Annotated in this window: 57 protein-coding genes (2 of these 57 running past the window's edge); 26 read left to right on the top strand and 31 right to left on the bottom strand. The window is 70.9% G+C overall.

Annotation, left to right across the window (positions count from 1 at the left end; genetic code table 11):
- On the bottom strand, positions 1-284 hold the start of the coding sequence (leuA, locus tag N5079_RS22590; RefSeq protein WP_261585969.1) for a 2-isopropylmalate synthase. The gene continues 1,453 nt to the left of window position 1, outside the view; 284 of the gene's 1,737 nt are visible here — the first part of the coding sequence; the start codon lies at positions 282-284; the stop codon falls past the left edge of the window.
- A 285-nt stretch (positions 285-569) separates the two neighbouring features.
- Positions 570-1,316: a dimethylargininase gene (gene ddaH / locus N5079_RS22585; protein ID WP_261585968.1), complete on the bottom strand. Its 747-nt coding sequence runs from the start codon at positions 1,314-1,316 to the stop codon at positions 570-572.
- Between the two features lie 51 nt (positions 1,317-1,367).
- Between ddaH and N5079_RS22580 the strand changes: the two genes are divergently transcribed.
- Together N5079_RS22580 and N5079_RS22575 are read left to right on the top strand one after the other, a co-directional pair.
- Positions 1,368-1,613, top strand: a complete 246-nt coding sequence (locus N5079_RS22580) for a DUF2630 family protein (protein WP_261585967.1) — start codon at positions 1,368-1,370, stop codon at positions 1,611-1,613.
- 149 nt (positions 1,614-1,762) lie between these two features.
- On the top strand, positions 1,763-2,746 hold the full coding sequence (locus N5079_RS22575; RefSeq protein ID WP_261585966.1) for a GNAT family N-acetyltransferase: 984 nt from the start codon (positions 1,763-1,765) through the stop codon (positions 2,744-2,746).
- A 372-nt stretch (positions 2,747-3,118) separates the two neighbouring features.
- Here N5079_RS22575 and N5079_RS22570 read toward each other — a convergent pair whose 3' ends face one another.
- The 4 genes from N5079_RS22570 to N5079_RS35600 form a co-directional block, all read right to left on the bottom strand.
- Entirely contained in the window at positions 3,119-4,213 is a 1,095-nt protein-coding gene (locus N5079_RS22570; RefSeq protein WP_261585965.1) for a YeiH family protein, read from the bottom strand.
- Positions 4,210-4,464, bottom strand: coding sequence for a hypothetical protein (locus N5079_RS22565; RefSeq protein ID WP_261585964.1), 255 nt, complete (start codon positions 4,462-4,464; stop codon positions 4,210-4,212). Before N5079_RS22565 ends, N5079_RS22570 begins: the two co-directional genes overlap by 4 nt.
- 68 nt (positions 4,465-4,532) lie before the next feature.
- Positions 4,533-4,718: an ATP-binding cassette domain-containing protein gene (locus N5079_RS22560; RefSeq protein WP_261585963.1), complete on the bottom strand. Its 186-nt coding sequence runs from the start codon at positions 4,716-4,718 to the stop codon at positions 4,533-4,535.
- Between the two features lie 227 nt (positions 4,719-4,945).
- Entirely contained in the window at positions 4,946-5,431 is a 486-nt protein-coding gene (locus N5079_RS35600; protein ID WP_410007820.1) for a transporter substrate-binding protein, read from the bottom strand.
- Between the two features lie 150 nt (positions 5,432-5,581).
- Between N5079_RS35600 and N5079_RS22555 the strand changes: the two genes are divergently transcribed.
- The 9 genes from N5079_RS22555 (at position 5,582) to N5079_RS22515 (ending at position 11,961) form a co-directional block, all read left to right on the top strand.
- The gene (locus N5079_RS22555; RefSeq protein WP_261585962.1) at positions 5,582-5,884 is read left to right on the top strand and encodes an urease subunit gamma; all 303 of its coding nucleotides are present in this window, start codon (positions 5,582-5,584) and stop codon (positions 5,882-5,884) included.
- Positions 5,881-6,252: an urease subunit beta gene (locus N5079_RS22550; protein WP_261585961.1), complete on the top strand. Its 372-nt coding sequence runs from the start codon at positions 5,881-5,883 to the stop codon at positions 6,250-6,252. The genes N5079_RS22555 and N5079_RS22550 overlap by 4 nt, the downstream gene beginning before the upstream one ends.
- Entirely contained in the window at positions 6,249-7,961 is a 1,713-nt protein-coding gene (locus N5079_RS22545) for an urease subunit alpha (RefSeq protein ID WP_261585960.1), read from the top strand. Before N5079_RS22550 ends, N5079_RS22545 begins: the two co-directional genes overlap by 4 nt.
- Before the next feature lie 79 nt (positions 7,962-8,040).
- Complete coding sequence (locus N5079_RS22540) at positions 8,041-9,000, top strand: urease accessory protein UreF (RefSeq protein ID WP_261585959.1); 960 nt, start codon at positions 8,041-8,043, stop codon at positions 8,998-9,000.
- Positions 9,001-9,082: 82 nt separating this feature from the next.
- Positions 9,083-9,853, top strand: a complete 771-nt coding sequence (gene ureG / locus N5079_RS22535) for an urease accessory protein UreG (protein WP_261585958.1) — start codon at positions 9,083-9,085, stop codon at positions 9,851-9,853.
- Between the two features lie 5 nt (positions 9,854-9,858).
- The gene (locus tag N5079_RS22530; protein ID WP_261585957.1) at positions 9,859-10,776 is read left to right on the top strand and encodes an urease accessory protein UreD; all 918 of its coding nucleotides are present in this window, start codon (positions 9,859-9,861) and stop codon (positions 10,774-10,776) included.
- A 39-nt stretch (positions 10,777-10,815) separates the two neighbouring features.
- A complete protein-coding gene (locus N5079_RS22525; RefSeq protein ID WP_261585956.1) occupies positions 10,816-11,295 on the top strand; it encodes a hypothetical protein in 480 nt (159 codons plus the stop codon).
- 101 nt (positions 11,296-11,396) lie between these two features.
- Complete coding sequence (locus tag N5079_RS22520; RefSeq protein ID WP_261585955.1) at positions 11,397-11,627, top strand: ribbon-helix-helix domain-containing protein; 231 nt, start codon at positions 11,397-11,399, stop codon at positions 11,625-11,627.
- Entirely contained in the window at positions 11,614-11,961 is a 348-nt protein-coding gene (locus N5079_RS22515; RefSeq protein ID WP_261585954.1) for a type II toxin-antitoxin system PemK/MazF family toxin, read from the top strand. Before N5079_RS22520 ends, N5079_RS22515 begins: the two co-directional genes overlap by 14 nt.
- Before the next feature lie 88 nt (positions 11,962-12,049).
- Here N5079_RS22515 and N5079_RS22510 read toward each other — a convergent pair whose 3' ends face one another.
- Positions 12,050-12,457: a hypothetical protein gene (locus N5079_RS22510; RefSeq protein ID WP_261585953.1), complete on the bottom strand. Its 408-nt coding sequence runs from the start codon at positions 12,455-12,457 to the stop codon at positions 12,050-12,052.
- A complete protein-coding gene (locus tag N5079_RS22505; protein WP_261585952.1) occupies positions 12,454-13,050 on the bottom strand; it encodes a winged helix-turn-helix domain-containing protein in 597 nt (198 codons plus the stop codon). The genes N5079_RS22510 and N5079_RS22505 overlap by 4 nt, the downstream gene beginning before the upstream one ends.
- Positions 13,051-13,052: 2 nt before the next feature.
- Here N5079_RS22505 and N5079_RS22500 point away from each other — a divergent pair, with 2 nt between their 5' ends.
- Positions 13,053-13,259 (top strand): type II toxin-antitoxin system PemK/MazF family toxin, encoded by a 207-nt coding sequence (locus tag N5079_RS22500; protein WP_261585951.1) that lies wholly within the window; start codon positions 13,053-13,055, stop codon positions 13,257-13,259.
- Positions 13,260-13,279: 20 nt separating this feature from the next.
- Here N5079_RS22500 and era read toward each other — a convergent pair whose 3' ends face one another.
- Genes era through N5079_RS22485 form a run of 3 tightly spaced genes read right to left on the bottom strand, consistent with a single transcriptional unit; the run spans position 13,280 to position 15,199 of the window.
- The gene (gene era / locus N5079_RS22495; RefSeq protein ID WP_261585950.1) at positions 13,280-14,200 is read right to left on the bottom strand and encodes a GTPase Era; all 921 of its coding nucleotides are present in this window, start codon (positions 14,198-14,200) and stop codon (positions 13,280-13,282) included.
- Between the two features lies 1 nt (position 14,201).
- Positions 14,202-14,537 (bottom strand): cytidine deaminase, encoded by a 336-nt coding sequence (locus N5079_RS22490; RefSeq protein WP_261585949.1) that lies wholly within the window; start codon positions 14,535-14,537, stop codon positions 14,202-14,204.
- Positions 14,534-15,199, bottom strand: a complete 666-nt coding sequence (locus N5079_RS22485) for a hypothetical protein (protein WP_261585948.1) — start codon at positions 15,197-15,199, stop codon at positions 14,534-14,536. The genes N5079_RS22490 and N5079_RS22485 overlap by 4 nt, the downstream gene beginning before the upstream one ends.
- Before the next feature lie 323 nt (positions 15,200-15,522).
- On the opposite strand from N5079_RS22485, the gene N5079_RS22480 reads away from it, so the two are divergent.
- Complete coding sequence (locus N5079_RS22480) at positions 15,523-15,999, top strand: pyridoxamine 5'-phosphate oxidase family protein (protein ID WP_261585947.1); 477 nt, start codon at positions 15,523-15,525, stop codon at positions 15,997-15,999.
- Here N5079_RS22480 and N5079_RS22475 read toward each other — a convergent pair.
- The 5 genes from N5079_RS22475 to N5079_RS22455 all read right to left on the bottom strand — a co-directional run bounded on the left by N5079_RS22475 (position 15,966) and on the right by N5079_RS22455 (position 22,801).
- Entirely contained in the window at positions 15,966-19,493 is a 3,528-nt protein-coding gene (locus N5079_RS22475) for a BTAD domain-containing putative transcriptional regulator (RefSeq protein WP_261585946.1), read from the bottom strand. The genes N5079_RS22480 and N5079_RS22475 overlap by 34 nt on opposite strands.
- A 91-nt stretch (positions 19,494-19,584) precedes the next feature.
- The gene (locus N5079_RS22470) at positions 19,585-20,883 is read right to left on the bottom strand and encodes a hemolysin family protein (RefSeq protein ID WP_261585945.1); all 1,299 of its coding nucleotides are present in this window, start codon (positions 20,881-20,883) and stop codon (positions 19,585-19,587) included.
- Positions 20,880-21,356: an rRNA maturation RNase YbeY gene (gene ybeY / locus N5079_RS22465; protein ID WP_261585944.1), complete on the bottom strand. Its 477-nt coding sequence runs from the start codon at positions 21,354-21,356 to the stop codon at positions 20,880-20,882. Before ybeY ends, N5079_RS22470 begins: the two co-directional genes overlap by 4 nt.
- A gap of 25 nt (positions 21,357-21,381) precedes the next feature.
- Positions 21,382-22,401: a PhoH family protein gene (locus N5079_RS22460; protein WP_261585943.1), complete on the bottom strand. Its 1,020-nt coding sequence runs from the start codon at positions 22,399-22,401 to the stop codon at positions 21,382-21,384.
- Positions 22,402-22,456: 55 nt separating this feature from the next.
- Positions 22,457-22,801 (bottom strand): histidine triad nucleotide-binding protein, encoded by a 345-nt coding sequence (locus N5079_RS22455; RefSeq protein WP_261585942.1) that lies wholly within the window; start codon positions 22,799-22,801, stop codon positions 22,457-22,459.
- Between the two features lie 119 nt (positions 22,802-22,920).
- On the opposite strand from N5079_RS22455, the gene N5079_RS22450 reads away from it, so the two are divergent.
- Complete coding sequence (locus N5079_RS22450) at positions 22,921-23,526, top strand: SigE family RNA polymerase sigma factor (RefSeq protein ID WP_261585941.1); 606 nt, start codon at positions 22,921-22,923, stop codon at positions 23,524-23,526.
- Positions 23,523-24,170, top strand: a complete 648-nt coding sequence (locus N5079_RS22445) for a hypothetical protein (protein WP_261585940.1) — start codon at positions 23,523-23,525, stop codon at positions 24,168-24,170. Before N5079_RS22450 ends, N5079_RS22445 begins: the two co-directional genes overlap by 4 nt.
- 134 nt (positions 24,171-24,304) lie before the next feature.
- On the opposite strand, the gene N5079_RS22440 is transcribed toward N5079_RS22445, so the two are convergent.
- From N5079_RS22440 to hrcA, 3 genes are read right to left on the bottom strand one after another with little or no spacing between them, the layout of a single operon-like run.
- Positions 24,305-25,042: a 16S rRNA (uracil(1498)-N(3))-methyltransferase gene (locus N5079_RS22440; RefSeq protein ID WP_261585939.1), complete on the bottom strand. Its 738-nt coding sequence runs from the start codon at positions 25,040-25,042 to the stop codon at positions 24,305-24,307.
- Positions 25,043-25,051: 9 nt separating this feature from the next.
- The gene (dnaJ, locus tag N5079_RS22435; RefSeq protein WP_261585938.1) at positions 25,052-26,185 is read right to left on the bottom strand and encodes a molecular chaperone DnaJ; all 1,134 of its coding nucleotides are present in this window, start codon (positions 26,183-26,185) and stop codon (positions 25,052-25,054) included.
- Positions 26,186-27,199 carry a heat-inducible transcriptional repressor HrcA gene (gene hrcA, locus N5079_RS22430; RefSeq protein WP_261585937.1) on the bottom strand — a complete coding sequence of 338 codons (1,014 nt, stop codon included), beginning with the start codon at positions 27,197-27,199 and terminating at the stop codon, positions 26,186-26,188. It lies immediately after the preceding gene.
- 168 nt (positions 27,200-27,367) lie between these two features.
- Here hrcA and N5079_RS22425 point away from each other — a divergent pair, with 168 nt between their 5' ends.
- The 3 genes from N5079_RS22425 (at position 27,368) to N5079_RS22415 (ending at position 29,857) form a co-directional block, all read left to right on the top strand.
- Positions 27,368-28,081: a hypothetical protein gene (locus N5079_RS22425; protein ID WP_261585936.1), complete on the top strand. Its 714-nt coding sequence runs from the start codon at positions 27,368-27,370 to the stop codon at positions 28,079-28,081.
- A gap of 279 nt (positions 28,082-28,360) precedes the next feature.
- Positions 28,361-29,167 carry a DUF3097 domain-containing protein gene (locus N5079_RS22420; RefSeq protein WP_261585935.1) on the top strand — a complete coding sequence of 269 codons (807 nt, stop codon included), beginning with the start codon at positions 28,361-28,363 and terminating at the stop codon, positions 29,165-29,167.
- 87 nt (positions 29,168-29,254) lie between these two features.
- A complete protein-coding gene (locus N5079_RS22415) occupies positions 29,255-29,857 on the top strand; it encodes a DUF4870 domain-containing protein (protein ID WP_261585934.1) in 603 nt (200 codons plus the stop codon).
- Positions 29,858-29,863: 6 nt separating this feature from the next.
- Here the strand turns inward: N5079_RS22415 and hemW are convergent, their stop codons facing one another.
- Positions 29,864-31,072 carry a radical SAM family heme chaperone HemW gene (hemW, locus tag N5079_RS22410; protein ID WP_261585933.1) on the bottom strand — a complete coding sequence of 403 codons (1,209 nt, stop codon included), beginning with the start codon at positions 31,070-31,072 and terminating at the stop codon, positions 29,864-29,866.
- Positions 31,073-31,189: 117 nt separating this feature from the next.
- On the opposite strand from hemW, the gene N5079_RS22405 reads away from it, so the two are divergent.
- Entirely contained in the window at positions 31,190-32,452 is a 1,263-nt protein-coding gene (locus N5079_RS22405; protein ID WP_261585932.1) for a glycoside hydrolase family 18 protein, read from the top strand.
- Between the two features lie 76 nt (positions 32,453-32,528).
- Here the strand turns inward: N5079_RS22405 and N5079_RS22400 are convergent, their stop codons facing one another.
- Positions 32,529-33,155 carry an MOSC domain-containing protein gene (locus tag N5079_RS22400; RefSeq protein WP_261585931.1) on the bottom strand — a complete coding sequence of 209 codons (627 nt, stop codon included), beginning with the start codon at positions 33,153-33,155 and terminating at the stop codon, positions 32,529-32,531.
- Between the two features lie 52 nt (positions 33,156-33,207).
- On the bottom strand, positions 33,208-35,034 hold the full coding sequence (lepA, locus tag N5079_RS22395; RefSeq protein ID WP_261585930.1) for a translation elongation factor 4: 1,827 nt from the start codon (positions 35,032-35,034) through the stop codon (positions 33,208-33,210).
- Positions 35,035-35,213: 179 nt separating this feature from the next.
- Between lepA and N5079_RS22390 the strand changes: the two genes are divergently transcribed.
- A complete protein-coding gene (locus N5079_RS22390; protein WP_261585929.1) occupies positions 35,214-36,200 on the top strand; it encodes a hypothetical protein in 987 nt (328 codons plus the stop codon).
- Positions 36,201-36,340: 140 nt separating this feature from the next.
- Complete coding sequence (gene rpsT / locus N5079_RS22385; protein ID WP_261585928.1) at positions 36,341-36,613, top strand: 30S ribosomal protein S20; 273 nt, start codon at positions 36,341-36,343, stop codon at positions 36,611-36,613.
- A gap of 434 nt (positions 36,614-37,047) precedes the next feature.
- On the opposite strand, the gene N5079_RS22380 is transcribed toward rpsT, so the two are convergent.
- Entirely contained in the window at positions 37,048-38,241 is a 1,194-nt protein-coding gene (locus N5079_RS22380) for an MFS transporter (RefSeq protein WP_261585927.1), read from the bottom strand.
- A 67-nt stretch (positions 38,242-38,308) separates the two neighbouring features.
- Here N5079_RS22380 and N5079_RS22375 point away from each other — a divergent pair, with 67 nt between their 5' ends.
- Positions 38,309-38,812, top strand: coding sequence for a MarR family winged helix-turn-helix transcriptional regulator (locus tag N5079_RS22375; RefSeq protein ID WP_261585926.1), 504 nt, complete (start codon positions 38,309-38,311; stop codon positions 38,810-38,812).
- Between the two features lie 61 nt (positions 38,813-38,873).
- Here N5079_RS22375 and holA read toward each other — a convergent pair whose 3' ends face one another.
- From holA to N5079_RS22340, 7 genes are all read right to left on the bottom strand, one after another.
- Positions 38,874-39,839 (bottom strand): DNA polymerase III subunit delta, encoded by a 966-nt coding sequence (gene holA / locus N5079_RS22370; protein WP_261585925.1) that lies wholly within the window; start codon positions 39,837-39,839, stop codon positions 38,874-38,876.
- A 212-nt stretch (positions 39,840-40,051) separates the two neighbouring features.
- Entirely contained in the window at positions 40,052-42,550 is a 2,499-nt protein-coding gene (locus tag N5079_RS22365; protein WP_261585924.1) for a ComEC/Rec2 family competence protein, read from the bottom strand.
- 68 nt (positions 42,551-42,618) lie between these two features.
- Positions 42,619-43,422, bottom strand: a complete 804-nt coding sequence (locus N5079_RS22360) for a ComEA family DNA-binding protein (RefSeq protein WP_261585923.1) — start codon at positions 43,420-43,422, stop codon at positions 42,619-42,621.
- 340 nt (positions 43,423-43,762) lie between these two features.
- On the bottom strand, positions 43,763-44,614 hold the full coding sequence (locus N5079_RS22355) for a DegV family protein (protein WP_261585922.1): 852 nt from the start codon (positions 44,612-44,614) through the stop codon (positions 43,763-43,765).
- 177 nt (positions 44,615-44,791) lie between these two features.
- On the bottom strand, positions 44,792-46,000 hold the full coding sequence (gene hutI / locus N5079_RS22350; protein WP_261585921.1) for an imidazolonepropionase: 1,209 nt from the start codon (positions 45,998-46,000) through the stop codon (positions 44,792-44,794).
- 473 nt (positions 46,001-46,473) lie between these two features.
- A complete protein-coding gene (gene hflX / locus N5079_RS22345) occupies positions 46,474-47,886 on the bottom strand; it encodes a GTPase HflX (protein WP_261585920.1) in 1,413 nt (470 codons plus the stop codon).
- A gap of 78 nt (positions 47,887-47,964) precedes the next feature.
- Positions 47,965-51,249 carry a BTAD domain-containing putative transcriptional regulator gene (locus N5079_RS22340; protein ID WP_261585919.1) on the bottom strand — a complete coding sequence of 1,095 codons (3,285 nt, stop codon included), beginning with the start codon at positions 51,247-51,249 and terminating at the stop codon, positions 47,965-47,967.
- Positions 51,250-51,399: 150 nt separating this feature from the next.
- On the opposite strand from N5079_RS22340, the gene N5079_RS22335 reads away from it, so the two are divergent.
- On the top strand, positions 51,400-52,749 hold the full coding sequence (locus tag N5079_RS22335) for an FAD-binding oxidoreductase (RefSeq protein WP_261585918.1): 1,350 nt from the start codon (positions 51,400-51,402) through the stop codon (positions 52,747-52,749).
- Here N5079_RS22335 and N5079_RS22330 read toward each other — a convergent pair.
- On the bottom strand, positions 52,734-53,417 hold the full coding sequence (locus N5079_RS22330) for a DUF4097 domain-containing protein (RefSeq protein WP_261585917.1): 684 nt from the start codon (positions 53,415-53,417) through the stop codon (positions 52,734-52,736). The genes N5079_RS22335 and N5079_RS22330 overlap by 16 nt on opposite strands.
- Before the next feature lie 179 nt (positions 53,418-53,596).
- On the opposite strand from N5079_RS22330, the gene aceB reads away from it, so the two are divergent.
- From aceB to N5079_RS22315, 3 genes are all read left to right on the top strand, one after another.
- A complete protein-coding gene (gene aceB, locus N5079_RS22325; RefSeq protein WP_261585916.1) occupies positions 53,597-55,183 on the top strand; it encodes a malate synthase A in 1,587 nt (528 codons plus the stop codon).
- Between the two features lie 143 nt (positions 55,184-55,326).
- Entirely contained in the window at positions 55,327-55,572 is a 246-nt protein-coding gene (locus N5079_RS22320; protein ID WP_261585915.1) for a hypothetical protein, read from the top strand.
- 1 nt (position 55,573) lies between these two features.
- Positions 55,574-56,768, top strand: the 5' portion of a protein-coding gene (locus N5079_RS22315) for an FAD-binding oxidoreductase (RefSeq protein ID WP_261585914.1). Its footprint extends 254 nt past the window's final position; the window shows 1,195 of its 1,449 coding nt (coding positions 1-1,195); it begins with the start codon at positions 55,574-55,576; its stop codon lies off the right edge, out of view.

Raw genomic sequence — 56,768 nt, 5'->3', positions numbered from 1 at the left:
TCGATGATCTGCCGGATGAAGTCGAAGTCGGTCTGCGACGCGGCAGGGAAGCCGACCTCGATCTCCTTGTAGCCCATCCGCACCAGCAGCTCGAACATCTTCAGCTTGCGGTGGGCGTCCATGGGGTCGATCAGGGCCTGGTTGCCGTCACGCAGGTCCACCGCGCACCACTGCGGCGCCTTGGTGATGACCTTGTCCGGCCAGGTGCGGTCCGTCAGCCGGATCGGCTCGAACGGGGTGTATCGGTGGAACGGCATGGGGCTGGGCTGCTGCTGCGAATTCATCATGCTCCTCGTCGGACGCACGGCGACCCTGGAATGACACGGGAACGACACGGGGAAGGACACAGGGACACTGCCCGGATCGTTGAGAAATAGGTCGCCGGTGGAGAAAACCAGGGGCGGCCGACGCGCACGACTCGCACCGCGGCGAGGGAGCCGGCCTCTTACAGGCCCTCGCCGCGGCGGATAAGAAGGAGTCCGCGCAGCATGCCATGCAGACTAGCAGACGCCGGAAACGCGGCGGAACCTCCGAGCCCGCCGGGGGCCCCAGGAGAGCATTCCGGAAGGTCAGTCAGGGATCAGCACGCTGAGGCAGGTGACACAGCCTTCCAGCTTCTCGAACTCGCCGATGTCCACGGTCACCACGCCGAGGCCGCGCTCCCGGAGCATCGCGGCCGTCCGCGGCGCCGAGGCCGCCATCAGGACCGTGCCGCCTCCGAGCAGGACGACGTGCGAGCCGGACTCCTCCGGAGGAACCAGCAGGTCGGGCAGGTCGACGTGCTCCGGGTCGCCGATCAGCGCGCCGTCGGGCAGCGCCGTGACGGCCGACTTCAGGTGAAGCACGCCGCGCAGGTTCACCGGTACGACCTTCTTGCCGGGGAGCGCGGCGGCGAGCTGGGCGATGCCCTCGTCGTTCGTCCGCGCCGACCGGCCGGCGTAGATGGTCTCCCCCGCCTGCAGCACGTCGCCGCCGTCGAGAGTCCCCGGCTCGGTGATCGTGACCGTGTCCAGGCCCAGGTCGCGTACGGCTCTCGCCGCCGAGGCCACCTCGGCCCGCCGCTCGGGCGCGCCCGGCCGGGTCAGTACGGCGAGGCGGTCGCAGACGACGACCGTGTCCTCCACGAAGGGCCCGTCGGGGAGGTCGTCGGCGGGCTCGACCTCGACCGGCCGCCAGCCGTTGTCACGAAGGGCCGCCACATAGGCCGCGTGCTGGGCGGCGGCCAGCCCGGCGTCCACCATCTCACGCTGGATGTTCGTGACGATGCCCTCGGCCAGCCGTGGCCCCGGCCGCCTGACCAGTGCGGTTCCTCCCATAAGTCTTGATTCCTATCACGCTAGGGTGACTCCAGACGAAGGGGGTTGAACATGAAGGACAACGAGATCCTCGGGCAGATCAACGAGCTCATCGACGAGGAGCACGCCCTGCGCGAGCGGCTGGCGGCGGGCGAGGTGACCAGCGAGGAGGAGCACGCGCGCATCAAAACACTGGAGGAGGACCTCGACCGCTGCTGGGACCTGCTCCGTCAGCGCCGCGCCCGCCGGAACGCGGGAGAGGACCCGGACAACGCCGCCCCACGGCCGGTGAGCGAGGTCGAGAACTACCAGCAGTAGAGCCACATCGGCACGCCGAGCACGCGGCGTGTGCGCGCACCCGCGGGTCCGGCGACGCCTGGCCCGCGTCGCCGCGGCATGTGGGCCAACCGTGGCCGGGGACGAAAACCGTTGGCGATCCGCCGCTCCGGTGTTGTTGGCTTGTTCACATGCAGATCGAGCGCCTGGACTTCACCGCCCCCGGTGATCGCCTGACCGGGCTGTACGCCGTCACGCAGGCCGAGGACCTTCCGGGGCCGACGATGACCCTGCGCCACTTCCAGATGACGATCGAGGGCGGCTGGTCCAGGGAGCGCGGCGAGACCTGGGTGGCCGTCCGCGAGGGTCAGGTCCTCGGCGGCTACACCCTCCACTTCCCGGAGGCGGACAACACCCACCTGGCGCTGCTCCACCTGCTCAAGGTCCACCCCGGCCACAGGCGGCGCGGCCTCGGCGGCGCGCTGCTCGATCACGCCATGACCCGGGTCAAGGCCGAAGGCAGGGGGGTGCTGGTCGGCTCGGCCGCCGCCGACCGGCCCGGCGCGGCCTTCGCCAAGGCACACGGCTTCTTCCCCGCCGCCACGGAGGCGCGGCGGGTGCTCGACCTCCGCACGGCCGATTGGTCCGGCCTGGAGCTCATGCGGGCCGATGCCGTACGGCACGCGCGGGACTACTCGGTCGAACGGTGGATCGGACCGGCGGGTGACGAACTGCTCGACGACATGGCCCGGCTGATGAACGGGATGAACGACGCGCCCCTGGAGGACCTGGACATCGAGGACGAGCACTGGGACGCCGAGCGGTTCCGGAGACACGACGAGGTGCTGGCCGGCGCGGGGCTCGCCGTCTACACGATGATGGCCCGGCACACGGCGACCGGCGAGCCGGCGGGCTTCACCCGGCTCGCCGTGGACGCCCAGGAGCCCCGCGGCTGGGCCCGGCAGTTCGACACCTGCGTGCTGCGCCCGCATCGGGGCCGCCGGCTGGGCCTGATCCTCAAGCTCGCGAACCTCACCTGGTTCCACGCCTGCGAGCCCTCGATCGAGCAGGTGGCCACGTGGAACTCCACGTCGAACCCGCACATGATCGGCATCAACGAGCAGATGGGCTTCCAGGTGCTCGACATCTGGAACGAGTGGCAGCTTCACCTCTGACGTCCCAAAGGGGGTCGCCCGCTTCTGCACGGCGCCGGTCCTCGGGGCGGACCTGGACGGCGACATCGCCTACCTCGTCACCAACGGCCAGTGCACCAGGGGCTCCGGGGGCGGCGCGGACCCGGTCTACGGGATCGCCGCCCCCCGGCGGCTCCTGGTGGCCCGACCTCGCCCTGAGCCGTGCCAGGAACGCGGTGCCGCCCCTGCGCCAGCCGGGAGCCGGGCGCACACGGTGAGGAAGCGAGTCGGCCATGCGCAGGGCCAGGTCCGTGGACTCCTCCGCCGGAGGGCTGCTCCGCGAGGTGTCCGGCGAGGCCAGAGGCGTTCAGGCGTTCGATCGCTTCCTCTCTTCCGATGGTAACCGAGCTTCCCCTACAGGCCGATCCAGGCGCTTGCGGCCACGACCAGGCCCAGCGTCACGACGGTGACGGTGAGCTCCGCGAGGGCGCCGACGGCGAACGGCCGGAGCCCCTGGCGGCGGATCGCGCGGAAGTCCGTGCTGAGGCCGACGCCCGCGAACGTGAGCAGGAACGCCCAGCGCGAGAGGTTGCCGAGCGAGGTCAGGTCGGCCTTGGCGATGGCCCCCGCCGTCGCGAGCGCCGACACCACGAGGAACCCCAGCACGAACTTGGGGAACTTCGCCCACAGGAAGGCGGCCCGGTTGCCGACCGCATGCGCCTGGCCGCGCGCCGCCCAGAAGAGGGCGAAGCCGAGCACGACGAAGCCGATCGTGGCGTTCCGGGTCGACTTGGCCAGGACGGCCACCTTCGCGGCCTCGTCCGAGTACAGCGCGCCCGCGGCCGTGGCCTCGGCCGTGTTGTCCACCGCGAGACCCGCCCACAGGCCGAACTCGTGCGCCGACAGGCCGATGAGGTGCCCGATCGCGGGGTAGGCGAACAGGCCGAAGGCCCCGAGCGCCAGGATCGCGGCGATGGCGAAGGACGCGTCCTCGTCGTCGGCGTCGATCGCCCCCTTGCCCGCGATGATCGCCGACACCCCGCAGATCGACGAGCCGATCGCGAGCAGCGAGATCAGCTTGGGCCCGAGCCCGAACCAGCGGCCGATCAGCACGACCACGCCGATGGCGACGAACAACTCGATGACGACGAGGGCCAGGCTGACCCCGCCGAGCTTCAGCACGTCGCCCAGCAGGAAGCGGGCGCCGAGCAGGACGATGCCCAGCTTGAGCCAGAACTCGTAGGTGGCGATTCCCGGTTTGAAGATCGGGTGGATGCCGACGGTGTTGGTGATGATCAGGCCGAAGACGATCGCCCACAGGACGTACTCGATCTTCGGGAACGACCAGCCGTTCGAGGTGCCGATCTCGGTGAACCAGGTCTCGGCCAGCTTGCCCGCGTATCCAATGACGGCCAGCAGGACCAGACCGGGGACCAGGCCCACGGCCTTGCGGGCGAAGTCGGAGGAGGACGCGGGGACGGCGGAGGGAGTGGCGGCGTGCGTGGTCACCAGCCCACCTCCGGGAGGACGCCGGCGACGGCCGCCAGCACGATCAGGGCGGCGACGCCGACGGAGATCCAGTCGAGCAGAGGTGTCCGGTCGCGGCGGGGATCGGACGCCGCGGCCTCCTCGGCGAAATGCTCGCCGGGCTGCGGCTCCTCGGGCGGGTCGGACAGGACAGCGGGGTCCTCGGGCGGGTCGGACAGATCGGCGGGGTCCTCGGGCGGAGGTGTCTGAGATGGGGGTGTCGTCGCTGACAAGGCGGGCTCCCTTGAGGCTCCTTGAATGGGGGGTGAACGCGACACCGGCAGCATAAATTCGCTAATCCCTACTCGTAAAGAGGGTATTTTCCCGGCTTGAGGATGACGTCCCCGCCCTCGAACGTCACGGAGCCGCGTGTCGCGGGAAGGACGCCCATGACCGTGTTGAGCAGGGTCGTCTTGCTGACGCCGTTGCGGCCCATCACGCACGTCAGCCGGCCTGCGGCGACCTCCAGGGAGACCCCGAACAGCACCCGCGCCTGCCGTACCCGCCCTCGAACCCCTCAACGGACCGCATCGCCGGCGTCTTTCCGCGCCCGACCCAGATAGATCTCCTGTCCCCCCGGATCGGGACCGGACCTGCTCGACCGATCCCTCCATCAGCCCGGCGCCCTCGTGCAACACGGTCACCCGGAAGGCGCACTTCCTTTGGAAGTCCATGCGGTACTCGACCACGATGACGGTGTGGTCGTGGGCGACCTCACTTGAAGGACGCGACATCACTGTCGCCGTAAGCGTGTTGAAACCGCATCCGGCTTCGCCTCGGGGATTTGCTGACGAGCGTGCCGTATTCCGTATGCCCGAGCGGGGTGCATTTCTCTCCGAGAACCTCCATTCCCGTTGGCCGCGGCGTCCGCCTTGATGATTTTGTTGGCCGTTCTGGGGAACACATAGTCGCTGCCAACGAAGGAACACACTTTTTATTTCCCCGTTCCTTCAGATAGTCGAGGCCGGGACGATCTGCTGGTTGGTCGTCGCGCCCGTGTAGAAGATGTACGGCGAGCTCTTCAGCCCTCGTATTGCATGGGTGCCACAGCAGGACCTTGCGCTTCTGGAACACCGGCAGCATCGCCTTGCGGCTCGCGAACGTCCGCCCGCCGAAGACTGTGGCGACCTTGTCCTGGGCGATGAGCTTGGTGGACTTCTCCGCGAAGGTGGCTCCTCCTTGTCGATACGGCCCCCGCACCGGCCCGTCTGCCGACAAGGCGAATGGGTGAGATTTCCCGATAAAACCGGAATGTTAACAACTCATTAGGGAAGGCTCACCGGCCATCCCGATACACGCACGAAATGAGCAGGTAACGCAAGGGAAACGGCGCTTACCTATCGTCCCGCCATGCGGCTCACTCCACACGAACAGGAACGCCTCCTCATCCACGTCGCCGCGGGCGTGGCGCGCGACCGCAAGGAGCGCGGCCTGCGGCTCAACCATCCCGAGGCGACCGCGATCATCGCATCCTTCCTGCTGGAGGGCGCCCGCGACGGCCACACCGTGGCGGAGCTCATGGACGCCGGCCGCAAGGTGCTCCGCCGGGAAGACGTCATGGACGGCGTCCCCGAGATGCTGGAGTCCGTCCAGATAGAGGCCACCTTCCCCGACGGCACCAAGCTCGTCACCGTCCACAACCCGATCTCATGAGCACCGCGAGCGCGCCGGGCGCGCCGGGCGAGATCGTGTACGGCGAGGCGCCCATCGAGCTGAACCCGGGCAGGGAGCGGATCACGCTTCGGGTGGTCAACACCGCGGACCGTCCGGTCCAGGTGGGGTCGCACTATCACTTCGCGGCGGCCAACCCTGGCCTGGCGTTCGACCGGAAGGCCGCCTGGGGGACCCGCCTCGACATCCCGGCCGGTACGGCCGTCAGGTTCGAGCCGGGCGTCGAGCGCGACGTGACGCTGGTGCCCCTGAGCGGCGGCCGGATCGTTCCGGGCCTGCGTCCGGAGTGGGCGGGGCCGCTCGACACCGGTCGCCCGGACGGCGCCGCCAGAGACGGAGACGGCGAATGACCCGCATCGAGCGCTCGCGCTACGCCGCCCTGTACGGCCCGACCGCCGGGGACAAGGTGAGGCTGGCGGACACCGACCTGTTCATCGAGGTCACCGAGGACCTCTCGATGGGTCCCGCCGGAGCGGGTGACGAGGCGGTCTTCGGCGGCGGCAAGGTGATCCGCGAGTCGATGGGCCAGGCCCGGACGACCCGCGCCGAGGGCGCCGCCGACCTCGTCATCACCGGCGCGGTGATCCTCGACCACTGGGGCGTCGTCAAGGCCGACATCGGCGTGCGCGACGGCCGGATCGTCGCGATCGGCAAGGCCGGCAACCCGGACACCATGGACGGCGTGCACCCCGGCCTGGTCATCGGCCCGTCGACCGAGATCCTGGCGGGCAACGGCAAGATCGTCACAGCGGGAGCGGTCGACTCCCACGTGCACCTCATCTGCCCGCAGATCCTCGACGAGGCGCTCGCCTCGGGCGTCACCACGATCATCGGCGGCGGCACCGGACCGGCCGAGGGCACGAAGGCCACCACGGTCACCGGCGCCTGGTATCTGGCCCGCATGCTGGAGTCCCTCGACTCCTACCCGGTCAACGTGGCGTTGCTCGGCAAGGGCAACACGGTCAGCACCGAGGGCCTGATGGAGCAGCTCCGCGCCGGGGCGTCCGGCTTCAAGCTGCACGAGGACTGGGGCACGACCCCCGCCGCGATCGACGCTTGCCTGAGGGTGTGCGACGCGACCGGCGTCCAGGTGGCCATCCACACCGACACGCTGAACGAGGCCGGGTTCGTCGAGTCGACGCTCGATGCCATCGCCGGCCGGGGCATCCACGCCTACCACACCGAAGGCGCCGGGGGCGGCCACGCGCCCGACATCATCAAGGTCGCCTCGCACGCCAACGTCCTGCCGTCGTCCACCAACCCGACCCGGCCGCACACGATCAACACGCACCACGAGCACCTGGACATGCTCATGGTCTGCCATCACCTCAATCCCTCCATCCCGGAGGACCTGGCCTTCGCCGAGTCGCGGATCCGGCCGACGACGATGGCGGCCGAGGACGTCCTGCACGACATCGGCGCGATCTCCATGATCGGATCCGACTCCCAGGCGATGGGGCGAGTAGGCGAGACGATCATCCGTACCTGGCAGACCGCCCATGTCATGAAGAAACGCCGGGGCGCCCTGTCCGGCCCGGCCGACAACCTGCGCGCCCGCCGTTACGTCGCCAAATACACGATCAATCCGGCCATCGCCCACGGGCTCGACGGCGAGATCGGGTCGGTCGAGGTCGGCAAGCTGGCGGACCTCGTCCTGTGGAGCCCGGCCTTCTTCGGCGTGAAGCCGGACCTGGTCGTCAAGGGCGGCGTGATCGCCTACGCCCAGATGGGCGACGCCAACGCCTCCATCCCGACTCCTCAGCCCGTGTTCCCCCGGCCGATGTTCGGCGCCGCCCCGGTCACGGCCGCCGCCACGTCGCTGCACTTCGTGGCCCCGCTGGCCATCGAGGACGGCCTGGCCGACCGGCTGGACGTCCGCCGCCGCCTGGTCCCCGTGGCCGACGTGCGCGCCCGCCGCAAGGACGCCATGCCGCTCAACGACGCGCTGCCGTCGATCGAGGTGAACCCCGACACGTTCGAGGTGCGCGTCGACGGAGAGGCGATCGAGCCCGCCCCCGCCGAGGAACTGCCCATGGCCCAGCGCTATTTCCTTTTCTGAGAAATGGGTTCTGAGGCATGGGTGCTCAGGCCCGGTGGTGAAGCACGAGGACAGTCGAGCGGACAGGAGGAGAGGCGAGATGCACGGTAGGTCACCCGGCGACGCGGCGATGCTCCTGCTGGCCGACTCGCGGCTCCCCGCCGGGGGCCACGCCCATTCGGGGGGCGCCGAGGAGGCCGTACGGCTCGGCGCGATCACCGGCCCGGACGATCTGGCGCGGTTCCTCCGGGGGCGGCTCGCCACCGCTGGGCTCGTCACCGCCGCCCTGGCCGCCGCCGCCTGCGAACTCGGCACCGCCACCGCCCCCCGGACCGCCCGGAACGAGTGCGGCCCCAACACGGCCCCACCAGCCACGGACGAAGCAGACGTGGACGGAGCAGACGCGGACGGAGCAGACGCGGACGGAGCAGACGCGAGCCGACCGCATGCAGGCGAGACCGGCGGGGAGGGACCACGCGCCAGCCGGCCAGACGCCCAGGGCGCCGCGGACGGCGGCGAGTGGGTCCAGCGGTGGCGGCAGCTCGACGCCGAGGCCGACGCCCGCACCGCCTCCCCTGCCCAGCGGGAGGCGAGCCGCACCCAGGGCCGCCTCCTCATCCGTACGGCACGCGGCATCTGGCCGTCGGCCATCCTCGACACGCTGACGGCGGCCATCCCGGAGGGGGCCCACCATCCCGTCGCGGTGGGCGCCGCGGCGGCGTCGGCGGGCTGCGACCCCTACCAGGCGGCCCTGGCGGCGGCCTACAACGCGGTGACCGGACCTGCGACGGCGGCCGTGCGGCTCCTCGGGCTCGACCCGGTGACCGTGCACCGCCTCCTCGCCGACCTGGCTCCCGCGCTCAACGACGCGGCCCACGCCGCCTGCGCGTCGCTCATGGACGCGGTGGTGACGGAGCCCGTTCCCCGCGATTCGGCGGCGCGGGACTCCGCGACGCCGCGGGTAGCGGGCTGGCAGTCGTTGCCGGGGCACTGCGCCCCGGCGCTCGACCTGCTCGCGGAAGGCCACCAGAACAACCCGATGAAGCTTTTCGTCTCCTGACGGCGACCGAAGCTCCTGAGGGCGAACGAAGCGATGCCCAGCGAAGCCGTACCGGCTTGAAGCGGAAGGACAGGTCCTCACCATGGGCGCTCACCACGACGACCACCACGACGCGGCGGATCCGCGCGGGCGCGCGCTGCGCCTCGGCATCGGCGGCCCCGTCGGCAGCGGCAAAACCGCCCTGGTGGCGGCCCTGTGCCGCAGCCTCGGCCCGTCGCTGCGCCTGGGGGTCGTGACGAACGACATCTACACGACCGAGGACGCCGACTTCCTGCGCCGCGCAGGCGTCATCGACCCGGAGAGAATCCTCGCCGTGCAGACCGGCTGCTGCCCGCACACGGCGATCCGCGACGACATCGCCGCCAACCTCGACGCGGTGGAGACGCTCGAAGAGCGGTTCGGAGAGCTCGACCTGGTGATCGTGGAGAGCGGCGGCGACAACCTGACCGCCACCTTCAGCCGGGGGCTGGCCGACCGGCAGATCTTCGTGCTGGACGTCTCCGGCGGCGACAAGGTCCCCCGCAAGGGCGGCCCCGGAGTGACCACGGCCGACCTGCTCGTGGTCAACAAGACCGACCTGGCCCCGCTCGTTGGGGCCGACCTGACCGTGATGTCCCGCGACGCGGCAGCCGTACGGGACGGCAGGCCGGTGCTGTTCACCTCGATCAGGGAGGACAAGGGCGCGCACTCGGTCGCCGAATGGGTCTCGGGCATCATGGGTGCCTGGCGGCACCAGCGCGAGCAGAAGCATGCCCACACGCACACCCACGACCAGACCCAGACCCAAGACCATGACCACGACCAAGACCAAGACCACGATCATGACCACGCGGCCCCGACCGTGACGCCCTGACCGCCGTGACCGTTCCGACCCGCCCGACCCGCCCGAGCAGCCCGACCAGCCACACCGGCCACACCGGACCACCCACGACGGACGCCCCCACGGCGCGCCCCGGCCCGGCGTCGGTCACGGCGCGGGCCGTGATCACGACCGCGGCCGGTCCCGGCGGGGCCACCCGGCTGGAGACGCTGCGGTCGGATCCCCCGCTCACGCTGCGGCAGACGGGTCCGGGCCTGGTGCATCTGGTGTCCACGGCGGCCGGTCCCCTCGGCGGGGACCGGCTGGAGTTGCGGATCGAGGTCGCTCCCGGCACCTCCTTGGAGGTCCGCTCTGTCGCGTCCACGCTGGTGCTGCCGGGCTCCTCCCCCGGCGACTCCTGGATGGTGATCGACGCCCAGGTCGGCGCGGGAGCCTCCCTGCGCTTCTCGCCGGAGCCGACCGTGCTCGCCGCCGGGTGCTCGCACCGCATGGCGGTACGGCTCTGGCTCGAGGAGGACGCCTCGGCGTTCTGGCGTGAGGAGATCGTCTTCGGGAGGCACGGAGAGCGGCCGGGGCGATGCCGCGCCCGGTTCGACGTGACCGTCGCCGGACGGCCGCTGCTCAGGCAGGAGCTCGTCGTCGGAGATCCGTCCACCGACCGCAGCCCCGCCGTGTACGGCGACGCCCGCTGCGTCGGCTCCACACTCGTGGCGGGTCCGGCCTGGACCTCGCCGGCCGTGCCGGACGGCAAGGCGGAACGCCGTGCCACGGTGGGAGACGGCTGGGCGGCCCTTCCGCTCGCCGGGCCCGGCGTGCTGGCCTCCGCCCTCGCCTCGGACACCGTCGAGCTGCGAGCGCGCCTCGAACGCGCCGAGAGCCTGGCCGCCCTCCACCCATCCCCCGCGCCGCAGCGAGCCGAAACCCCGGCTGCCCTCCACCCATCCCCCGCGCCGTAGCGAGCGGCATCGGGCGACTGCGGGCGTAGCCTGGTGATCGTGTCTGAACCCACCGCGCCGGTCGATGGCGGGCCGGGCAGGAGCGCCGCCAGCCTGCTTCTGGCCATCGGAGTGATCGTCGCCGGTCTCGCGCTGGCCGTCGCCGCCCTGCTGCCGTGGGCGGGGGTGACGGCCGAGTTCGGCGCCCTGAACACGGAGCTCACTCACGCGGTGCGCGGGGTCGACGACGGCAGCGGCTGGTTCGTCGCGGGCGCGGGCGTGATCTCCATGCTGCTCGGAGTCCTGGGCGTGGTGCGCAGCTGGCTGTTCACCGGGTTCGCCATCCTTCCCGGTGCGGTGGCCGCCTTCTCCCTGGCGATGTTCCTGACGGACCCGCAGGGCCTGGCCGACCGGTTGGACTTCCGGATCCCCGGACTGGTGGACGTGCATCCCTCCATCCAGTACGGCTGGTTCGCCGCACTCCTCGCCTCCGTCCTCGTGGCGGCCTTCGCCGCCGCCGCCCTCCTCCGCCGCCGCTGACCCGTCCCGTCCTCCAGCGCGCCGCCGCCAAGGTAATCACGCTGATCACCTGCCGCGTGCCAGGTAGCCGGAGCGGTAGCATCCTGGGTAGCATTGTTGGTGTGAAGATCAGTGTCAGCCTTCCGGAAGAGGATGTGGCGTTTCTCGACGAATACGTCACGCGCCATGAGGCTCTGTCGCGGTCCGGCGCCCTGCACGATGCCATCAGGCTCCTCCGCGCCGCGTCCCTCGAAGAGGAGTACGTGGCGGCCTTTGAGGAGTGGGACGCCGGCGAGGACGCCTCTGTCTGGGACGCCACCTCGGGCGACGGAATCTTCGATGCGCCGAGGTGACGTCTATTGGATCGACTTCGAGCCGTCGCAGGGCTCCGAGGCCAACAAGACCCGTCCCGGCGTGGTGGTCAGCAATGACGCCGCCAACCGCGCCGTCGAACGGAGCGGCCGGGGCGTTGTGACCGTGGTGCCCGTCACGACGAACATCGCACGGGTCCTGCCGTTCCAAGTGCTGCTGCCTGCCAAGGAATGCGGGCTCGCGAAGGACTCCAAGGCCCAGGCGGAGCAGGTCAGGTCGATCGCGCCGGGGCGGCTGCGCGAGCGGATCGGCCATCTGCCCGCGCCCGTGCTCAAGAAGCTCGACGAGGCGCTGCGCACCCATCTCGCCTTATGATTCCGCGACGGCCGCTACACGTACATGATTGGGAGCCGGCCGCGTCAGCGCAGCGACAGGTCGGGGAGGAGCTTGCGGACCGTCTCGATCAGGCTCTGCGCGACGTCCACGCCTTCCGCCGCCTCGTCGTAATCGACGTCATCTCCGGACGTGCCGGATACTCGATTTCATTGCGGCGCCTGCGAAGAGATCCGAAGCCTATGAAGAGGTCACCGAACTGTGCCCGGAGCACCTCCTCGACCACATAGTGACCACCCGCCGTGGTCGGCCTGAGACCTTGATGCGCCAGAACCGCGGTGCATGCCTGACGCGCCGCGTCGTACGCGAGAATGTAAGCGCTGTCCGGATCCTTTTCGATCAACGACTCCGCCGTCGCGATGACGCGGGCTGCGCGTTCAAGCCACGGATTTCCATCGGCCTGAGCGCCGGATACGGCTTGGAGGCGTCGGTCTGTGAGGAGACGTTCGATCACCGCTTCGCCCCGGCTCCACTTCACTGCCCAAGTCCTCCCTCGTCACCGATCACCCACAGAAGCGCAGACGACCGTATCTGCTGGATCAGCGGATCGGAGGCAGATTGCCAGCGCTCGTGGCTGACGACGACCGGGTTGACCCGCATTGTCAGCTTTCGCTCCGCCCGTTCCGCAGCTTGGTAGGCGGGCCCTCTCCCAGTTGCGCCGATCACTATCACATCGATGTCCCGCGGAGGCGGTCCAGGTTCGCCGCCGTAACGCGCGGCCCATGACCCGAAGATGCCAACCGCCGTCGCACCCTCGATAAGGGCGAATTCCTCGGCGATCACCACGTGCGGCCCGAACGTGAGCATGAGCATCTCAGTGAGCGGTCGCGCGTAGCGATTTTCGGCATTGGCGCTGAGCAGTCTCGCCCTGCCGATCCGCCGCTCCCGGACGAGATCGCTCTCCACGAGACGGCTCATCTCCCGTTGAGCGGTGGTCAGCGGGACACCCACCCGGGTGGCCAGTTCCGTCAGAGTGAACTCTTGGCCGGGATGGAGAAACAGCAGGGTCAGAGCCTCGGCCTGGTGGCGTGACCTGAAGAGTGGCAGCAGAGCCGGCGCTTCACTACGCATAAATGGAAGTTATCATCCACCTAAGTGGACTGACAGGCCCGAGAAATGGCACCTCGGGCGACCTGCCCACCCGCGCGAAGGACTCCAAGGCCCAGGCGGAGCAGGTCAGGTCGATCGCGCCGGGGCGGCTGCGCGAGCGGATCGGCCATCTGCCCGCGCCCGTGCTCAAGAAGCTCGACGAGGCGCTCCGCACCCATCTCGCCCTCTGATCAGTCGAAGAAGCCGGTGATCAGTCGTAGAAGCCGAGGCGGCGAAGCTGTTTGGGGTCGCGCTGCCATTCCTTGGCGACCTTGATCCGGAGGTCCAGGTAGACCCGGGTGCCGAGGAGCGCCTCGATCTGCCGGCGGGCGCGGGTGCCCACGTCCTTCAGCCGGGCGCCACCGGGCCCGATGACGATCGCCTTCTGCGACGGCCGCTCCACGTACATGAACGCGTAGACGTCGAGCAGGTCGTCACGGCCTTCACGGGGGGCCATCTCCTCGACGACCACCGCGATGGAGTGGGGCAGCTCGTCGCGGACCCCTTCGAGCGCGGCTTCCCTGATCAGCTCGGCCACCAGGATCTGCTCGGGCTCGTCGGTCAGCTCGCCCCCGGCGTACAGCGGCGGCGACTCGGGCAGGCGCGCGATGAGCTGGTCGGCCAGCACGTCGAGCTGCTCGCCGCTCTCGGCCGACACCGGGATGATCGCCTCGAAGTCCGTCAGGGCCGACACCGCGAGGAGCTGCCCGGCGATCTGCTCGCGGGACGCCAGGTCGCACTTGGTCACGACGGCGACGACGGGGGTCTTCTTGACCGCCGCGAGCTTCTCGACGATGAACCGGTCGCCCTTGCCGATCGGCTCGTTGGCCGGGACACAGAAGCCGATCACGTCGACCTCGGTCAGCGTGGACAGCACGAGGCTGTCCAGCCGTTCGCCGAGAAGCGTGCGGGGCCGGTGGAAACCGGGAGTGTCCACGATCACGAGTTGTGCGTCCGGCCGGTGGACGATCCCGCGGATGGCCCGCCGGGTCGTCTGCGGCTTGGACGAGGTGATGGCGACCTTGGTGCCGACGAGGGCGTTCATGAGGGTCGACTTGCCGACGTTGGGCCTGCCGACGAAGCAGGCGAATCCGGCTCGGAACTCGGCGTCCCGGCGGGGATCAGCGTTCACGTTAGATGTACCGGCCCTTCAGGGAGCCGTCCGGGGCCGCCAGGAACAGCGTGCCGTTGCCGAGGTCCTCGATGACGGCCAGGTCGTCCTCGGCCGGGTCGTCGGCGTCGGTCACCAGTGCGGCGGCCTCCAGTGACCGCGCCCCGCTGGACACGGCCATCGCGACCGCGACCTGGATTGCCGAGAGCTGGAGCGAGGGCAGCGCGACGCCGGTCGCGGCGTACGTCCGCCCGGTCTCGTCGCGCACGGCGGCCCCCTCGGGCGAGCCGTTGCGGGCGCGGGCCGAACGGGCCAGCGTGATGATCTTGTTATCCTCAGGGTCCAGCGTCTCTGTCACGGCTCAAGGTTACCGACCTTACGGGCCAGCACCCTGGTCAGCTCCGCCGTCCGGCTCGCGTCCGGCGGGTTCAGCCCCGCGTGGACGAGCGCGATGAGCGTGTGCCCGGCGCTCAGGACCACCAAATGCATCTCGTACGGATATCCCGCGACTCGCCCAGTCAACCGGCGGCCTTCCGCGTCCTGCCCGACGTACCCGAGGGGCAGGCGGGAGGCCGACAGGCGGCTCCCCGCCCCCGGAGCACCGCCGTCCGCCGTGACGCACCTCGACATCGCCTCGCGGAGCTCACCGAGATGGGCGGCGGCCCCGTCGCCCGCGTACGTCGCGAGCCCGACCCCGGCCAACTCCCCCACGTGCTCGCCCTCATAGGTCGCCGAGGTCGTCCCGAGGAGGCCGTCCCTGGGCGGCTTCCCCGCCGCCGCGTCGAAGAGCGTGCGGCACGCCCGGACGCGCGGCCGGAAAGGCGGTCTCCACCCGCTTCGCGCCCGGTCGGAGAACCCCTCGGGCAGGTCGACCAAGGATTGGAGAACGGCACGCGGTCCGGACGCCACCAGAGTGGACGCCCCACGGGTGTGAATCGTCCGATCGGCTCCGCAGCCCCCCACCGTGGCCAGGCCCAGCGCGCTCACGCCGACGACGACGGTCGCATGGAAGATCCGCATACCCGTCTCCCGTGGTCGGGGGCCCCGGTGTTCCTTCCCTCAAGGGACGGTCCACAATCAGCAAACACGTGACCACGTTGGGTAAACGGCAAGGGCTCTCACCCGGTCGGCACGGGTGAGAGCCCCTAAGACCCCAAGGGGGTGCCGGTGCGCCGCGAACCCCTCCCGGCGCGCCGGACCTCCCCTTCCAGACGCCCCGAACCCCTCCCGGGCGCCTGGAGACAACAGTGGCCCAGACGACTTGCAGAACACTTGAAGTACGCTTGCGCCGCCCGCCCACCTGGGCCTAGGGGCTTACAACCGGCGTGGGCCACGCTGGTGCGGTGACCACCGAACTCGAGCGGCGGCTGGACGCATACGTCGCGGGGGGCGCGCTCATGCAGCTCGCCACCTTGCGGCCCGACGGCTCCCCCTCACTGTCCATCCTCCGGTACCACGTGACCTTCGCACCGGACCGGCTCTACTTCGTCTCCCGCGAGGACCTGCCCCACTCCCGGGACCTGCGGTCCGACAGCCGCGTGGCGGGCAGCGTCGTCGGCGGCGTTCCCGGCAGCATTCCCACCGGTGTCGCCGGCGGCGGCGCCCGGGATGTCGCCGGGGATGTCGCCGGGAACGCCGGGGAACCGGTGCGGCCGACCGGCGCGGTGGCCTTCACAGGCTCTGCCCGCGAGCTGCCGCCCGGCGCCCAGGCCCCCCTCCGCCCTTCACCCGGCGAGCGCGTCTACCGGCTCGACGTGACCGAGTGGGTGCTCTTCGACGGCCCCGATCAACCGGGGCGCGTGATCCCGGCCAGGCCCTGACGAGCGGCGTCCACCCAGGCCGTGGCCCCCACCCCGGTCGCGATCTCCAGCGCGGCGCCGTACCGCTCGGCCGCCTCATCGGCCCGTCCCAGGTACGCCGCGAGATCGCCCAGCACCTGGGCCACCGGCCAGAGCGGGAGGAGTCCCGTGCCCTGGGTGACGATTCCGCGCGGGTAGGGCGCCAGCGCGTCGTAGGCCTCCAGCACCCGTTCCTTGTCGCCGAGCGCCATCCCGAGCAGCCCCCGGACGACGATGAACAGGCGGGCGTAGTAGTCCGGCCTGATCGGCCGTGGCCGCCCCGCCACCTGCCGCGCCTCGCCGGTACGGCCCGCCGCCGCGAGCGCCAGCGCGTACGGCTCCGCGGCCACGTCCCAGTGCTGGGCGACCAGCTCCGACTCGGCGAGCATGCCGGTGACGTCGCCCTGGAGGAGCCCAAGGCAGTAGCGGGACATGTAGGACAGGCCGACCTCGAAGCGCCACGCCCCAACACGCGAGTGCGCGTGGGCCCCCTCCCGGTAGAGCCGCTCGGCCTCGACGTACTCACCCGCGATCGCCAGCCGGAACGCCCGGTAGAAGGTGGCGAGGGAGCGCGGCATGGGCAGGTCGTAGCGCTCGCCGAGCCGCTCCGCCTGGTCGGCGTGCCGGTCGGCCTCCGGGAAGTCCAGCTCGGCCAGGGCACGCTGCATCAGGATCAGGTGGGCCACGACCTGCCCCGTCGCCATGCCGTTCGCCTCGGCGAGCCGGAGCAGCTCCGTGCCGAGGCGCTCCCGCACGGCCGGACTGTCGCCCCGGAAGGTGTGGAAGTGCCGGGCGTTCAGCGCCTTGACGAGGCCCTCGGGATCGCCGATCCGCCGGGCCATCGCCAGCGCCTCGCCGGCCGCCTCGGCGCCCCGCGTGGTCTGCTCACCCTCCAGTTCGAAGGCCAGGGACGTCAGCAGCGCGCAGCGGGCCGGGCCGTCCCCCTGCGGCAGCACGGCGAGCGTCTCCTCGATGACCCGGACCACCTCGCTCGACACCACGCCGTAGTCCTTGGTGCTCCACAGTGACGGCGCGTCGAAGGCCCCGACGACCCGCGCGATGAGCTCGGGATCGCCGTACGGCACGGCCAGCCGGATGGCCCGCTCGCGCATCTCCCGGGCGGCGGCGAGCTCGTTGCCGAGCGCCAGCGCGCGGACCCGCCGCATGATGAGCTCCAGGTCCTCCCGGCCGCCGAGGTCGATCGCCTGCCCCCACAGGGCGGCCGCCTCCCGGTAGGCGAAACGCAGCTCGGCCTGCTCGGCGGCCAGTGCGGCATAGCGGGCGGCCTTCGCGGGCTCGCCGCCTGCTGCGAAGTGGTGGGCGAGCGCGGCGACCTCGTCCGGGCGGAGCCGTTCGAGCACCGCGGCGACCCGGGCGTGGGTCCGGGTCTGCCTCAGGCGTGACATGTCGTCATAGAGCGTGTCCCGCACGAGCGCGTGGGCGAACCGGACACCGCCGCCGCCGGGCTCGAGCAGCAGGCCCGCCATAAGGGCGGCCTCGACGGCGTCGACCACGGCGTCGTCGCCGCCGCCGTTGACGGCCGTGAGCACGTCGACGTCGATGTCCCGGCCCATGACGGCCGCCTCCCGCAGGACCGTCTGCGCGGGCACCGGCAGCCGGGCGAACCGGCGGCGCAGCACGTCGCGAACCCCCGCGGGCACGACCGACGCGGCGGCCGTCTCCCCCTCCGAGGCGATCAGCCGGGCGGTCTCCCGGAGGAAGAAGGGGTTGCCCCCCGTGCGGTCCGCGACGGCGGCCAGCGTGGCGGCCGTGACCTCCGCGCCGGAGACTTCCGCGAGAAGCCCGGCGGCGGCCTCCTGGTCGATCCCGCGAAGGGCGACGCGGAGCGGCTCGTGGCGCGCCAGCGTGGCCGACGTGTCCGCCAGCCGGTCGGCCTCCTCATCCCGGAACGTGCCGACGATGACGACCGGCGCGTCCGCCAGGTCACCGGCCAGATGCACCAGGACGGCCAGGGTCTCGTCGTCGGCCCGGTGCAGGTCGTCGAGGACCAGCAGGAGCGGCGCGGTCCGGGCGGCGTCGGCGAGGTATGCCGCGAGGGCCCGGCGCAGCCGGAACCGTTCCGTCGTCAGGTCGGCCCCGGGTGCGAAACCCTCCTGGCCGACGGGATCGAGCAGCCGCGCGATCTGTACGGCGACCGCCTCGCCTGGAGCCACCGCCGCCGTGAGAGCGCGCAGGATCTCCGCCCAGGCCCATCCGGCGGGGGCGCCGCCCGTCTCCGGGCACCGGCCCACGGCGACCCGCCAACCGGCGCCGGCCCGTGCCGCCGCGGCCGCCTCGGCCAGGGCGGACTTGCCTATGCCCGCCTCGCCGCCGATCAGCGCGATCCCCCGGGAGAGGGCCAGCAACTGGGCCAGCTCGCTCTCCCGGCCGAAGAGGCGGTCGCGCCGCGCGGGCTCCGCGACGATCCGGCCCGCCGCCGGCCCCGCGTGCCGGCCTGGCACGCCCCCCGATCCCGAGACCGGCACCACGCTCAATCCCTGGGCCGGAACGGCGCCCGATCCCGAGGCCGGCACCACGCTCAATCCCTGGGCCGGAACGGCGCCCGATCCCGAGGCCGGCACCACGCTCAATCCCTGGGCCGGAACGGCGCCCGATCCCGAGGCCGGCACCACGCCCGATCCCGTGGCCGGCACGGGCCCGGATTCCGCTGTGGGCCCGTCCGCGACGAGCGCCGTGCCCGGAGCGGGCGGGGCCGGCTCAAGTGCCGGAGACTGCGCCAGGATATCGGCCTCCAGCCGCTGGAGCGCCGGGCCGGGATCGACGCCGAGCTCGTCCACGAGCATGCGGCGGGCCTCCCGGAGGGCGACGAGCGCGTCCCCCTGGCGGCCCTGCCGGTAGAGCGCGACGGCCAGCAGCCGCCACCCCTCTTCGCGCAGCGGGTGCTCGTCGAGGTGGGTGCGCAGGTCGGCCACGACGGAGCCGGGCAGACCGAGTGCCATCGCCGCCGAGGCACGCTGCTCGACGGCCATGGCGTGGAGCTCGCCGAGGCGGGCGATCTCCGTCATGGCCCACTCGGCGATGGCGAACTCGGGGTAGGCCGGTCCCCGCCAGAGCGCGAGCGCGCCGTCCAGCTCCTGGAGGGCCGTGCGAGCGTCCCCTCCGGCCAGCGACCGGGCCGCCTGCCGCACGAGATCCTCGAACCGCCAGGCGTCCACCTCCTCGGTCCGTACGGCATAGCCGGGCGGGACCGTGACCAGCACCCGGGCCGCCGTGCGTGCCGTACGGCCCGGCTCCAGGGCGCGCCGGAGGTTGGAGACGTAGGCCTGGATCGACGCCAGCGCGCTCGGCGGCGGCTGCTCGTGCCACAGATCGTCGATCATGCGCTCGACCGGGACGACCTGCCCCCGGCTGATCAGCAGGCGGGCGAGGACCGAGCGCTGCCGGGGACCGCCAAGGTCGATGGGCCCGTTCTCCCCGACCGCTTCGAACGCTCCAAGTACCCGGAAGACCGCCATGACGAGTCAGCGTACATATACGGACATTTCAATATCCAGATACCCGACGGGCTCAAAGTAGGCCTATTTCACGGCAAGGGGGGCCTTGCCGCTACTCCTGCTCGGCGGCGGTGGGGACGACCTCTTCCTCCGCCTCGGAGTGGTCGGCCCGCCGCACCACCACGGTGCTGATCTGGTTGCGGCGGCCGGCGAGATTTTCCGCCGTCAGGCGGAGCCCGCCGACCGTGGCCTCGGAACCGGCGATCGGCACACGGCCGAGCGCGTGGGCCAGCAGGCCGCCCACGGTGTCCACGTCCTCGACCTCGATCTCGGTGTGGAACAGCTCCGCCAGCTCGTCGACGGGAAGGCGGGCCGTAACGCGGACCGCGCCGTCGTCGAGCGGCTCGACCCGGGGGGCCTCCTGGTCGTACTCGTCGGCGATCTCCCCGACGATCTCCTCGATCACGTCCTCGATCGTCACGAGGCCGGCGGTGCCGCCGTACTCGTCGATGACGATGGCCAGGTGGATCTGCCGGGCCTGCATCTCGCGGAGCAGTTCGTCGATCGGCTTGCTGTCCGGGACGTAGGTCGCCGGGCGCATCAGCTCGTCGACCCTGCCGCCCGTGTCGCCGGTGTCCTGCATTCGGCGGACGATGTCCTTGAGGTAGGCGATGCCGACGACGTCGTCCTCGTTCTCGCCGACCACCGGGATGCGGGAGAAACCGCTGCGCAGGGCCAGCGAGAGCGCCTGGCTCAGGCTCTTTCCCCGCTCGATGAAGATGATGTCCGTACGCGGCACCATGACCTCGCGGACGAGCGTGTCACCCAGCTCGAAGACCGAGTGGATCATCTCGCGCTCGTCCGGCTCGATCACCCGGCGCTGCTCGGCCAGGTCGACCAGATCGCGCAGCTCGGCCTCGGAGGTGAACGGCCCCTCCCGGAAGCCGCGGCCCGGGGTCAGCGCGTTGCCGAGCAGGATGAGCAGCTTCGGCAGCGGGCCGAAGATGCGGGTCAGGCCGTACACGATGGGCGCGCTGGCGAGCGCGACGGGCTCGGCGTGCTGGCGGCCCAGCGTGCGCGGCGAGACGCCCACGATGACGTAGCTCACCAGGATCATGACCCCGGCGGCCACGGCGTAGGCCTGGCCGCGGTCGCCGAGCCAGTCGATGAACAGCAAAGTGGCGATCACCGTGGCGATCAGCTCGCAGCTCAGCCTGAGCAGCAGCAGCAGGTTGAGGTAGCGCGGGGGGTCGGCGACGATCGCCCGCAGCCGCAGGGCGCCCCGGCGCCTCTCCTTGACGAACTCCTCGGCCCGCACCCGGGAGATGCGGGTCAGCGCCGTCTCGGCACTCGCCAGAAGGCCGCCGACCACGATGAGGAGGACGGCCGAGAACAGCCAGCCGTTGTTCACGGCTTCCGCCGCACCTCCCGCCACGCCTCGAGCAGCTCGCCCTGCAGGCCGAACATCTCGGCGTGTTCCTCGGGTTCCGCGTGGTCGTAGCCGAGCAGGTGGAGGATGCCGTGGGTGCAGAGCATCTCCAGCTCGTCCTGGGCGCTGTGCCCGGCCTCGGCGGCCTGCTTGGCGGCCACCTGGGGGCAGAGCACCACGTCGCCGAGCAGGGCCGGGTCGGGGGAGGAGTCCTCCTCGCGGCCGCCGCCGGAGTTGGGCCGCAGCTCGTCCATGGGGAAGGCCAGCACGTCGGTCGGCCCCGGCTCGCCCATCCACTGCTCGTGCAGCTCGGCCATCGCCGCCTCGTCGATCACCAGGATCGACAGCTCGGCCAGCGGGTTGATGCCCATCCGGCCGAGGACGTGACCGGCCAGCTCCACGAGGGCCGACTCGTCGACCTCCACGCCGGACTCGTTGGCCACCTCGATGCTCACCGGATCTCCTTACCTGAGCGCTCGCTCACCGTCTGCTCCTGGAGCGCTTGGCGATCGCCCGCGGCTCCGACGCCATCGCCGCGTCGTATCGCCCGTAGGCGTCGACGATGTCGCTCACCAGCTTGTGGCGGACCACGTCTGCGCTGGTCAGCTTGCTGAAATGGATGTCGTCGATGCCTTCGAGGATGCCCTGGACGACCTTGAGCCCGCTCTCCTGGCCTCCGGGAAGGTCGATCTGGGTCACGTCACCCGTCACGACGATCTTGGAGTTGAACCCGAGGCGGGTCAGGAACATCTTCATCTGCTCGGGTGAGGTGTTCTGCGCCTCGTCGAGGATGATGAACGCGTCGTTCAGCGTGCGCCCGCGCATGTACGCCAGCGGCGCGACCTCGATCGTTCCGGCGGCCATCAGCCGCGGGATCGAGTCGGGGTCCAGCATGTCGTGCAGCGCGTCGTAGAGCGGCCGCAGGTACGGATCGATCTTCTCGTAGAGGGTGCCCGGCAGGAAACCCAGCCGCTCCCCCGCCTCGACGGCGGGCCGGGTCAGGATGATCCGGTTGACATGCTTGTTCTGCAGGGCCTTCACGGCCTTGGCCATCGCCAGATAGGTCTTGCCGGTGCCCGCGGGCCCGATGCCGAAGACGACGGTGTGCCTGTCGATCGCGTCGACGTACCGCTTCTGGTTGACCGTCTTCGGGCGGATGGTCCGTCCGCGCGCGGAGAGGATGTCGAGGGACAGCACCTCGGCCGGGCGGTCGGTCTTCATCCGCAGCATGCCGATGCTGCGCTCGACGGAGTCGGGCGTCAGCTCCGCGCCCGACGTGACCAGCTCCACGAGCTCCTCGAAGAGACGCACGACGACGCCGCTCTCCTCCGGGCTGCCCGTGATGGTGATCTCGTTGCCGCGCACGTGGATGTCGGCGCGGAAGGCCTTCTCGATGACCCGCAGCAACTCGTCACGCGAGCCGAGCAGGCTCACCATCGGCTGCCCCTCGGGGATGACGACCTTGGCCTGGGTCTTGTTGAATTCGTGTGACTCGGACATGGGCGGCCGTTACGGCCTGCTCGCCTCCCTAGTTCCCTACGGTCATGCTAGCCGTTCACCCCGGTGGCCACGCGAGGTCTCTGCCGCCCAGCACGTGCGCGTGGACGTGGAAGACGGTCTGCCCGGCGCCCGGCCCGGTGTTGAACACCACCCGGTAGCCCGAGCCGGCCACGCCCTCCTGGACGGCCACGGCGTGACACGCCTTGAGCAGGTCGTCCGCGAGGCCGTCGTCGGCCTCGGCCAGCGCCGCCGCGTTCTCGTGGTGGGCCTTCGACACGACCAGGACGTGCGTGGGCGCCTGCGGGTTGATGTCGCGGAACGCCAGCGCCCGGTCGGCCTCCAGGACGATCTCCGCGGGGATCTCCTTGGCCACGATCTTGCAGAACAGGCAGTCGGTCACGAGCGAAAGCGTAGCCGTTGCCAATCAGTGATGACGTTGAAAGATCCCCGCAAGTAATGTTGGTGTGCGACACTGCACCGAAAAACCCCCCTAGTGTCGGGCGAGGACACCACTGGGTCATGCCCCCTAATCATTCGGAAGAACGTAAACCCCCCGGGGATGACGAGCGTCCTACTGATGTGACCACCGAGACCCTCGTGGCCGACAGGTCGTTGGGGACGGTGCCCGTCGGGTGGGATGCCGACGTGGCCGTTACGGCGCTTTACAGCGCCCACTATCGGTCACTGGTGCGTCTCGCGGTGCTGCTGGTCCGTGATGTGGCCAGCGCGGAAGAGGTCGTGCAGGACGCGTTCGTCGCCATTCATGGGGCGTGGCGCCGGCTGCGGGACACCGACAAGGCACTGGCCTACCTACGCCAATCGGTCGTCAACCGCTCGCGCTCCGTGCTGCGTCACCGCGCGGTCGTCGAGAAGTACGCCCCGAAGGGGCTTCCCGACGCGCCCAGCGCGGAGAACGGCGCGATCGGCGAGCTGGAGCGCTCGGCGGTCATCGAGGCGCTCCGCGGCCTGCCCACCCGGCAGCGCGAGGCGCTGGTGCTGCGCTACTACGGTGACCTGTCGGAGGCGGAGATCGCCAACGCGATGGGCATCAGCAAGGGCGCGGTGAAAAGTCACACGGCCCGCGGCATGGCCGCACTACGGATGGCACTGGAGCAGTTCTCATGACCTTCCCCCCCGACGACGAGTACGGCGAGTTCCTGCGCCGTGCCATGCGCGCGGAGGCGGACTCGGTCGTGCCGTCTCCCGAAGGACTGGACATCATCCGCAGCCGCATCGAGCGGCGCGGCCTGCGGGGCATCTTTTGGTGGCGAGTGGGAGCCGCCGTAGCGGGGGCCGTCCTGGTGGCGGGCACGGTCGTCATGCTCGTCCCCGGCCTCCGCACGCAGGTGGGCCAGAGCACGGGCATCTACCAGGCGGGCGATGGCAGCCGGCTTCCCGACACGTCGGCCACCCAGCGGCCGCCGGCGTCGCCCGCCCCCACACTGGTGATCACCACCAACGGGACCGCGCACGGTCAGGCGCCGCCCGTCCCGACGCACAAGGCGGGCTCGACCTCCAAGCCGACGCCGTCGTCGACGCCGAACCCCTGCGCGTCTCCGGACGCCACGACGGGAGTCGTCGAGCCGGACTCCACGGCCTCGCCCTCGTGCCCTCCGGACGAGACCCCGCCCCCTCCGGCCCCCACGCCCTCGACGGCCACCACGCCGCCTCCGGCGCCGACCCCGTCGCCGACGCCGAGCCCGACGCCTTCGCCGACCCCGACCGACGCGGTCGCGGTCAACTCCGTCTCGGAGACGCCGACGCCGTAAGAATCAGTCCTTCTGGAGCACCGACAGGATGTTGCCGGCCGGGTCCTTGAACCAGGCGATGGCCGGTCCGCGCGCGCGGAAGATCCCCTTTTCGTCCACGCCCTCGTAGTCTCAAAGCTGACTCCGCGCCCGCTTCACCAACGACCACTGCGGGACAGCAGCACGGCGGCCGCCGCCACTCCGGCCGTCGAGGTCCGCAGCACCGTCGGCCCGAGCAGGGCCGGTACGGCTCCGGCGGCCCGGAACCGGGCGATCTCGTCGTCGGTGATTCCGCCCTCGGGGCCGACCACGACCACGATGTCACCCTTATCCGGCAGTGTCAGGCCGCTCAGCGGTTCGGCGGCCTCCTCGTGCAGCACGATCGCGAGCGCCGCCCCGGAGACGGCCGAGGCCACCTGGGCCGTCGTGGCCTGCTCGGCCACCTCGGGAAGGTGGAAGCGGCGGGCCTGCTTACCGGCCTCGCGCGCGGTGCTCCGCCAGCGGGCCAGGGCCTTGCCCGCGCGGTCGCCCTTCCACTGGGTGACGCAGCGGGCGGCGGCCCAGGGCACGATCACGTCGACGCCCGCCTCGGTCATCATCTCGACCGCCAGCTCGCCCCGGTCGCCCTTCGGGAGCCCCTGGACGACGACGAGGCGCGGCGCCGGCGGGTCGAGGTCGTAGCGTCTGAGCACCTCGGCCGTGAGCGTGTCCTTGCCCACGTCGGAGACGACGCACTCGGCGACCCGGCCGAGGCCGTCCGTCAGGTCGATCCGCTCGCCGGGGCGAAGCCTCCTGACGGCCGCCGCGTGGCGTCCCTCCGGGCCGCCGAGGACGATCCGGCCGGCCCCGGGATCGAGATCAGTGGTGTCCGCCAGGAACACGGGAACGCTCATGAACCCGCCTCAGCGGCCGTTGAACGCGTCTCTCAGGCGTGAGAAGAACCCTTGCTGGCCCGGGGAGAACTTCCCCGGCGGCCGCTCCTCCCCGCGTAGCTTGGACAGCTCCCGCAGTAGCTCCTCCTGCGCCGGGTCCAGCTTGGTCGGGGTCTCGACGGTGACGTGGATCAGCAGGTCGCCCCTGCCGGTCTCGTTGAGCCGCTGGACGCCCCTGCCGTACAGGGGGATGATCTGGCCCGCCTGGGTGCCGGGCCGTACGTCGATCTCCTCGGCGCCGTCGAGGGTCTCGACGGTGAGCGAGGTGCCGAGGGCGGCGGCGGTCATCGGGATCTGGACCGTGCAGTGGAGGTCGTCGCCCCGCCGCTCGAAGATCTGGTGCGGCCGCTCGACGATCTCCAGGAAGAGGTCGCCGGGAGGGCCGCCGCCGGGGCCGATCTCGCCCTCGCCGGCGAGCTGGATGTGGGTGCCGTCCTCGACACCGGCCGGGATCCTGACCTTGATCGTTCTGCGGGTGCGGACCCGGCCCTCGCCGGAGCACTCCATGCAGGGGTGACGGATCACGCTGCCGTACCCGCCGCACTGGGGGCACGGCCGCGAGGTCATGACCTGGCCGAGGAACGACCGGGTGACCTGGGACACCTCGCCACGGCCGTGGCACATGTCACAGGTGTCGGGGTGGGTGCCGGCCGCCGCGCCCGAGCCGTGACAGACCTCGCACAGCACGGCGGTGTCGACGACCAGCTCCCGCGTGGTGCCGAACCCGGACTCGGCCAGGTCGAGCTCGACCCGGATCGTCGCGTTGCGGCCCCGCCTGGCGCGGGAGCGCGGCCCCCGGGATCCGCCGGCCGAGCCGAAGAAGGCGTCCATGATGTCGCTGAACGGGAAGCCCGCCCCGAACCCGCCGGCTCCGGCCCCCGCCCCGCTGCTGAACGGGTCGGCGCCGAGGTCGTACATCTGCCGCTTGTTCGCGTCGGACAGCACCTCGTAGGCCTGAGTGATGTCCTTGAACCGCTCCTGGGTCTCCGGATCGGGATTGACGTCCGGGTGCAGCTCGCGGGCGAGACGGCGGTACGCCTTCTTGATCTCTTCCTGGCTGGCGTCACGGCGCACCCCGAGGGTCGCGTAGTAGTCCTTGGACACTTATGACCCCGCCAGGATCTGGCCGACGTAGCGCGCCACCGCGCGCACCGCACCCATCGTCACCGGATAGTCCATTCGCGTCGGGCCCAGCACTCCGAGCCGGGCCAGTTCCTTGTCGCCCGAACCGTATCCCGCGGCCACGATCGAGGTGCCGCGAAGTCCGGTGTACGGGTTCTCCGAGCCGATCCGGACGGTCAGCTCGGACAGGCCGCCGGTCTCGCCGAGCAGGCGCATCAGGACGACCTGCTCCTCCAGCGCCTCCAGCACGTCGCGCAGGCCGACGCTGAAGTCGGCCGCCGCGAGGTTGGCGGTTCCAGCAAAAACGATCTTTTCCTCGTGCCGCTCGACAAGTGTCTCAAGAAGCACCGACAGGATCGTCGCCGCCACGGGCCGATCCTTGGCCGGAAGCCGCTCCGGTACTTCGGCGACGGTCTCCGGCACGCTGGAGAGGCCGCAGCCGTCCAGGCAGGCGTTGAGCACGGCGCGGAGGTGCGCGATCCGGTCCTCCGCGACCGCCTCGGGCAGATCGACCACCCGCTGCTCGACCCGGCCGGTGTTGGTGATCAGAACGAGCATGACCCGGCGCTCGGCCAGCGGCACGATCTCGACGTGCCGGACCGACGACCTGGTCAGCGAGGGATACTGCACGACCGCGACCTGCCTGGTGAGCTGGGCCAGCAGCCGCACCGTCCGCATGACGATCTCGTCGAGGTCGACCACCCCGCCGAGGAACGCCTCGATCGCTCTGCGTTCGGCGGCGGAAAGCGGCTTGACCTGCGAGAGCCGGTCGACGAACAGGCGATATCCCTTGTCCGTCGGAACCCTCCCGGCGCTCGTGTGCGGCTGGTGAATGTACCCCTGCTCCTCGAGCGCGGCCATGTCGTTACGGATCGTCGCAGGAGAAACGCCGAGATTGTGCCTGTCGGCGAGGGCCTTGGAGCCCACCGGCTCGTTGGTGGACACGTAGTCCTCGACGATGGCACGCAACACGGCCAGCTTGCGGTCGTCGAGCAATGTGTCACCTCCCTGTGCGTGGGAAACACGAACTCTGGCACTCTGTGTTCCCGAGTGCCAAGTGTACGGCCAGCGCCCCCGGGGTGCGATAACACGATCGGCCATAAGGACGAGCAGGACAAGCCGACTGCAAATCGCTTACAAGCGGCATTCGCCAAACTCCCACCCATGACCGAAATTCCCAACCCGGGCCCCGGCGACGCCACCGTCCGGTTGCCGCGCCCTCCCGCGCCCGGTGAGCCGTACGGCGCTTCCTACCCGCCGGGCCCCTCATATGCCTCCGGCGGCCAGTACCCGCCCCCCTCGTACGACATGCCTGCCCCGCCTCGCGCGCCGGGCCCGGTCCGTCCCCGCCTTCTGTGGGTCTTCCTGGCCTGGGCGCTCTTCGTCGTCCTGCTGATCGTCGGCGTCGGCGGCTTCGCGGGCGGCCTGTTCTCCACGATCAACGACGTCGCGCCGGCCAAGACCTTCGCCGGCGGCCAGGCGGTCAGCGCCAGGCTCGACCCGAAGGACAAGCCGGCCATCTACGCCGCCGCGGACCAGCCCACCAACGTCTCGTGCGAGGTGCGGGGCGGCCAGGACGAGAAGGTCACGCTCACCCAGCCGAAGACGTCCCAGACGGTCGCCATCGGCGACAGGAAGTGGGAGTTGCTCTTCACCGTCGGCGTCCCGTCGGCGGGGACGTACCAGGTGAGCTGCGACGGCGAAGGCGTAACGTTCGGCGTCGGCAAGGAGCTCACCGCGAGCGGCGGAAAGCTCGGCGGGGCGATCGCCCTCCTGGCGCTCCCGTTCCTCGGCTTCCTGGCCGCCGTGATCGTGACCATCGTCGTGCTGGTACGGCGGAGCGCCAACCGGAGGCGCACGACCCCCCACTTGCCGTGATCATGCACAGAGTCCCAGGCTTGGCCTCCGACCTCGGCAAACCCAAGTCAGGATCATGCACGGGTTCCCGGTCGGCCTCGTCACGCAGGGGAAATCCCCACGTGATCATGCAGAGCGGGCCTGTCCGGGACGGCGGACACGGGCGACGGACACGGACACGGACAGCGGACACGAGCGCGGACGCGGACGCGGACACGAGCGTGGACACGAGCGGCGGACGCGGCACACGGGCGGCGGGTTCGCCGCCGCCCCGGTCGCTGTTTTGCTAGCGTTCGCGGCATGTATGGGCGGGACGTGCTTTCCGGAGACTGGCGGCGGCCCAAGCGGGGCCAGATCCCCACGGTCCCGGCCGAGCCGGACCTCGTGGTCGAGGACGCGGAAGGCCGGTTCTGCGGCGCGGTGGTGGCCTGCGACAAGGAGGCCGTCACGCTGGAGGACCGGTTCGGGCGGCGGCGGGTCTTCCCCCTCGCGCCCGCCGGGTTCCTGCTCGACGGCAGGCCGGTGACGCTCGTACGGCCGGCCGCCGCGCCCCAGGGCCCCAAGCGGAGCGCCTCGGGGTCGATCGCGGTCGACGGGCTGCGGGCCCAGGTCGCCAAGGAGAGCCGGATCTACGTCGAGGGCATCCACGACGCGTCTCTCGTCGAGAAGATCTGGGGTCACGACCTCCGGGTCGAGGGCGTCGTCGTCGAGTATCTGGAGGGCGTCGACGACCTGCCCGCCATCGTGGCGGAGTTCGCCCCGGAACAGGGCAGGCGTCTGGGCGTGCTGGTCGACCACCTCGTGCCGGGGTCCAAGGAGAGCCGCATCGCCGCCCAGGTCTCGGGGGACCATGTGCTGGTCGTCGGCCATCCCTACGTGGACATCTGGCAGGCGGTCAAGCCGTCCGCGCTCGGCATTCCGGCGTGGCCGAGCGTGCCGCGCGGGATTCCCTGGAAGGAGGGCGTGATCGCCGCCCTCGGCTGGCGGATGGATCCCCAGGAGGCATGGCGCCACATTCTCGGGCGGGTGAGGACCTTCACCGATTTGGAGCCCGAACTCCTCGGCCGGGTCGAAGAGCTGATCGACTTCGTCACCGAACCCGATTGAGCCCGTGCCGTACGTCCTTCTCCTCCGCCCACTGCGGCATGCCGCCAGCTAGCGTTGAAGACACAGGGAAAGGCCAGGAGGCTTCCGATGAGTGAGAGCCCGCACCAGCACGAGCCGGACCCATACGAGCCGCGGGCGCAGGAGCCGGGATACGGACAGCCGGGCACGCCCGGCTATGGCGCACCCGGATACGGATCCCCCGGCTACGGGGCGCCTGGGTACGGACCATCCGGTTACGGGGCGCCGGGGTATGGAGCGCCCGGTTACGGGGCGCCGGGGTACGGCTTCGGGGCGGGCGGGCCGTACGTGCCGGGGCAGTACGGCCCGCGGCCCGGCAGTGACGACACGACCATGGCGCTGCTGGCGCATCTCGCCGGGCTCGGCAACCTCATCATGTGGCCGTTCGGCATCGTCGGGTCCCTGGTGATCTACCTGACCCGCAAGGACCAGTCGCCCTACGTGCGTGACCAGGCGGCCGAGGCGCTGAATTTCTGGATCACTCTGACGATCGCCTTCGCGGCCATCACCACGGCGTCCGTCATCCTGATGTTCGTGCTGATCGGGTTCCTGGGGTTCCTGGTGCTTCCCGTCCTCTGGCTGTACGCGCTGGTCACCGGGATCCTCGCGACGATGGCGGCCAGTCGCGGGGAGAACTACCGCTATCCGGCGACGATCCGGTTCGTCACCTGACGCGGGCTATGTCAGGTCGAGGACGAGCCCGTCGGCGAGGAGCCTGCCGCGCAGCGTCAGCACGATCCGCCCGTCCCTGACCTCCAGCAGCCCCTCGGCCACGGCGCTGTCGCAGGCCTCCCGGGCCCCCGGCCGGAGGTCGGCCAGGGGGAAGCCGGTCGCGAGGCGCAGCTCCAGCATCAACCGCTCGACGGCCCGGTCCTCGGCGGACAGCACCTCGCGCGCGTGCGCGGGCGAGGCGCCGGAGGCGAGGCGGCCCGCGTACGCGGCGGGATGCTTGACGTTCCACCAGCGGGTGCCGCCGACGTGGCTGTGCGCGCCGGGGCCGACGCCCCACCAGTCGCCGCCGGTCCAGTAGAGCAGGTTGTGCCGGCAGCGGGCCTCGTCGGCGGCAGCCCAGTTGGAGATCTCGTACCACCGCAGCCCGGCCGCCGAGAGCATCTCGTCGGCGATGAGGTAGCGGTCGGCGGCCACGTCGTCGTCGGGCATCGGCAGCTCGCCCCGCCGGATCCGCACGGCGAGCCGGGTGCCGTCCTCGACGATCAGCGAGTACGCCGAGACGTGGTCGGGCCCGGCTGCCAGGGCCGCCTCCAGGGAGGCCCTCCAGTCGTCATCGGTCTCCCCCGGTGTGCTGTAGATCAAATCCAGGTTGACGTGCTCGAACCCGGCGTCCTTCGCCTCCCGTACGGCCTGCGCGGCCCGGCCGGGGGTGTGGTGGCGGTCGAGGACCTTGAGCACGTGTTGCCTGGCGCTCTGCATGCCGAAGCTCATCCGGTTGAACCCGCCGTTTCGCAGGATTTCCAGATATGCCGGGTCGACGGACTCGGGGTTGGCCTCCGTGGTCACCTCGGCGTCCGGGCGCAGGCCGAACTCCTTGTCGATCGCCTCCAGGATCCGCACCAGATCGGCCGCCGGCAGCAGGGTGGGCGTGCCGCCGCCGAAGAACACGGTCTCGACGGGCAGGCCCAGGTCCCCCAGCACGCGCCGGGCCAGCCGTACCTCCTCTATGGCGGTCTCCGCGTAGTCCCTCTGGGAGGCGCCGGGGCCGAGCTCGGCGGCCGTGTAGGTGTTGAAGTCGCAGTAGCCGCAGCGGCTGGCGCAGAACGGGACATGTACATAGAAACCGAACGGGCGTGATCCCAGCCCGTCGAGCGCGCTCGGCGGCAGCTCGCCGGAGGCGGGGACGGGATCGCCGTCGGGAAGCACGGAAGGCACGTCTCCAGTCTGCCGCCATTCTCCCGATGCCATTGACGCGCTGATCACCCCGGGTCTACGATCCTGCACAATTTAAAAGAAAGTTTCCTAATAAAAATCGCGCGCCAAGGAGACCACGTGCGCCGACTCCTCAAGCACACCCTCGTAGCGGCGGCCGTCGGCCTCGTGGCCGTCGCCGTGCCGTCGTCACCGGCCCAGGCACACCCCGACGGCTACAAGCGCGTCGCCTACTTCATCCAGTGGGGCATCTACGGCCGTAACTTCCACGTCAAGGACGTGGACACCAGCGGCGCCGCGGCCAAGCTGACCCACATCAACTACGCGTTCGGGTTCGTGGGCCCCGAGGGCACGTGCTACTCCGCCGACCCGTGGGCGGACTGGCAGCGCGGCGTCTCCGCCGAGGAGAGCGTCGACGGCGTCGCCGACACCGGCGACCAGCCGCTGAAGGGCAACCTCAACCAGCTCAAGAAGCTCAAGGCCAAGCACCCCGGGCTCAAGGTGCTGATCTCGGTCGGCGGCTGGACCGGGTCGAGGTACTTCTCCGACGCCGTGCTCACCCCCGAGTCCCGGGCCAAGCTGGCAGCGTCCTGCGTGGACCTCTGGCTCAAGGGCAACCTTCCCGGCCTGCCCGCCGGCGCCGGGGCGGGCGTGTTTGACGGCATCGACCTCGACTGGGAGTGGCCGGGCTCCTCCGGCAACGACGGCAACGTCATCCGGCCCGAGGACAAGCAGAACTTCACGCTGTTCCTGGCCGAGCTGCGCCGCCAGGCGAAGGCCTTCGACCGGCGCTCCGAGCTGACGGCGTTCCTCCCGGCCGCCGCCGCGAAGATCGACTCGGGCTTCGAGGTCAGCAAGATCTTCAACGTGCTCGACTTCGCCACCATCCAGGGCTACGACCTGCACGGCACCTGGGAGCCTCAGACCGGTCACAACGGCAACCTGCTGACCGACCGGCGCGACCCCAACCCCGTGAAGTACAGCGTCGACCAGACCGTGCGCGACTACGTCAGCCGCGGCGCGCCCAAGCGGAAGATCGTCGTGGGCGTCCCGGCGTACGGCCAGGGCTGGACCGGCGTGAAGTCCACCGGCGACGGCCTCTACGCCCCGGCCACCGGCGCCGCCCCCGGCGTCTGGGGTCCCGGCACCGAGGACTACAAGGTCCTGGCGGGCAAGCCCGGCAAGCACTACCGCGACCTGCGGACGGGCACCCAGTGGCTGTACGACGGCAACGAGTTCTGGTCCTACGACGACCCGGCCGTCCTGCTCCAGAAGGCCGCCTACATCCGGCTCAAGGGCCTCGGCGGCTCGATGATGTGGTCGATCGACGGGGACGACGCCAAGGCGTCCCTCACGTCGGCGCTCTACTCCATTCTGCGCTGACGTCCCGCGAACCCCCGCCCTCCGCAGCACGCGGGCGGGTCGCTGAGGGCCGGAGCACCTGGTTGGCTCCGGCCCTCTAGCTTTTCAGCACTCTGCCGGCGATCTTGTCCCACTTCTCACCGTGGCCCGGGTAGGCGATCAGCTTGCGCATCAGGTCCCTGTCCCCGTTGTAGGCCAGGAACGACTCGGCGATCGTCACACTGCCGGCCGGCCGTACCAGGACCTCGATCTCGTCGCCCGCGCCCAGCTCGCCCTGCTCGATCACGCGAAAGTACGCTCCCGGGCGGCCTGCCTCCGTGAAACGCCTGACCCAGCCGCGCTCGTCGAGCCAGTTGCGGAACACCACGCACGGCACGCGCGGGCCCATCACCTCGATGACGGCGCTCCCGACACGCCACCGCTCTCCCAGCAGCGCGCCGGTCACATCGGCCCCAATGGTGGTGAGGTTCTCCCCGAACTGGCCGTCGCGGAGCTCCCGGCCCATCTGGGGCTCCCACCAGTCGTAGTCCTCCCTGGCGTACGCGTAGACCGCCTGGTCGGGATGCCCGTGATGGGCGACGTCGGCGCGCTCGTCCCCCGCAAGGCCGTTCTCCCGTACGGCGACCCGCCCCGCGACGGCCCGCTTGTCGATGGCGGTCCGCCTGAGGTCGCCCGCCCACTCCGCGTCCTTGGCCCGGCCCACGTTCACTGAGACGATGCGCATGAACCGACGCTAACCCGCCGCCGTATAACGGGGCGAACCGATTTCGCCGATCTTACTTCTTGGTCTTGTCGGTGGAGCTCTCGGTGGACAGGGCGGCGACGAAGGCCTCCTGGGGGACCTCCACCCGGCCGACCATCTTCATCCGCTTCTTGCCTTCCTTCTGCTTCTCCAGCAGCTTGCGCTTGCGGCTGATGTCGCCGCCGTAGCACTTGGCGAGGACGTCCTTGCGGATCGCGCGGATGTTCTCCCTCGCGATCACGCGGGCGCCGATGGCGGCCTGGATGGGCACCTCGAACTGCTGCCTCGGGATGAGGTCCTTGAGCTTCTTGGCCATCTCGACGCCGTAGGCGTACGCCTTCTCGCGGTGGACGATGGCGCTGAAGGCGTCGACCGCCTCACCCTGCAGCAGGATGTCCACCTTCACAAGGTCGGCGTCCTGCTCGCCCGACGGCTCGTAGTCGAGCGAGGCGTAGCCGCGGGTCTTCGACTTGAGCTGGTCGAAGAAGTCGAAGATGATCTCACCGAGCGGCAGCGTGTAGCGGATCTCGACCCGGTCCTCCGAGAGGTAGTCCATCCCCTGGAGCTGGCCCCGGCGGCCCTGGCAGAGCTCCATGATGGCCCCGATGAACTCGGCCGGCGCCAGCAGCGTGGCCTTCACCACGGGCTCGTGGATTTCGGCGATCTTCCCCTCTGGGAACTCCGAAGGGTTGGTGACGATCAGCTCCCGCTTGTCCTCCATCACCACGCGGTAGATCACGTTGGGCGAGGTGGAGATCAGCGACAGGTTGAACTCCCGCTCCAGCCGCTCCCGGACGATCTCCATGTGGAGCAGGCCGAGGAACCCGCAGCGGAAGCCGAAGCCCAGCGCGGCCGACGTCTCCGGCTCGTAGACCAGCGCGGCGTCGTTCAGGCGGAGCTTGTCGAGCGCCTCGCGGAGCTCGGGGTAGTCGTCGCCGTCGATCGGGTAGAGGCCGGAATACACCATCGGCTTGGGGTGCTCGTAGCCGCCCAGCGCCTCGGTGGCGGGCTTGGCCGTGCTGGTGACCGTGTCGCCCACCCGCGACTGGCGGACGTCCTTCACGCCGGTGATCAGGTATCCCACCTCGCCGACGCCGAGGCCCATCTCGGACGGCACCGACTCGGGAGAGATGACGCCGATCTCCAGGAGCTCGTGCTGCGCCGTGGTCGACATCATCAGCACCCGCTCCCGCTTGGACAGGTGCCCGTCGATGACCCTCACGTACGTCACGACGCCGCGGTAGGTGTCGTACACCGAGTCGAAGATCAGCGCGCGGGCCGGCGCTCCGGCGTCCCCCACGGGGGCCGGCACGTTCTCCACAACGTGATCCAGCAACTCCTTGACGCCCATCCCCGTCTTTCCGGACACGCGCAGGACATCCGCCGGGTCGCAGCCGATGAGGCCGGCGATCTCCTCGGCGTACTTGTCCGGCTGGGCGGCCGGCAGGTCGATCTTGTTGAGCACCGGGATGATGTGGAGGTCAGCGTTCATGGCCAGGTAGAGGTTGGCCAGCGTCTGCGCCTCGATGCCCTGGGCGGCGTCCACGAGCAGGATCGCGCCCTCACACGCCTCCAGCGACCGCGACACCTCGTAGGAGAAGTCGACGTGCCCGGGGGTGTCGATCATGTTGAGGACGTGGCCGTTCCAGGGGAGCCGCACGGCCTGCGACTTGATCGTGATGCCGCGCTCGCGCTCGATGTCCATCCGGTCCAGGTACTGCGCGCGCATGGACCTGTCGTCCACCACGCCGGTGAGCTGGAGCATCCGGTCGGCGAGGGTCGACTTGCCATGGTCGATGTGCGCGATGATGCAGAAGTTGCGGATCAACGCGGGGTCGGTCTGGCCAGGCTGAGTGCGCACCGAGGTCCGTTTCAACAGGGTGGGTGAGTGCCGATCGGTCGAGCCGGGTCGCCTCGCGGTCCGCGGGCTCTCCCGTCAAGGGCTGGCGGACCAGCCACCCTCCATGGTGGCATGTCCCGATGCTTGCCTCGACCACCAGACGGGCCAACAGACCGGCCAACGGACGGACCGCCAGACGTGTGATCCGATGGACCGCCGTGGCTCTGGCCGTGCCGCTCGCGCTCGCACTCGCGGCGGCGGCCGCGCTGCGACTGCAGTTCACCGGCTCCCCCGCCCCCTGGACCAGGACGACCGGGCACGACGCCCTGTGGATGGGACACGCCTGGGTGGACGGCAGGCGCACCGCGGCCGACGTGGACGCCCTGGCCGTACGGCTCCGCGACAGCGGGATCCGGGACGTGTACGTCCACAGCGGCCCCCTGGGCTACGACGGCACCTTGCGGCCTGACAGATACCTCAACGCCGGAAATTTCCTGAAATGGTGGCGGGAAAGGCTGCCAGGTGTGCGCGTGTCCGCCTGGCTCGGCCAGAGCGTCAACGACAACGGGAAGAGGCATCTCGACCTGGCCGATCCGGAGGCTCGGGGGAAGGTCGTCGCGGGCGCCAAGGCGCTCACGGAGATGGGGTTCGACGGCATCCACTACGACTTCGAGCCCGTGTCCGACGGAGATCCGGCGTTTCTGAGCGTCCTGAGGGAGACGCGGCAGGCCATCGGCCCCCGGCTCCTGACGGTGGCGACCCAGCAGATCGAGCCCTTCCCCGGCGTGCGGTATCCGTTCCGGCTGATCGGCGGCCACGACAAATACTGGACGCCGGGCTACTTCCGGCAGGTCGCGGACCTCACCGACCAGGTCGCCATCATGACCTACGACTCGTGGACGCCGCTGCAGACGCTCTACGGCGGATACGTCGTACGGCAGGCCAAGCTGGCCATGGAGATCGTTCCCGAGGACAAGACCGTGCTCATCGGCGCGCCCGCCTACCACGACCACAAGCTGGCCCTGAGTGACTACGCCGAGAGCGTCGCGGCGGCCGCGGACGGCACCCGGCTCGCCCTGACCGAGCACGGCCCGCGGACCAACCTCGGCCTCGCCCTCTATGTGGACTTCGCCGCCACTGAGGAAGACTGGGCGGAATATCGGACCGGGTGGGTCCATCCGCGCTAACATGGGGCCACAGGCGATGGCCGGTTGGCGTGATTTGAGCGGCGACCCGGCCTGTTGGTATCCTGTTCAACTGCGTGTGGCGCGCCCTCTCACGAGCCCGCGCGCCCCATCCGACCAAGACTTACACTGAGGCTTTCTTCGTGGCGAACATCAAGTCCCAGATCAAGCGCAACCGGCAGAACGAGAAGGCCCGGCTGCGTAACAAGGCGGTCAAGTCGTCTCTGAAGACGGCGGTCCGCAAATTCCGCGAGGCCGCTGACGGCGGCAACGTCGACGAGGCCGTGGTGGCCCTCAAGGCCGCCTCCCGCCAGCTCGACAAGGCCGTCAGCAAGGGCGTCATTCACAAGAACCAGGCCGCCAACCGCAAGTCGGCGATCGCCAAGCGCGCCGCCGCTCTGCAGGCCGCCAAGTAGTCCACCCGGACTTCCGGCGCCGCATCCCCATAGCGGGGATGCGGCGTTTTGGCATGCACGGCGGGTGATTGTCATGATTCCGATATCACGGCGGCATCGCCGCAGCGCATCGCCTCCATAGCCCACCGTTTCGAGATCCCGTACGGACTTCCTGGAGTGGCCGTCCTGGGAGGCTTGCGGCTCTGGCGCGTATGGGGACGGTTCATGCGGGGGCGAACACCGTTGGTCGTCCGGCGCGCGTTGAGCGAGCCGCTGCTACTGATCGCCGCGCTCGGATCCGTCCTGCTTTCCGGCTGACCGCCGCTTCACGCATTGTCGCGCGTGGCCTCCCGCGACGCCGTCGCCGTGCCGTTCACCGGCGCCCGGGCACGGTTACCGCGGTCGATCCGTACGTCAGCGTCCGACGCGGTCAGCGGGAAGCCCGGCCGTACGGCTCAGGCCTCGGCGGGCACCGGGGTTCTCTCCTCGTCGGCGGCCGCGCGGACCTCGGGCAGCGCGAGGACGCCCAGGTTCGCGGCGGCCACCAGGGCCGCCGCCACGAGAAGCGGAACGGCGCTCCCCGCCCAGGCGGCGACGGGGGCCGCCACGGCGAGACCGAGCGGCCGGGCGGCGAAGGAGATGAGCGAGTCGAACGCCCCCACCCGGCCCAGCGCGTGCTGCGGGATCCGGCGCTGCATCACGGTGTCCCACAGGGGGATCAGCAGGCCCAGCCCGAGCATGGCGGCGAAGTACGCTCCCGCGACGACGATCATCGGAGCCGGGATCGCCAGGGCCGCCAGCGGGCAGGCGTAGAGCGAGGCCGACACCGCCGTCACGGCCAGCGGCCGCCGGATCGGCAGCCTCGGGACGAGGAAGATGCCGAGGACCATCGCCACCGTCCCGGCCTGCGCGATGACGACCCATGCGGACTCGCCGCCCAGACCCCGCACCGCGATGACGGGGCCGAGCGTCAGCAGGACGCCCGCCGCGAGGTGCCATACGCCGTGTCCGGCGACGCTGGCCAGGAACCACCGGTGCCTCCCGGCCTCCCGCCACCCGTCCTGGAGATCGGCGAGGAAGTCACTTGGCGCCGCCCGGCGGGGTTCCGTTGCGAGACCGCTCAGGGTGGCGGCGGAGCCGGCGAAGAGAACGCCCGTGATCACGAACGACCACCCCGCCCCCGCCCACAGGGTCAGCCCTCCAGCGACCGCCGGCCCCGCCATTTGAGCGAGGCCGCTGGTCACTCCCATTCTCGCGTTCACCCGGAGCCTGTCCTCCGCCGGAACGACGGCGGTGACGAGCGGTGACACGGCCGGAACACCGAACGCCACGGCCAGCCCGGCGAGCGCAGCCAGTGCCGCCAGCTCGGTGACCGAAGGATCGCCGAGAAGGAGCCGCAGGCCGATCGCGAGCTGAGCCACGCACCGGGCGAGGTCGGCCGCCATGATGACGCGCCTGGGTGGCAGCCGGTCGGCGATCACCCCACCGAGCGGCAGGAGCAGCAGCATGGGCGCCATCTCGGCGGCGAGCACGATTCCCAGGTCGACCGCGGAGCCGGTCGCCCGGATGACGGCCAGGGTCAGCCCGGTGGGGATGATCGCGGTGGCGAGCGCGGCGACCGCCCGGCCCGCGACAAGTCGTCCAATCATGCCGTCGAAGGTATTTTGCTGACGAATAATTCGTCAACTAAATATCCGCTGCCGTAGGATGGCCATTGTGGAGGACTCGGTCGACCGGCATATCGCCCGCTGGCGCGGCAAGGCGCCCTTCGACGAACGCGTCGAGGCGATCGTCACGCGGATGCAGTTCCTGGTGAAGCACATCTCGCAGACCAAGGACACCGCGCTGGCCGCGGTGGGCCTGCAGGACTTCGAGTACGAGACCCTCCACCGCCTCGGCTCCCGCGGCGAAGGCGGCCGGGCCACCCCGTCGGAGCTCGCCGCCGAGCTGAAGCTCTCCCCCGCCGGGATGACAGGGCGGCTCGACACCCTGGAGAAGGCCGGTCTCGTCCGGCGTATCCGCAGCGTGGAGGACCGCCGCCGAGTGGACGTCGAGCTCACCGAGCAGGGCCGCGCCACCTGGTTGAAGGCCATGGACGTGCGCGGCGAGGCCGAGGACGACATGGTCGGCGTCCTCAGCCAAGGCGATCAGGACGCCCTGGCCGCCCTGCTCAAACGAATGCTGCTACACGTCGAGAACCAGCCCCGCCGAACCGAGTGATCAGCGTCCTCGCCCCTGACGCGGACGCGTGTGCCACGGGCCGCCGAGCGAACAAGGACGCTCAGCGCCCGGTGCGGCTGGCGACGATGACCTGGACCGTCTTTTCCAGGGCGTACGCCGGATCGGTGCCGCCACCCTTGACCTGCTCGTCGGCGGAGGCCACAGCCTGCATGGCTGCCGAGATGCCCTCCGGCCCCCAGCCGCTGAGCTGGCGTTTCACCCTGTCGATCTTCCATGGGGGCATCCCGACATGGCTGGCGAGCTGTCCTCCCCTCAGGTTGCGGGGCGCGCCGCCGATCTTCGCCAGTGACCGGAGGCCGCCTGCGAGCGCGCTCACGATCAGCACCGGGGCGACGCCGGTGGCAAGGGCCCAGCGGAGCTGTTCGAGCGCCTCGCCGAGCCGTCCCTCGATCGCCAGGTCGGCGATGGTGAACCCGCTCACCTCCGCCCGGCCCCGGTGATAGCGGGCGACGGCCGCCTCGTCGATGTTCTTACCCGGGGTGTCGAACGCGAGCTGGCTGCACGCCGCCGCGAGTTCCCTGAGGTCACTGCCCACCGCGTCGAGCAGAGCCTGGGCGGCGGCAGGAGAGATCGTCCGGCCCTCGCGTCTGACCTCGGCCTTGATGAAGTCCAGCCGTTCGCCCGGTTTCGTCGGCTTCGCGACCGTGACGACCTCGGCACCCGCCTTCTTCACCCCATCGACGAGCGCCTTGCCCTTCACGCCGCCGGGGTGTGCCAGCACCAGGACGGTGTCGTCGGCCGGGTGGGCCGTGTACTTCACCATTTCGGCGATGACGTCCTTCGACAGGTCCTGTGCCGAGCGGACCACGACGACCGACCTGCCCCCGAACAGCGACGGAGACGAAAGCCGCGTCAGCTCCCCCGGCTCCACCTTCGCACCCAGAAGATCGTGGACCTCCGCCTCGGGGTCGTCCGCGCGTGCCGCCGCCACGATGGAGCCGACAGCCCGGTCGGCCAGAAGTTCCTCGTCGCCGACGACCAGGGTCACAGGTGCTGGGTTCGCCATGCTGGCAGCATGCCACGCCCAGCCGAACTCGACACAACCACCCATCGCAAGCAGCCCGCACAAACCAGCCGGTACATCAGGCGCGGTACATCCAGCCCCCGGGGCCTCGGCGGGGCCATACAGCGTCATCACGCGCATCCCCAGCGGCGACGGCCAGGCGGCCGGAGTGTGCGGTGGTCGCGGAGGAACGCCGGCGGGCGGGTCGGTACGCCTCATCTGCCTCTAGGGACGACGGCCAGGCGGCCGGAGTGTGCGACGACCGCAAGGTCTCCGGACAAGTCGGTCCGGTATGGACGCATGCCGAGCCAGCTCAGGCGGCGCAGTGTCAGGGGCGACGGATGGCCGTAGTCGTTGACCGCGCCCACGCTGATCAGCGCCGCCCTTGCCCGGGTGGCAGCGAGAAACGCCGGATCCTGTCGAGAAGACCCATGATGCGGAACCTTGAGCAGGTCGACCTGAGGAACTCCGGCGCGTAGCAGGGCGGCCTGCGCCTCGGTCTCGAGGTCTCCCGCGAGCAGCGCCGATCCGATGAGCGCCCCGGTCTCCCCGGACCAGCGCACGAGCAGCACGACACTGCCGTTGTTCGCGATCGCTCCCTCTCCCGGCCCTTCTCGAGCGGCTCCGGGAGCCGGGGCCAGCACGGTCAGCTCGACGGTCAGCTCGGCCGGTCCGAACCGCCACCGCGTGCCCGGGGGCGTCACCCACTCAGGGATCCGTCTCTCCCGCAACTCCCATGAGACACGGGCGCTCTCCCGTTCTGGGACACGTCCCGGGCTCACGACCACCGCGCCGACCGCCCGGCCACGGAGGACGCCGGTGAGGCCGCCGACGTGGTCGAGGTGCGGATGGGTCAGGACCATCAGAGGAACCTGATGGACGCCGAGATCGCGCAGGCAGCGGTCGGCCGGTCCCGGCTCGGGGCCGGTGTCGACCACCACCGCCTTTCCCGCGCCCGCCGACAGCGCCATGGCGTCTCCCTGTCCCACGTCGCAGACCACCATCAGCCATCCCGGTGGGGGCCAGGGCGAGGCGACGGGCCCGGCGATGAGGACGGCCAGCAGGACGCCGATCACCAAAGCGGCGACGACCCGCCTGCGCCCGCGACCGCGCAGGATGACCCAGCCCACGACAGCGGCTGCGACCAGTAGTCCGAGCCCCGGCATCCCGCCCGGCCAGTCAGCGGTCGCGGCGGGCAGGTCCGCGGCGCGCTCGGCGACGGCGATGATCCAGCCGACCGCCAGCCCGGCGGGGCGCACCAGAATCTGCGCCATTCCCATGCTCAGCGGCGCCAGCAGCGCCGCGGCGAAGCCGAGCACGGTGGCGGGTGCCACGGCGGGACCGGCCAGCAGGTTCGCCGGGATCGCCACCAGGTCGAGCCGGCCGGACATCAGGACGAGGACCGGCGTCACCGCCACCTGCGCCGCGGCCGGTACGGCTATCGCCTCGGCGAGCAACGCGGGCATTCTCATCGCCAGCCGATCACGCCATCGGGGCGCGATGAGCAGGATGCCGCCGGTCGCGAAGACCGACAGGGCGAAGCCGTACTGCCTGGCGAGCCCCGGGTCGAACAACATGAGGCCGAGCACGGTGGCCGACAGCGCGGCGAGGCCGTCCCTCGATCGGCCGGTGCCGAGCGCGATCGCGGCCACGGTGCCCATCACCAGGGCCCGCAGCACACTCGGGGACGGCCGTGCGACCACCGCGAACCCCAGCATCGCGGCGACCGCCACGACCGCTCGGACCGGGAGTGGCAGCCCGGCGAGCCTCGCGATCAGGAGCACGGCTCCCGCCACGAAAGCGAGGTTGGCCCCGCTGACGGCCGTCAGATGGCTGAGTCCGGCGGTCTTGAAGTCCTGCTTGACCTGGTCGTCCATCCGCGACACGTCGCCCACGACGAGGCCCGGCAGAAGGCCGCGCTCGTCAGGCGGCAGCACGTCACTCGCTTCCCGCAGCCCCGCGCGCAACGCTCCAGCGGCGCTCTGCAGGCTCGAAGGACCGGAGAGCGGCTCGGGCGGCCCGCGGACGAGAACCACGGCGGCGGTCAGCTCACCGGGCTCGGCGGGCCCCAGCCGCCCCCGCACCCGGACACGCTGGCTGGGCAGCAGACCTTTCCACCCGTCACCCGGCCCGAGAAGGATCACTGGGACATCCACGACGAACCGGGTCTGTGTGGTGGCGACCACGACCATCTGTGCCTCGATTACGGCGCTGTCCCGGCGGGCCACGCCACCGCGATGCGGCCGCACTCTGGGGTCATCGGTGATCACCACCTCCGCCGTGATCGTGGCTCCGCGCGCCGCGAGCTCCACCACCGGACCGCTGCTGACCGTGTGGACCTTGAATGCCACGACAGCCGCGGTCGCCGCCAAGCATGCGAGGACGGCGAGCCCCATATTGGCCACGGGACCCGTCCCGCGCGAGACGACCTCACCGTGCGACCGCCGCACAGAACTCCGACGTGCCCGTTCGAAAACCGCCCCCGGCGGCCGCCGCCTTCCCATGGCATACACCACGGCTGCGCCTGTGACCGACACCCCGGCCACGAGCCCGGCGACGACGGCCGCGCACCCCAGCAAGACGAGCGCGGTCGCCCATGAAGCGAGCGCCGGAGCCACGAGCACCACCGACGGAACATCGCCCAGCCACCCCTCCCGCGCCTCCCGGAAAGTCGGGCCGTCCAGGCGCTCCTCCTGCACCTCCCGGGACGTCATCTCAGCCGTCCGGTCATGAAGGCCCGCAGCGAAGCCCCGGCCATCAGGTGCACGGCGGGGGTCGCCGGTCATGCGGTGACCTTGTCTTTCAGCTCGGCGAACTTGCGTTCGCCAATCCCGGAGACCTCACGGAGCTGGTCGACGCTTCGGAAGCCGCCGTGGGCCTCCCGGAACTCGACAATGCGCTGAGCCAGGACGTCGCCCACGCCGGGGAGCCCGTTGAGCTGCTCGGCGGTGGCCGTGTTGAGGTTGAGCACGCCGCCCTCGGCAGGACCGCCCATCTGCCCGCCGCCCGGCGTGCCGGTCGCGGGCGCTCCCACCACGATCTGCTCCCCGTCGACCAGGCGTCTCGCGAGGTTGATGGCACCCGGGGTCGCGCCTTTACGAACCCCTCCGGCGGCCTCGATCGCGTCGACGACTCTCGACCCGGTCCTCAGCGCCAGTACGCCAGGTCTGCGGACCTTGCCCGTGACGTACACGGTCACGCTGGCCGCCGGGGACGGCGACGACGCGGCGAACCCTGCGGCGCTCACCGGGCTCGGCGGCGCCATCGGCGGCCCGACCGGCTCCGCGACGGGCTGCGACCGCCAGGCGAAGATGCCCGCGACCACCGCCGCAAGCAGGCCGAGAAGCACCAGCACCCGGAGTCCGGGCGTTCCCGGATCCAGCAGAGGCGCGGCAGAGCCGAGCTTCGCGCGCAACCGCTCGGACAGCCCCTCGGCCGGGATATCCACGGCTGGCTCCTCCTCTTCGTCGTACGGCTGAGGGTTCGCGACAGCCGTACTGACCTCATAGGGAGCGCCGAACGACGGCGGCGGCCCAGGCGCGGCGGGCGACGACCGGATGCGAGCGGCGGGCGGGTCCGCGCCCATCGGTGCCATCAAGCAGCGAAGACGGGCCTCGGCGACGGCCCGATGTGCCGGCTGCTGCGTTGTTCGCACGCCAGAGAACGTAGGGATACGGCCGGACCCGCTTCTCACCAGAACGCGGCTCTGGGGATAACGCTGGTTCTCCACAGGTCCGGCCCAGCCCGTAGCCGCCACTCGGACCGGACAAAGACCGGCTCCCATCTCGTCGCCTGGCGAGCCGGATTCGCTCGCAGGCGAGGCCCGCGCCAGGCGACGGCGACCTGGCAGACGGTGGGAACCCGCGCCGGAAGGTCACGCGTGCATGGCCGGAAAGCCGGACGGGATGGCGGGATGGCCGGGCGGTTTACCGTACGGGTGGGGAGATGGTCACGCCGAGCGTTCCTGGGCCGGTGTGGACGCCGAGGACCGGGCCCACCTCCACGACCGTCATGCGGACCAGCTTGGGCAGCCGCGCGGTCAGGCTTTCCGCGAGGGCTTCGGCACGCCCGGCGGCCATGAGGTGCTGCACCGCCACGTTGACCGGCTCCTCGCCGGCCGCCTCGACCGCCAGGCCCTCCAGGCGGGCGATCGCGCGGCTCGCCGTACGGACCTTCTCCAGAAGGGTGATCGTGCCGTCGCCCAGGTGCATCAGTGGCTTGATCGCCAGTGCGGATCCGACCAGGTTCCTGATGGCTCCGATCCGGCCGCCTCGGCGGAGGTAGTCGAGCGTGTCGACGTAGAAGAAGGTGCGGGCCGCGTCGGCGCACCTCCTCGCCGCCGACGCCACGTCCGCGAGCGGCGCTCCCGTACGGGCGGCCTGGGCGGCGGCGAGCACGGGAAACCCGAGGCCCATGGCGATGGACCTGCTGTCGATCACCTCGACGGGGATGGGCGCGTCTCGGGCGGCGATGCGGGCGGAGTCCACGGTGCCGGACATCTCTCCCGAAAGATGGATGGAGACAACACCTGAGGCGCCGCGAGCGGCGGCCGTTTCGTACGCGCCGGCGAAATGGCCGGGGGCGGGCCGCGACGTGGTGATCGGCGAGCGGTCACGAAGGGCGCTCGCCAACGCGGCGGCGTCGATCGGTGTCATGTCGTCGAACGTCCGCTCGCCGACAACCGCCTGGAGTGGCACCACGGTGATGCCCCATCTGGCCGTTTCGGACTCGTCCAGATACGCGGTGGAATCCGTGACAACGGCGACAGACGGCGACATATCGAGAGATTACCCGCTCCCGGCCGACCTGCCTGATCACGCAGCATATCTCCGCAGGTCACACCGGCGCATAAGGAGTCCCTGCGTGATCACGTGCAGCGGTGGGGCTGGTCAGGTGAGATGCGCGGGAATCCCTGCATGATCACGTGCGGGGGTGGGGTGGGGGTGGGGGTGGGGCTATTGGACGGGGGTGCCGCCGCGCCAGACTCGGCGGGGCTTGAGGCCGAAGGACCAGGCGAACGCGCCCTCGTGGTCGGCGTCCCACTGGACGATGTCGGCCAACCGTCCCGGCGCGAGGATGCCTCGGTCGGGAGCGCCCAGCACCTGCGCGCCGCCCAGCGTGGCCGCGCGCAGCGCGTCGCCCACGCTCATCCCGAACGCGGCCACCGCGAGGCTGATCACCAGGGACATCGAGGTGATGCCGCAGTGGCCGGGGTTGTGGTCGCTGCCCAGCGCCACCGTGATGCCCTGGGCGAGCATCCGGCGGACCGGCGGGAGGGCGCCCTGCTGCAGAGCGGTCCCCGGGCAGACGACCGCCGGCACGCCGTACCTCGCCATCATGGCGATGTCCTCGTCGGACGTGTGGTGCAGCAGGTCGGCCGAGGCGCAGCCCATCTCGGCGGCGAGCTGGACCGCCCCGCGGCGGTTGTACGCGCCGGCGTGGATGCGCGGCATGAGCCCGACGTTGCGCCCGGAGGCGAGCACCCAGCGGGCCTCGTCGGCGCTGAAGTGGCCGTCGTCGCAGTAGACGTCCACGCTGTCGGCCCCGGCGCCGGCGGCGTCCGCGCACCAGGCGGCGACGGCCTCGACGTAGTCGCGCTGGCGACCGAAATACTCCGGCGGCACGACGTGAGCCGCCAGGAACGTGACGTGCACCCGCGGCATCATCGGCTCTTTCTCGAGCTCGCGCAGCAGCCGCACGTCGGCCAGCTCGCCGTCACGGGTGAGGTGGTAGCCCGTCTTGGCCTCGACGGTCGTGGTGCCGCTCAGCAGCCAGTCACGCAGCCGCTCGCGGACGCCGTTGCACAGCGTCCAGGGGTCGGTGCCACGGGTCACGGTGACGGTCGAGCCGATGCCGCCGCCCGCCGCGTTGATCGCGGAGGCCGTGGACCCGCCGGACCGCATCGCCATCTCGGCGTACCGGTTGCCCGCGTAGACGGGGTGGGTGTGGGCGTCGATGAGGCCGGGCGTGACGAGCGCGCCGCCCAGGTTCTCCACGTGGTCGACGTCGACGATGTCGTCGACGACGCCCGGGACGCTCTGCGGCAGGTCGGCCGCGCGGCCGACCCAGGCGATCCGGTCGTTGTGCACGAGGATGGCCGCGTTGCTGCAGACATCGTGCCCGGTCCAGAGCCGACCGATGTTGGTGAGAAGGCGAACAGTCATCCGACCACCTGCCCGGCATCCGTGGACGCCGAATGGGCCCAGCTTGTGGGCGCCGCGCCCGCTGGGTCCGCTTCGTGTCCGGACGTCATTGGGGGGTCTCCTGCCTCATCGCGCACCGGTGATTGTGCGATGACCCTACCGCCAGGATCGTCAACCCGGGCGATTTCAGTTCAGTTACGTTATTTCACAGGTCCGCTTGATGTACAGGGTTATTGAGAAGAACGCCGGACCGCCTCAACGACATCATGGGGTCACTTCGGTCTCCCCAGTGGCACCGGCGGCTGTCCCCGCAGCTCGTGGCCGATGCCCGCGCACGCCCCCCACGTGTAACAGCACTCAGTGGTGTCATCTTGTTACCCGCGCCATAAGGTCTCGTTAAGCTTTCCTTATCGTAGCAAGGGTAAAGACCCAGAGCTACCAATGACACGCTGCTACCACGCGCGCGCAGGCGACTCAGTCAACTTCGGGCGATTTCAGACTGTTTCGACGGGCTTGGCCACCTTGTCGAGCTCGGCGAACAGCCCGCCCAGGACCCGGGCGTGCATGATCGTCCCGTCGCCCGTGTGCTCGAGCGACAGCACCTCGCCCTCGCTGTGCGCCCGCGCGACCAGGTCTCCCCTGTCGTACGGCACCAGCATGCGGACCTCGTGGTCGAGGCGGGGCAGCTCCTGCTCGATCATCGCCATGAGCTCGCCCATGCCGGAGCCGCTGCGGGCGGACACGACCACGCTGTGCCGCTCCTTCATCGTCAGCCTGGCCAGCACCACCGGATCGGCGGCGTCGGCCTTGTTGACGACCACGATCTCCGGGATCTCGCCGGCGCCGTCGATCTCGGCCAGCACCTCGCGGACGGCGGCGAGCTGCGACTCGGGGTCGGGGTGCGAGCCGTCGACCACGTGCAGGATGAGGTCGGCGTCGGCGACCTCCTCCAGCGTCGAGCGGAACGCCTCGACGAGCTGGTGGGGCAGGTGCCGGACGAATCCGACAGTGTCGGCGAGCGTGAACACGCGGCCCTCGGGGGTGCGCGCCCTGCGGACCGTCGGGTCGAGGGTCGCGAACAGCGCGTCCTCCACCAGCACGCCCGCGCCGGTCAGCCGGTTGAGCAGCGACGACTTGCCGGCGTTGGTGTAGCCGGCGATCGCCACGGCGGGCACCTCGCGGGTCTGCCTGCGGTGCCGCTTGGTCTCGCGGGCCGTGGACATCTCCTTGATCTGCCGCCGGAGCTTGGCCATCCGCTCGCGGATCCGCCGCCGGTCCAGCTCGATCTTGGTTTCACCGGGGCCGCGGCCGCCGATGCCGACGCCGCCCGCGGCGCGTCCGCCGACCTGACGGGACAGGTTGCCGCCCCAGCCTCGCAGGCGGGGCAGGAGGTACTGGAGCTGGGCCAGCTCGACCTGGGCCTTGCCCTCGCGGCTCTTGGCGTGCTGGGCGAAGATGTCCAGGATCAGGGCGGTCCGGTCGATCACCTTGACCTTGACGACCTCTTCCAGCTGCCGCAGCTGGCCGGGAGTGAGCTCACCGTCGCAGATCACGGTGTCGGCGCCGGTGGCGGCCACGATGTCCCGCAGCTCGCTCGCCTTGCCGGAACCGATGTAGGTGGCGGGATCGGGCCTGTCCCGCCGCTGGATGAGGCCTTCGAGGATTTCGGACCCCGCCGTCTCGGCGAGGAGCTTGAGCTCCTGCAGGGAGTTCTCCGCGTCGAAGAGCGTGCCGCTGGTCCACACGCCGACGAGGACGACCCGCTCCAGCCGGAGCTGCCGATACTCGACCTCGGTGATGTCTTCGAGCTCTGTCGAGAGACCCGCCACGCGGCGGAGCGCCTGGCGCTCTTCCAGCTCGTAGTCGCCCATGGCCAGGTCTTCGGGCTCGTTGCGCATATATGTCATCTCTACTAGACGAACAATCCGACACCTGTGGTGTCTTCCCTTCGATGGTGACACGACGCCCGCGAAAACCGCATCCCGTTATGTGCCCAGCTCGGCGAGGAGCCGCCCGCTCTCGGCGGCCCAGTGGCCCAGGCCGAGGCGGGTGTGGGTCTCATGGGCCTGCCGGGCATGGTCGCGGGCCACGTGGTGATCTCCCATCGCCTCCGCCAGCTCGGCCAGGACCAGGTGCGTCGACCCCCAGGCCGCGCCGCCCATGCCGCTGACGACGAGCCGCCCGGCGTAAGGCAGGAGCCTGCCGTACATGGCGGTCGGGTCGGGGACGCCGAGCCGGGCGGCCACGTGTCCCCAGATGACGGCGAGGAACTCGGCGGTCCAGTCCTCCCGGATCTCGGTGCCCCACCGCTCCACCAGATCGCGGGCGAGCGCGGGGTCGCCCGCGTCGAGAGCGGCCAGCACGGCGACGGGGCGCAGCGGCACCATCTCGGGGTCCGATGAGCGGGTGACGAGCCGCTCCACCAGCTCCCCGGCGCGTCCCTGCGCCCTCCTGCAGGTATACACCGTGATCAGCCCGGCGTAGTCGAGCCCCCACATGCTGAACCCCTCGATCAGGCCGCTGAACTCGCCCGCCAGCCGCTCGGCCTCCTCCCACCTGCCCTGGAGCGTGCGGCCGGCGGCTTCGGCGATCCGGACCATGGCGGTGAGCTCCGGGCGGCGCAGCTCGTGCACCAGCCGCTCGCAGCGCGCCAGGTCGCGGTGCCATTCGGCCAGCTCGCCCGCCTTGAGCAGGCTGACCATGTGGAACACCCGGCCCACCAGCTCGGCGGCGGCCGGAAGGTTGGACGCGGCGAGCATCTCCTCCGCGGCGCGGCGGCGCTCGTCCTCACGCTGGGGCACCCATGAGGCGAGCACGTAGTTGTTCAGCGAGCGGGCGAGGAGCTGGGGATCTCCCAGCCCGCGGGCGATGGCGACCGCCTCCTCGGCGTGCCGTTCCCCCTCGGCGCGGCGTGGGGAGTAGGTGAGCTCCATGCCGAGGTTGCTCAGCAGCGCGGCCCGTTCGGCGTCCTCGAGCGGCTCCCCGTCGTCTTGAGCACCGAGGAGGCCCTCCAGCAGGGCGATCATTTTCTCGTCGACCGAGCCGTAGGGCCGCCAGTTCCACACGGAGAGGCCGCCGAACACCGTGACGGCCTCGATCAGCGCCGCGCGCTCCCCGATGTCCGCGGCGAGCGCGATCGCCTCCTCCAGCAGGATCCGGGCCTGCTCGGAGTCCCCGATGAGCCGCAGAGCCCGCCCGCGCCCGATCAGCAGCTCACAGCGCCGTGCCGGGTCTCCGGGGCCGAGCGCGGCGATGGCCCTGCCCCAGAAGTCCACCGCCTCGTCGTAGGCGCACCGCGCGGTGGCCTGCCGCGCGGCCTGCACCGCGTAGCCGACGGCCTTGGCGGCTCCCCCGGCGCGGGACGCCATCCCGAAGTGGTGGGCGAGCACGGAAACCTCGACGCCGGGCAGCGTCTCCAGCGCCTGTCCCGTGCGCAGGTGCAGCCGCGCCTTCTCCACCCGGCTGAGGTCGGCGTAGAGCGCGTCCCTGACGAGGGCGTGCGAGAACCGGTAGTCGAAGCCGTCGGGAAGCTCCACGAGCAGCCCCGTGGCCACGGCCGGTTCGAGCAGCGCCATGACCTCCTCCGCCGGCGTTCCCGTGACTGCCTCCAGCACGTCGATGCCGATCTCCCGGCCGAGCACCGCCGCTGACCGGAGCAGCGACCGCGTCGGCTCGGGCAGCCGCGCCACCCGGCGGCCGATCACCTCGCGGACGCCTTCCGGCACGCCCAGCGACGCCGCGTGAAGCCGGTGCTCGCTGCCCAGCAGGCGCAGCAGCTCGCCCAGGTAGAACGGATTGCCGCCCGTCCGCTCGAAGAGCACGCCGGCGAGGGCGGAGTCGGCGAGGGCGCGCCCGCCGAGGTAGGACAGGACGTCGTCGCGGGTGAAGGGCGGCAGGGCGACGCGCTCGGCTCCGCGCTCCCTCGCCAGCGTGGCGAGCGTCTCGCGCAGCTGGTCGGGGGCTTCGCCCGGCTCGGGCCGCATGGTGGCGAGGACCAGCACGGGCACGCGGTGGAGCTCGCCGGCCGCGAACGCGAGCAGCCGCAGGGAGGAGGCGTCCGCCCAGTGTAGGTCATCCAGCACGACCAGGGCCGGGCCGCCCGCCGCCAGGCCGCGCACCACGCGCTCGTGCAGCTCGAAGAGCGCCGCCTGTCCTCGCCCGGGGTCGGCGCCGAGCGGTTCTCCCGCGAGCGCGTCGTCCGCTCCGAGGTCGCGCAGCACCTGCAGCCACGGCCAGAACGCCGGAGCGCCGGTGTCCTCGGCGCAGCGTCCCCAGGCGACGGCCACCCCGACGGCCGCCGCCTCGTCGGCGGCGGCCTCGGCCAGCCGGGTCTTGCCGATGCCCGCTTCGCCGGAGACCAGCAGCACGCCGCCGCGGCCCCGCCGTACGTCCGCGAGGCGCCGGGACAGGAGGCGAAGTTGCTCCTCCCGGGCCACGAGCCCCGTCCCGGACACAGGGGTGACGGGCTGAGGTGCGGCGGAGATGTGGGCCGGAGCACGGACGGCGTCGAGGACGGGAGACTGCTCGAAGACCGCCTGCTCCACCCGCCGCAGCTCCGGGCCGGGCTCCAGGCCCAGCTCGCCGGCGAGGAGCGACCGCACCCTGCGAAGCGCGGCCAGGGCGTCGGCCTGCCGTCCGGCGTGGTAGAGCGCGAGCACGAGCAGACCCCACAGCCGCTCGCGGTACGGATACGCCTCGACGAGCGCCTCCAGATCGGCGACGCACGAGCCGCCCTCTCCCAGCGCCAGCCGGGCCTCGAACCAGTCTTCGGTCGCGGACGCCCGCAGCTCGGACAGCCGCGCGACGACCGGCTGCGCGAACTCGTATCCGGAGAACTCGGCGAGCGGCTCCCCCCGCCAGGTGGCGAGCGCCCGGTCGAGCAGGTCGGCGGCCCTGCGGTGCGCGCCCTCCCCGAGCGCCCGCCGGCCGTCCTCGGCCCAGACGGTGAACCGGACGAGGTCCACCTGGCCGGGAGCCACGGCCAGCACGTATCCCGGCTCGCGGGTGAGCAGCACCTTCGGCGGCGTCCTCGGCGTCCGGCCGGGCTCCAGCGCGCGCCGGAGCTGGGAGATGTACGCCTGGAGCGTCCCCGTCGCGCTGGAGGGGGCCTCGCCCGACCACAGCTCGTCGATCAGCCGGTCGAGGGAGACCACCCGTCCCGGCTCCAGGGCGAGCATGGCCAGCACGGCGCGCTGCTTGGGGGTGCCCAGCTCGACGGCACGGCCCGCGGGATCCGTGACCTCGAGCGGGCCGAACAGGCGAAAGTCCATGGCTCCTTCCCAGTGATCCGGTTCTTAAGCCTAGGCGTCCAGTCGCCGGACAGCCGACTCCTAGCCGGCCACAGCTCCTTCACAAACCGTGCGCGGCACCGTATGGGGCGAAAGCTACGACGACATGCCACGACGACATGAGGAGAAAGCATGACAGCCATCGGAAACGACCTGCGGCGCGCGGTGCGGGGCGAGGTTCTGGCGCCCGGAGACGACGACTTCGAGACCGCGCGCCTGCCCTGGAACCGGTCAGTGGACCAGCGGGTCCGCGCGGTCGTGACGGTCGAGGACGCCGCGGACGCGGCCGCTGTCGTGGGTTACGCCCGCCTGGCCGGGCTCAGCGTCGCCACCCAGCCCTCCGGGCACGGCGCGACGACCGAGCTAGACGGGACGATCCTGTTGCGCACCGGCCGGATGCGCGGGGTCGAGATCACGCCCGAGCGGCGGCTCGCGCGGGTCGAGGCGGGCGCGCGGTGGGGCGAGATCCTGGTCGCCTCGGGCAAGCACGGGCTCACCGGCCTCGCCGGAAGCTCCCCCGTCGTGAGCGCGACCGGCTTCACGCTCGGCGGCGGCCTGAGCTGGTTCAGCCGCCGGTACGGCTTCGCGGCGGACGGCGTCCGGGCCTTCGATGTGATCGACGCCGAAGGGGCACCCGCCCGTGTGACGGCGGAGTCCGACCCGGACCTGTTCTGGGCGCTGCGCGGTGGCGGCGGCGACTTCGCGCTGGTGACGGCCATGGAGTTCGACCTGCACCCGGCTCCCGCCCTCTACGGCGGTCGCCTCGTGTGGCCGGCCGCCCGCGCCGCCGAGGTGCTCGCGGTCTTCCGGGAGGTGACGGCGGCGGCACCCGAGGAGCTGGCCGTGTGGTTCTCGCTGCTCCGGTTCCCGCCGTTCCCGCAGGTTCCCGAGCCGCTGCGCGGCCTGTCGGCCGTCGCGGTCGACGTGGCGTTCCTCGGCGAGACCCGCGAGGGCCGAGACCTCCTGCGCGGGTTCGAGCGGATCCCGGGGGCCGTCCTCGACACGCGGGCGGCGCTTCCGATCGAGGCGCTCGGCACCATCTGCGCCGAGCCGACCGAGCCCGGCGCGGGCCTGCTCCGCTCCGAGCTCCTGACCGGCCTCGACGACATGGTGACCGGAGACCTGATGGCCGCGGCGGGGGACATCGCGCCGCTCGTGTCGGTGCAGGTTCGTCACCTCGGCGGCGCGCTGAGCCGTACCGGACCCGGATCGGGCGCGTGCGGCCATGTCGCCGAGCCGTACCTGCTGGCGCTGCTGGGAATCATGATCTCTCCCGAGGCAGGGGAGGCGGTCAAGGAGCGGCAGGCGGCCATCTCGCGGGCGCTGGTGCCGCACACGACCGGGCGCAAGCCGTTCACCTGTCTCGGCTACGGTGAGAAGGCCGCGTCGGCGTTCCCCGGCGACGTCCTGGCCCGGCTGCGCGACATCAAGCGCCGCCGCGACCCGAACGGGCTGTTCCGCAGCAACTACCCCGTCTTGTAGATCTTGGCGTCGCCGGACCCGGTCTTCACCACGATCGTGCGCGGGGCGGACGGATCCTGGGTGACCTGCACGTCCCGGTCGCCCGAGCCGGTCTCGGTGGTCACGTTGTACGCCCCGGAGGGCACCCACACCAGGCCGTCCCCCGAGCCGGTCTCGGCGTGCACCTGGTCGGGCACGGCGGCGAACCTCAGCTTGACGTCACCCGACCCGGTGCTCGCCGAGACGTTCTTGCCGGCCAGCCCCCTCGCGTCGACGTCCCCGGACCCCGTGGAGGCGACCACCGGGCCGGTCAGCTGGCGCAGCGTGATCGTCCCCGACCCCGAGTCGATCTTGACGTCCAGTCCGCGCGGGACCTCGACCCGGTAGTCGATCCAGCAGTCGTGGCAGTTGTAGTCCAAGGTCAGCGTGCCCCCGCTGACGCTGTGCCCGTTCCGCGGCTTCTCGCCGCGCCAGTGCAGGGTCTCGGTGACGTGGACGCCGGACCTGTCCGACTCGTTCACCACGATGTCTCCGGACCCGGTGTGGGCGTCGAGGACGGCCACTTTGTCGGCCACGTCATAGGACTCGGTGGCCTGCTCCCCTCCGAAGTCCACCTTCAGGTCGCACGCGGTCAGGGCCAGCCCCGCGCCCAGGACGGTTCCGGCGACGATCAGCGTCTGCTTTCTCATGCCTCGATTGTTCGGTCCCGTACGGCTCCCGCCCATCGGGGAAGCCCCCGAGGGCTCCCCGAGGACTCCCGGGGCACTCCCCTGAGTGCCGCACCCCGCGTTGACCCTCCAGTAACGGGTGGAGTAGCGTCGATTCCACTATTCAGAACGATATTTCCGCATAGTGGAAAGGAGCCTCGATGGAAGGCGTTGAGATCACAGGCCCTCTGCTCGATCGCTTCGACGAGATCCTCACGCCAGAGGCCCTCGCCTTCGTGGCCACCCTCCAGCGCGAGTTCGACGCCAGGCGCCGGGAGCTGCTCGCGGCACGGCAGGACCGGCAGGCCGAGCTCTCCGCGGGCGGCACGCTCGACTTCCTTCCGGAGACCAAACACGTGCGCGAGTCGGAATGGCGCGTCGCGCCCCCCGCTCCCGGGCTGGAGGACCGCCGCGTGGAGATCACCGGCCCGGTCGACCGCAAGATGACGATCAACGCCCTGAACTCCGGCGCCAAGGTGTGGCTGGCCGACTTCGAGGACGCCAACGCTCCCACGTGGGAGAACACGATCAACGGGCAGCTCAACCTCCGCGACGCTCTCGACCGCGCCATCGACTTCTCCGCCGGCGGCAAGACGTACGCCCTGAAGCCGGACGAGGAGCTCGCCACCGTGGTGGTCCGCCCGCGCGGCTGGCACCTGCCGGAGAAGCACGTCCAGATCGACGGGTCCGACATGTCGGGCTCGCTGCTCGACTTCGGGCTCTACTTCTTCCACTGCGCCCAGCGGCAGATCGCCAAGGGCCGCGGGCCGTACTTCTACCTGCCGAAGATGGAGTCGCACCTGGAGGCGCGGCTCTGGAACGACGTGTTCGCCCGGGCCCAGGAGCTGCTCGGCGTCCCGCACGGGACCATCCGGGCGACCGTGCTCATCGAGACGTACCCGGCGGCGTTCGAGATGGAGGAGATCCTCTACGAGTTGCGGGACCACTCCGCGGGCCTCAACGCCGGCCGGTGGGACTACCTGTTCAGCGTGATCAAGAAGTTCCGCACCCGGGGCCGCGAGTTCCTGCTGCCGGAGCGGAACGCCGTGACGATGACCGCGCCCTTCATGCGGGCCTATACCGAGCTGCTCGTGCGCACCTGCCACAAGCGCGGCGCGCACGCGATCGGCGGCATGGCGGCCTTCATCCCTTCCCGGCGCGACCCCGAGGTCAACAAGGTCGCCCTGGAGAAGGTGCGGGCCGACAAGACCCGCGAGTCGGGCGACGGCTTCGACGGGTCCTGGGTGGCCCACCCCGACCTGGTGCCCATCTGCCGCGAGGTCTTCGACGGCGTGCTCGGCGAGCGCCCGAACCAGCTCGACCGGCTGCGCGAGGACGTCCACGTCACCGCCGAGGACCTGCTGTCGGTGTCCCAGACGCCGGGCCAGATCACCGAGACGGGTCTGCGCAACAACGTCGATGTGGCGCTGCGCTACCTGGCGGCCTGGATGGGCGGCCTGGGCGCGGTGGCCATCCACAACCTGATGGAGGACGCCGCGACCGCCGAGATCTCCCGGTCGCAGATCTGGCAGTGGATCCACAACGACATCGAGCTGGCCGACACGGGAGCCGTGGTGACCCGCGAGCTGGTCGAGCGGATCATCGGGGAGGAGCTTTCCAAGATCGCCGCCGAACCGGGATACGACGAGGAGCTGTACGCCCAGGCCACCGCGCTCTTCAAGGAAGTCGCCCTCGACGACGACTTCGCGGAGTTCCTCACCCTCCCCGCCTATGCCCGCATGCCCTGACATGACGGATTTCGTGGTCAGGAATCGTCCGCCTGAGCGGACGATTCCTGACCACGCATGGTGTACGCGCCAAAGCGTGGCCGGAAATTGTCCAACAAGCTGTTGGACAAATTCCGTGGGGCCACATCGTCGTCCTTCTCGACATGCTCGATGACCGACCCACGCGGGACTTCTACGCGGGTGCCGTGGCCCCTGCTCTGCGAGATGATTCGACTGAAGACGAGGACTCTCTCGACCAGCGGATCCGGGAAGGCGGGGCGATGCCCGCCACGGCCGACCGGACAGCGCTGCCGGCATCGATCGATGATCAACTCGCCGTGCAGCCGGTCGATACGAACAACACAGTTACGAAATCTCTGCTGGAGATGCGGGAGGAGGAACGGTACTGAAATGTCTCTCCAACGGCTCGCAGCGCGACTAGGGGAAGTCCTGACCCCGGACGCGGTGATCACGGATCCGGTGCGGTTGCGGACGTACGAGTGTGACGGGCTGACCTATCACCGGGCCACTCCCGGGGTGGTCGTGCTTCCGGAGACGGCCGAGCAGGTCGCGGCCGTCGTACGGCTGTGCGACGAGTTCGGCGTGCCGTTCGTGGCGCGGGGGTCGGGGACGGGCCTGTCCGGAGGCGCCCTCCCCCGGACCGACGGCGTGCTCATCGTCACCTCGCGCATGCGCCGCATCCTGGAGATCGACATCCCCAACCGGCGGGCCGTCGTCGAGCCGGGAGTGACCAACCTGGCGATCACCGAGGCCGTCAGAGACCAGGGCTACTACTACGCCCCCGACCCGTCCAGCCAGCAGATCTGCTCCATCGGCGGCAACGTCGCGGAGAACTCGGGCGGCGCGCACTGCCTGAAGTACGGCTTCACGGTCAACCACGTCCTCGGGATCGAGCTGGTCACCCCCGACGGGGAGATCGTCGAGCTCTCCGACCGCGATCCCGGCTACGACCTGCTCGGCGCGTTCATCGGCTCGGAGGGCACGCTCGGCATCGCCACCAAGGTCACCGTACGGCTGTCGCCGCTGCCGGAGTCGGTCACGACCCTGCTGGCGGCCTTCTCCGGCATCGAGGGCGGCGGCCAGGCCGTGTCGGCGATCATCGCGGCGGGCGTCGTCCCCGCCGCCATCGAGATGATGGACGCCCTCGCCATCGAGGCGGCGGAGGCGGCGGTCCGCTGCGACTACCCCGCCGGGGCGGGAGCCGTGCTCATCGTGGAGCTGGACGGGCCGCATGCCGAGGTGGAGCACCAGTTCGCCGCCGTGGAGAGGATCTGCCGCGAGAGCGGCGCGTTCGAGATCCGCGTGGCCGCTTCCGCCGAGGAGCGGGCCGCGATCTGGAAGGGCCGCAAGTCGGCGTTCGCCGCCGTGGGCCGGATCAGCCCCGCCTACATCGTGCAGGACGGCGTGGTCCCCCGCACGGCCCTGCCCGAGGTGCTGGCCGGGATCGACCGGCTCCAGGAGGAGTTCGGCATCCGGGTGGCCAACGTCTTCCACGCAGGCGACGGCAACCTCCATCCGCTGGTCCTGTTCGACGACGCCGTACCCGGCCAGGGCGAGCGCGCCGAGGTCGTCAGCGGGCGCATCC

It is taken from the genome of Planotetraspora sp. A-T 1434 (genome assembly GCF_025420585.1).
GTDB lineage: Bacteria > Actinomycetota > Actinomycetes > Streptosporangiales > Streptosporangiaceae > JAOEGB01.
This window is presented reverse-complemented; position numbering and strand designations above follow the sequence as displayed.

Coding starts and splice junctions, on each gene's coding strand:
- N5079_RS22340 (WP_261585919.1), bottom strand. CDS start 51,249: ATGGACTTTCGCCTGTTCGGCCCGCTCGAGGTCACGGATCCCGCGGGC.
- N5079_RS22460 (WP_261585943.1), bottom strand. CDS start 22,401: ATGTCCGAGTCACACGAATTCAACAAGACCCAGGCCAAGGTCGTCATC.
- aceB (WP_261585916.1), top strand. CDS start 53,597: ATGGAAGGCGTTGAGATCACAGGCCCTCTGCTCGATCGCTTCGACGAG.
- N5079_RS22515 (WP_261585954.1), top strand. CDS start 11,614: ATGCGCCGAGGTGACGTCTATTGGATCGACTTCGAGCCGTCGCAGGGC.
- N5079_RS22360 (WP_261585923.1), bottom strand. CDS start 43,422: ATGGGCGCGGACCCGCCCGCCGCTCGCATCCGGTCGTCGCCCGCCGCG.
- holA (WP_261585925.1), bottom strand. CDS start 39,839: ATGGCGAACCCAGCACCTGTGACCCTGGTCGTCGGCGACGAGGAACTT.
- N5079_RS22425 (WP_261585936.1), top strand. CDS start 27,368: ATGACCGAAATTCCCAACCCGGGCCCCGGCGACGCCACCGTCCGGTTG.
- N5079_RS22500 (WP_261585951.1), top strand. CDS start 13,053: ATGGAAGTTATCATCCACCTAAGTGGACTGACAGGCCCGAGAAATGGC.
- N5079_RS22550 (WP_261585961.1), top strand. CDS start 5,881: ATGAGCACCGCGAGCGCGCCGGGCGCGCCGGGCGAGATCGTGTACGGC.
- N5079_RS22335 (WP_261585918.1), top strand. CDS start 51,400: ATGACAGCCATCGGAAACGACCTGCGGCGCGCGGTGCGGGGCGAGGTT.
- N5079_RS22320 (WP_261585915.1), top strand. CDS start 55,327: ATGCTCGATGACCGACCCACGCGGGACTTCTACGCGGGTGCCGTGGCC.
- hflX (WP_261585920.1), bottom strand. CDS start 47,886: ATGACATATATGCGCAACGAGCCCGAAGACCTGGCCATGGGCGACTAC.
- N5079_RS22555 (WP_261585962.1), top strand. CDS start 5,582: ATGCGGCTCACTCCACACGAACAGGAACGCCTCCTCATCCACGTCGCC.
- N5079_RS22485 (WP_261585948.1), bottom strand. CDS start 15,199: ATGCGGATCTTCCATGCGACCGTCGTCGTCGGCGTGAGCGCGCTGGGC.
- N5079_RS22355 (WP_261585922.1), bottom strand. CDS start 44,614: ATGTCGCCGTCTGTCGCCGTTGTCACGGATTCCACCGCGTATCTGGAC.
- N5079_RS22365 (WP_261585924.1), bottom strand. CDS start 42,550: ATGACGTCCCGGGAGGTGCAGGAGGAGCGCCTGGACGGCCCGACTTTC.
- N5079_RS22420 (WP_261585935.1), top strand. CDS start 28,361: ATGTATGGGCGGGACGTGCTTTCCGGAGACTGGCGGCGGCCCAAGCGG.
- ureG (WP_261585958.1), top strand. CDS start 9,083: ATGGGCGCTCACCACGACGACCACCACGACGCGGCGGATCCGCGCGGG.
- N5079_RS22505 (WP_261585952.1), bottom strand. CDS start 13,050: ATGCGTAGTGAAGCGCCGGCTCTGCTGCCACTCTTCAGGTCACGCCAC.
- ddaH (WP_261585968.1), bottom strand. CDS start 1,316: ATGGGAGGAACCGCACTGGTCAGGCGGCCGGGGCCACGGCTGGCCGAG.
- N5079_RS22575 (WP_261585966.1), top strand. CDS start 1,763: ATGCAGATCGAGCGCCTGGACTTCACCGCCCCCGGTGATCGCCTGACC.
- N5079_RS22540 (WP_261585959.1), top strand. CDS start 8,041: ATGCACGGTAGGTCACCCGGCGACGCGGCGATGCTCCTGCTGGCCGAC.
- N5079_RS22415 (WP_261585934.1), top strand. CDS start 29,255: ATGAGTGAGAGCCCGCACCAGCACGAGCCGGACCCATACGAGCCGCGG.
- N5079_RS22330 (WP_261585917.1), bottom strand. CDS start 53,417: ATGAGAAAGCAGACGCTGATCGTCGCCGGAACCGTCCTGGGCGCGGGG.
- N5079_RS22440 (WP_261585939.1), bottom strand. CDS start 25,042: ATGAGCGTTCCCGTGTTCCTGGCGGACACCACTGATCTCGATCCCGGG.
- N5079_RS22400 (WP_261585931.1), bottom strand. CDS start 33,155: ATGCGCATCGTCTCAGTGAACGTGGGCCGGGCCAAGGACGCGGAGTGG.
- hutI (WP_261585921.1), bottom strand. CDS start 46,000: ATGACTGTTCGCCTTCTCACCAACATCGGTCGGCTCTGGACCGGGCAC.
- N5079_RS22445 (WP_261585940.1), top strand. CDS start 23,523: ATGACCTTCCCCCCCGACGACGAGTACGGCGAGTTCCTGCGCCGTGCC.
- N5079_RS22475 (WP_261585946.1), bottom strand. CDS start 19,493: ATGGCGGTCTTCCGGGTACTTGGAGCGTTCGAAGCGGTCGGGGAGAAC.
- N5079_RS22380 (WP_261585927.1), bottom strand. CDS start 38,241: ATGATTGGACGACTTGTCGCGGGCCGGGCGGTCGCCGCGCTCGCCACC.
- N5079_RS22580 (WP_261585967.1), top strand. CDS start 1,368: ATGAAGGACAACGAGATCCTCGGGCAGATCAACGAGCTCATCGACGAG.
- N5079_RS22450 (WP_261585941.1), top strand. CDS start 22,921: ATGCCCCCTAATCATTCGGAAGAACGTAAACCCCCCGGGGATGACGAG.
- N5079_RS22545 (WP_261585960.1), top strand. CDS start 6,249: ATGACCCGCATCGAGCGCTCGCGCTACGCCGCCCTGTACGGCCCGACC.